Origin of the sequence: Spirillospora sp. NPDC127506, from assembly GCF_040302145.1 — a bacterium.
Classification (GTDB): Bacteria; Actinomycetota; Actinomycetes; order Streptosporangiales; family Streptosporangiaceae; genus Spirillospora.
Window position 1 is genome coordinate 1 of the sequence record NZ_JBEORG010000046.1, and the last position, 48,874, is coordinate 48,874.

Below are 48,874 nucleotides of genomic sequence, written 5' to 3' on the forward strand. Positions count from 1 at the left end.
CCACGCTGGAATGCGTTCCGTAGCAAGAGGCATGGAACTTGTAGAGGATTTGCCGGCAGTACCAGGGGTCGCCCACGGCGGACATCGCGCCGGCGCGCCGGACCGCCGGGGCCCCGTCTTCCGGTGACCGGACGGGCCCCGGTTCGGCCGGCGGTCAGCCACCGGTCTCGGGCGCCGGCCGGGAACGCGTCCGCAGCCGGGTCGCCAGCCGCGCCGGGGCGAGCGCGCCGATCAGCGCGCCGGCCGCCGCGACGCCGCCGGACAGCGGCCGGCCCAGCGCACGCCGCAGCGGGCGCCGCAGCGGATACCGCAGCGTGGCCCAGCGGCCGCGCCGGCCGCGGTCGGCGCCCGCGACGGACGCCCCGCTGACCTCGGTACCGGCCCGCTCGACCGCCTCGGCCGCGGCCAGCGACACCGGGCGGGCGGTCTCGCCGGGCAGGTCGGGCTCCAGGCCCAGCGCCGCCGCCATCGACGGCAGGACCGCGGCGGCCGCCGCGGCGTAGCCCCGGGCGGACGGGTGGTAGCGGTCCTCGCTGAACATCGACAGCGGGTCGGCGGCGAACTCGTGGCCGAGCAGGTCGCCGAGCGACACCGAGCGGGCGCCGTGCTCGACCACGGCGATCGTCTGCGCGGCGGCGAGCTGCCGGCTGGCGCGCCGCGCGAACCAGCGCAGCGGCTGCATCAGCGGCTTCACCGAGCCGAGGTCGGGGCAGGTGCCGACGACGACCTCGGCGCCCGCGGCGCGCAGCCGCCGCACCGCGTCCGAGAGGTGCCGGACGGACTCGGCGGGCGGCACCCGGCCGGTCACGTCGTTCGCGCCGATCATGATGACGGCGATGTCGGGGCGGGTCTGCAGGGCCTGGTCGACCTGTCCGCCGAGGGCCTGCGACCGGGACCCGGAGCGGGCCACGTTCGTCACCCGGACGGGACGCCCGGCGATCGCGGCGAGCCCGGTGGCGAGGCGCGCGGCGGGCGTCTCCTCCGGGGTGTGCACGCCGAGCCCGGCGGCGGTCGAGTCGCCGAGCATGACCAGGGAGAGCGGCGGGCCGCCGGACGCCTCGCCGTAGACGCCGTCGGCCGCGGGCGGGTCGCCGTAGGGCGTCGCCTGGATGATCCTGCGGGCGAGCTTCGCCTCCATCACGATGAGGCCGAACGTGACGCCGCCGATCGCCGTGATGCCGCCGCCTCCGTAGGCCGCGGCCGCCGCGATCCGGCGCGCGGTGAATGCTCTCAACATACTGCGCTGACCCTCCGTGATTATCTACCTACCCGTGCGGGGGCCGTTTGATGCCTGGCCGGTCGATGTCGGCTAACGTCGGAAACGGGAAACCTTCCGGAGCCGCACCCGTTCCGCCGTGTTACCGGCGGCGGAACAGGGACGCGGTGCTCAGATCACCACTGGACCGACAAGGATGTCGCGGTGCATGTACACGACTCGCTCGTCGAATTGATGGGCAACACCCCCCTCGTTCGGCTGCGCAAGGTGACCGAGGGCCTGCGGCCGCAGGTCCTCGCCAAGGTGGAGTACTTCAACCCGGGCGGGTCGGTGAAGGACCGCATCGCGGTCCGCATGATCGACGCGGCGGAGAAGTCCGGCGAGCTGCGGCCGGGCGGGACGATCGTCGAGCCGACGTCCGGCAACACCGGGGTGGGGCTCGCCATCGTGGCGCAGGAGCGCGGCTACCACTGCGTCTTCGTCTGCCCCGACAAGGTCGGCAAGGACAAGATCGACGTGCTGCGCGCGTACGGCGCGGAGGTCGTCGTCTGTCCGACGGCGGTGAACCCCGAGCACCCCGACTCCTACTACTCGGTCTCCGATCGGCTCGCCGCCGAGATCCCCGGCGCGTGGAAGCCGAACCAGTACACCAACCCGCAGAACCCGCGGTCGCATTACGAGACTACCGGCCCGGAGCTGTGGGAGCAGACCGAGGGCCGCATCACCCATTTCGTCGCGGGCATCGGCACCGGCGGCACCATCAGCGGCACCGGCCGGTACCTCAAGGAGGTCTCCGGCGGGAAGGTGCGGGTCATCGGCGCCGACCCGGAGGGGTCGGTCTACTCGGGCGGCTCGGGCCGCCCCTACCTCACCGAGGGCGTCGGCGAGGACATCTGGCCCGAGACCTACGACCGGGACATCTGCGACGACGTCATCGCGGTGTCCGACAAGGACTCCTTCCTGATGACCCGGCGGCTCGCCCGCGAGGAGGCGCTGCTCGTCGGCGGGTCCTGCGGCATGGCCGTGGTCGCGGCGCTGCGCGTCGCCGAGAAGGCCGGTCCCGACGCGGTCATCGTGGTGCTGCTGCCGGACGGCGGCCGCGGCTACCTCGGCAAGATCTTCAACGACGGCTGGATGGCGGACTACGGCTTCCTCACCCCGCACAGCGAGGAGGCCCGGGTCGGCGAGGTGCTCACCCGCAAGGGCGGGACGCTGCCGGAGTTCGTGCACGTCCACCCGCACGAGACGGTGCAGACCGCGATCTCCGTCATGCGCGAGTACGAGGTGTCGCAGGTCCCGGTGATGAAGGAGGAGCCGCCGGTCATGGCGGCCGAGGTCGTCGGCTCGGTCGGCGAGACCGACCTGCTCGACGTCATGGTGAAGGGCGAGGCCAAGATGACCGAGCCGGTCGAGCTGCACATGTCGCCGCCGCTGCCGACGCTCGGCTACGGCGAGCCGGTCAGCAAGGCCGTCGGCGTGCTGGAGAAGGCCGGCGCGGCGGTCGTCCTCGTGGACGGCAAGCCGAAGGGCCTCGTCACCCGCCAGGACCTCCTCTCCTTCCTGGCGTCCAACACCACCGGCTGACCCCGCACCCGTCCCGGCGCGCGGGCGCCGGCAAGGGCGAGCGCCGGAGACCCTCGGGTCTCCGGCGCTCAGCGGGGTGCCGGGTTGCGGAGCAGGCCGGTGGGCGGCGTTTCGGGCCGGCTCCGCAACCCGGCGTCTGGGGGGTTCCTACCGGGGGAACCCGGACGGGACGAAGTCCTCGCGGGTGTCGGCGAGGCCGACCGGCTTCTTCTTCGGCTCGTCGCCGTGCCCCGGCCACCAGGCCTTGTGGCCCAGCATCGCGGTGATGCCCGGCACCAGGAACATCGACATGACGAAGGCCGACAGCGCGATGCCGATCGCGACGGAGAAGCCCATCTGCTGGAGCATCGACACCGGCGCGAGCATCATCACCGAGAAGGTGCCGGCCAGGATGAGGCCCGCCGCCGCGACGGTCGGACCGCCGTGGTGGACGGCCTGCGCCGCCGCCTCCCGCGGGGAGTGCCCCTCCTTCGCCTCCTCGCGCAGCCGCGCCGTCATCAGGATGTTGTAGTCGGTCCCGATGGCCAGCACGAACAGGTAGAGGACGATCGGCAGCTGGAAGGTGACGCCGGCCTCGCCCATCGCGCCCTGGAAGACGTACACCGCGGAGCCGAGCGTCGCGGCGAAGCCCAGCAGGACGGCGACGACCAGGTAGAGCGGTGCGACGACCGAGCGGAGCAGCAGCGCCAGGATCAGCGCGATCAGCGCCGCCGCCACCGGCAGGATCACCGACAGGTCGCGGTTGTTGACGGCGTTGATGTCGGCGAAGATCGCCGTCGAGCCGCCGACGTAGGCGCGGGTGCCCTCCGGGGCCGCCTTGTGCACGGCCGGCGCCAGGTCGTCCTTGACCAGGCTGATCGCCTCGTTGGAAGCGGGGTTCTTCTTCAGGATCAGGTCGACCCGGGCCACGGACTTGTCCTGGCCGTGGACGGGCTTCTGCACGGCGCCGACGCCGGGCGCGGTCTTCGCGGCCTGGCTGAACGACGCCAGCTGCTGGTCGGTGACCGGCTGCCCGCCGTCGGACTTGATGAACACCTGCACCGGGGTGGTCAGGCCGGGCGGGAAGCCCTTCTCCATGTCCTTGGTCGCCTGGGCGGACTCGGTGTCCTGCGGGAAGCCGGCGGCGAAGTCGTAGTCGGCCTTGAACCCGAGCGAGCCGAGCGCCAGCACGACCATCACGAGGCCGGCCGCGGCGGCGGCGACCGCCGGGCGCTTGCCGACGGCCCGGCCGACGGCCTGGGAGATCGAGCCCTTCGGCTGCTTCTTCCACGCCTTGGACGGCCAGAACACCGCGGTGCCGAGCAGCGACACGATCGCCGGGAACAGCGTCAGCGACGTGATGCCCATGACGACGACGGCGATGGCGAGCGACGGGCCCCAGGCGCTGAACACGCCGAACGTCGCGAGCAGCAGCACCAGGAAGGTGACGGCGATGGCGGCGGCGGCCGAGGAGATGACCTCGCCGACCCGCTCCACCGCGGTGATCATCGCGGTCTTCTTGTCGTCGCCGGCCCGCAGCCGCTCCCGGAACCGGAACATCAGGAACAGGTAGTAGTCGGCGCCGATGCCGAAGAGCACGATCAGGATGATGGTGCTGAGGCTGTCGTCGCCGGAGAAGTCGAAGATCTTCGAGGCGACGCCGATCAGGCCCATCGCGACCTGCATCGTCACCATGATCACGACGATCGGCAGCACCGCGGCGAGCGGCGCCCGGAAGATCAGCAGGATCAGGCCGATGATCAGCACGAAGGTGGCGATGCCGACGATCTCGAAGGACTTGTTGAAGGAGTCCTCGTTGTCGACGAAGCCGGCGACGTCACCGCCGACCTTGGCCTCCAGGCCGCTGCCCTTCAGCAGGTTCGGCAGGTCCTTGCGGATCTCCTTGACCGCGTCGCCCTGCTTCTCGTTGTCGGCCATCGAGGTGCCCTTCATCGGCACCATGATCACCTGGACGGCCTTGTTCGGCGCGACGGCCTGCGGGCCGGTCGCGAACGCCACCACCGTCGGCGGCTTGTCGGCGTTCAGCGTCTTGGCGGCCTCGTTCACCTTCGCGGTGTCCTCGGGCGTCAGCGGCTTGCCGTCGGACCGCTTCACGACGATCAGCGAGGAGGTGTCCTCCTGCTGCGGGAACGCCTTCTCGGCGATCTGCAGTGCCTGGACCGACTCGTACTTCGAGGGCAGGAAGTCGCCCTGGTCGGACTCGGTGGTGAGCTTGGGGGAGAAGGCGATGATGACGACCGCGGCGGCGAGCCACGCCACGATCGTCCACCACGGATGTCTCACGACGAAGCGCGCGAGCCGAGCGAACATGGGGCTTCCTTAATCAAGGTCGTTGGGATACCTCTAAAACGGTAGAGATCACGCGGGGCCTTGGGGTCACCCTGAGCGCCGAAATGGGGGTTGATACCTCCGGGGGAGCGCCTCCTCCTCCAGGAGGGGTGAGCGCTGGATAGCCTCGTACCCATGGACAACGAGGTTCAGCACGGCTTCGAGACCCTGGCCATCCACGCCGGGCAGGAGCCCGACCCCGCCACCGGCGCGGTCGTACCGCCCATCTACCAGGTCTCCACCTACAAGCAGGACGGCATCGGCGGCCTGCGCGGCGGTTACGAGTACTCCCGGTCGGCGAACCCGACGCGTACCGCGCTCGAAGTATGCCTGGCCGAACTGGAGGGCGGCGCCCGCGGGCTGGCGTTCGCGTCCGGGCTCGCCGCCGAGGACGCCCTGCTGCGCACCGTCTGCCGGCCCGGCGACCACGTCATCATCCCGGACGACGCCTACGGCGGCACCTACCGGCTGTTCGCGAAGGTCGCCGAGCCGTGGGGCGTCGAGTTCGACCCGGTGCCGCTCGGCGACATCGCCGCGGTGCGGGCCGCGGTCCGCCCGGAAACGAAGATCATCTGGGTGGAGACGCCGACGAACCCGCTGCTCGGCATCGCCGACATCGCCGCGCTGGCGGCGGCCGCGCACGAGGCGGGCGCGCTCCTCGCCGTCGACAACACCTTCGCCTCGCCGTACCTGCAGCGTCCGCTGGAGCTCGGCGCGGACGCGGTCGTCCACTCGACCACCAAGTACATCGGCGGGCACTCCGACGTCGTCGGCGGCGCGCTCGTCGTGTCCGACCCGGAACTGGGCGAGCGGCTCGCGTTCCACCAGAACGCGATGGGCGCCGTCGCCGGGCCGTTCGACGCCTGGCTCACCCTGCGCGGCATCAAGACCCTCGGCGTGCGGATGGACCGGCACTGCGCCAACGCCGAGCGGATCGCGGAGATGCTGGGGCGGCACCCGGCCGTCCGGCAGGTCCTCTACCCGGGGCTGCCCGGCCACCCCGGCCACGACGTCGCCGCCAAGCAGATGAAGGCGTTCGGCGGCATGGTCTCGTTCCGGATGGAGTCGGAGGAGGCCGCCGTCCGGGTCTGCGAGCGGACGAAGCTCTTCACGCTCGGCGAGTCGCTCGGCGGCGTCGAGTCGCTCATCGAGCACCCGGGCCGGATGACGCACGCCTCCGCCGCGGGATCGCCGCTGGAAGTGCCCTCCGACCTGGTGCGACTGTCCGTCGGGATCGAGGACGTCACCGACCTGCGGCACGACCTGGAGCAGGCGCTCGGCTGAGAACTGGCTGAACGTTCCCGCCCGTACTTGATCAAAACATCTATACTCGGCGCGCCAGGTTCGTAAAGGAGGGGCCCGGGTGCGCAAAGTTCTGGTCTGTGGGGCGGCGTTCGCCGCGACGTGTGTCTCCGCCGTGGCCGTGCCCGGGGGAGCCCACGCGAACGCCCCGTTGCCGACACCGGCCGCGACCCCGCCGCCGACGCCGCCGGCGGACGGGTCCGGGACGACCGAGCCGTCCGGCGGCCCGGCGACCGGGACCCCCGGCTCGGAGTCGCCGTCGGCGTCGTCCACGACCCTCCCGGAGAGCGGGCCGGGCGCACCGGACGGCGAGCCCGACGGCACCGTCACGGCGCAGGCCGTCATGGTCACCCCGGAGCTGCCGAAGTTCCGCACCTACGCCTACGGCAAGGCCGCCGCGCAGAAGATCGACGCGTACTGGCGCGACGGCGGGCCGCGCGCCACGCCGCGCCCGGTCGTGCTGATCCTGCACGGCGGCTACTGGCTGCAGGGCGACAAGGGCGGCGGCTGGAAGTACTTCGCGCGGCGGCTGACCGAGGAGGGGTTCGTCGTCATGTCGGCGAACTACCGGCTCGCGCCGAAGGCGCACTGGCCGGCGCAGCGGGACGACTCGCTGTCCGCGCTCGCCTTCATCAAGAAGCACGCCCGGGTGTGGAACGCCGACCCGTCGCGGGTCGCCGTCATCGGCTCCTCGGCCGGCGGGCAGCTCGCCACCCAGCTCGGCACGCTCGGCACGGGCACCCGGCTGGTCCGCGGCGTGGTCGCCCTTTCGCCGCCGAACAACCCCTTCCTCGCCTACCAGGACGGCGCCAAGGCCGGTGCGACGCCCAGCCAGCGCAAGCTGCGGCGGGCCGTGGTCGACCTCATGGACTGCGTGCCCGGCGCCCGCACCGAGCCCGGGACCGGCGACCTCACCGGCACCGAGCCCGACGCCGGGGACGCGCAGGACTGCTGGCCGCGGCTGGACGACGCCAGCTCCGTCACGCACGTCTCCCCGGGCGACGCGCCGATGCTGCTCATGCACGCCACCGGCGACTTCGTCCCGGTCGAGCAGAGCACCGGGCTGGCCGGCGCGCTGCGCGCCGCGGGCGTCGAGGCGACGGTCAAGACGGTCGAGGGCCGGATGCACGCCGCGCAGCTGCTGAGCGACGAGAGCACCTACCCGACGATCGTGAGCTGGCTGAAGAGCCGCCTCAAGCCCGGATCGGGCGAGTAGGCGCGGCCGCTCAGCCGTTCCAGACCATCAGCACCAGGATCACCAGCCAGAGCAGCGCGATGACGCCGGAGAGCGCGGCCAGCCGGCCGCGCTCCACCGCCGCGATCTCGCCGCCCGCGGCGGTGGCGGTGGCCCCGCCGGTCGCCTCCCCGGTCTTCTCCGCGGCCTTTTCCCCGGCCCTCTCGCCGTCCCCGGGCTCGTCGGCGCCGGCGTCCGGCCGGGCCGGCGCGGCGGGCACGGCCGTGCGCGACTCCTCGGCCGCCGCGAGTTCCAGCAGGTGCACCGCCTTGCGCTGGTCGCGCTCGACGATCAGCAGCAGTACCAGCGCGACGATGAACAGCGTCATCGACACGGTCAGCCACGCCTGCGCGAAGTCCCCCTGGGCCAGGCCCAGCCCGAACAGGAAGATGCCCAGCGTCGCGAGGCCGTAGACGCGGGTGGTCCAGTTGAGGAAGCGCACCACGGCCGTGTTCCGCTTGCGGATGTACCGGGGGGTGGACATGGTCGCGGCGGTCAGCGGGCCCAGCGTGAAGATCGCGAAGCCGATGTGCAGGATCAGCAGGATGCGATCGGAAGTCGACATGCCGCCGACCCTAGCGCCTCCGCGGCGTCCCCCGGAGGGTGCACGGGGCTGCTCCCCGCCCGGCGTTCCGCCGACTCGGAAACGGCCCGTCAGCGGCGGCCGCGGCGCACCCGGAGGTAGTCGCTGACGACGTACTCGCCGAGCCGCTGCGCGTCGGGCGCGAAGACCCGGCCGCCGTTGCGCCGGGCGACCTCCTCCACGAACGACACGAGCCGCCGGTCGTCGGCGAGCATGAAGAAGTTCATGCAGGCGCCGCGCCGCGTCATCTTGTCGACTTCGGCGAGGGTGAGGACGAGCGTCTCGGTGGACGGCGGGTAGTCGAACAGCGAGCGCCCGTCCGGGCGCAGGTGCGCGGTCGGCTCCCCGTCGGTGACGACGAGCACGATCGGCTCGAAGTCGGGATGCCGGTCCAGATGCCGTCCCGCGATCATCAGCGCGTGGTGCAGGTTGGTGCCCTGCACCATGTCCCAGTCGAGCGCCGCCATCTCCTCGGGGTGCAGCACCCGCGCGTAGTTGGAGAACCCGATGATCTGGATGGCGTCCTGCGGGAACTTGCTGGTCACGAGGGTGTGCAGGGCGAGCGTGGTCTGCTTGGCGACGGCCCACGTCCCGCGCAGCACCATCGAGTACGACAGGTCGACGAGCAGGCAGACGGCCGCGCCGGTGCGCCGCTCGGTCTCGTGCACCTCGAAGTCGTCCACGCCGAGCTTCACGCCGTTCACGCGACCGTTCACGCCGCCGTTCTCCGCGGGGCCGCCCTGCCGCGGCACGCCGTTGATCTCCACGACGTCGGCGGTGCTCGGCTCGACGACCCGCGCCGCCGCGGTCGGCGCCGCGAGGCCGCCGGCGCCCTCCATCGCGTTGCGGCGGATCGCGTTGCTCACCGTCCGGACGACGTCGAGGGGCTGCTCGTCGCCGAACCGCCACTCCCGGCTGGCGCCGGTCAGCTCGCCCGCCTGCCCGGCGTCGCGCTGGTCGTGGTCGCCCTGCCGGCCGGACGTGAGCTGGGAGAACACCCGGCGCAGCGCGGTCTCGCCGAGCCGCCGCACCGCCTTCGGGGTCAGCTCCAGCCTGCCGCGGTTGCGGCGCAGGTAGCCCTGCCGCTCCAGCTCCTTCTCGATGCGGCGCAGCGCGTCCAGGTCGTCGACGGCCTGCCGGCCGAGCGCCCGCCGGACGGCGTCCTCGTCGATGTCGTCGAGCCGCGCGCCGGGGTAGTCCTGGCCGAGGGCGGCCTCCAGCTCGCTGAGGTCGGCCAGCTCCGCGAGCGCGGTGGTGGCGTCGCCCATGCCGAGCGGGTCGTCGCCCGTCATCTGCTCGGGCTGCCCCCAGCCGAGGTCGGGGCGGCGGGCCCGCAGCGCCTCGCCGAGCCGGGTCATCTCCATGGCGAGGCCCGCGTCCTGCATGGCCTGCTCCATCAGCCCGGCCAGCTCGGCGCGCTGCTCCGGGCTGAGCGAGGCGAGCAGCCGGTCCATCGCGGCGGCGCGCCGGGCGAGGGAGTCGACCAGCTCCTCCAGGTTCTGCGGATCGTCGGGGAACATGTCCCCGTACCGCTCCATGAACCGGTCGAAGTCCTCCTGGGTGTGCTCGCCGCGCGCGTCCCGCTCCAGCATCTCGTTGAGCGCGGCCATCATGTCCTTGACCCGCTCCATGGCGGCCGGGTCCTGGTTCTCCAGGGCCTGCTTCATCCCCTGGAACTGCGCGTCCAGGACCTCGCGGCGCAGCAGGTCCTTCAGCTGCTCGAACGTGCGGCGGGCCGCGCCGGACCGCCAGTCGTAGTCCGACAGCCGGCGGATCGCCTGCGCGGTGTCGGACGGCAGCGCGTCCAGCTCCGCCTCGCGCAGCCGCGCGTCGTCGCCCGGGTCGGGGAACAGCTCCGCCCGCTCCTGCCCGATCGCGGTGTCGAGCAGCGCCCGCGCCTGCTCCAGGGTGCCGTCGAGGCGGCCCCGGTCGCGCAGCGCGCGGCGCCGCTCCCGCACCTGGCGGAGCATGTCGTCCAGCCCGCGCCGGTGCTGCGCGCCCGGCAGGCCGCGCCGCAGCAGCTCGCGCAGCGCGTCGTCGGGGCGGGTGCCGTCCAGCACCGCGTCGCCCATCGCGTCGAGGGCGTCGCGGACGTCGTACGGCGGGGCGAGCGGGTCGGGCCCGTCCTCGTAGGCCCCGTAGCGGTAGCGGCTCATCGAAGCTCCTTACGCGTGGAGACCTCCGGTCCGGACGGTCAGGTCCGGTAGGTGGCCGTCCCGTCGGACCGGCCCTCGGCGACGTCCTTGGACAGCCGCCGGGTGAGGAACAGGCCCTCCAGGGCGAACTCCAGCGCGGCCGCGGCCTGCCCGGGGGACTCCCCGCTCAGCCCGAGCCGTTCCATGATCTTGGCGAGGCCGGGCACCTGGCCGATGCGGCGCAGCAGCTCGTGCGCCGGCACCAGCTCGCCCGACTCGACGCGCTCGCCGGAGTCGAACTTGTCGAGCAGCCCGGTCAGGTCGGCCGGGCCCAGCGTCCGCCGGTAGGTCTCGGCGATCGCGCGGCGCAGCAGATGCTCCAGCACCTCCTGCTCGCGGCCCTCCTCGCTGACCTCGAACTCGACCTTGCCCATCAGCGACGGCACCACCGCGGGCAGGTCGCAGACCCGCGCGACGGCGTGCTCCTCGCCGGTCAGCGCGGCGCGCCGCACCGCGCCCGCCGCGACGGTCTCCGCGCCCGCGAGCGCGAAACGCGCCGACACGCCCGACCGCGCGTCCACCGCCGTCGACTCCCGGACGAGCCGGGTGAACCGCCCGATCACCTCGATCAGGTGGTCGGGCACCTCCGCGGGCAGCCCGGCGAGGTCGGCGAAGTCGGACTCCTGGCGGATCAGCGCCAGCTCGGCGTCCAGGTCGAGGGGGTAGTGGGTGCGGATCTCCGCGCCGAAGCGGTCCTTCAGCGGGGTGATGATGCGGCCGCGGTTGGTGTAGTCCTCGGGGTTGGCGGACGCGACGAGCAGCACGTCCAGCGGCAGCCGCAGCGCGTAGCCGCGGATCTGCACGTCCCGCTCCTCCAGCACGTTGAGCAGCGCGACCTGGATGCGCTCGGCGAGGTCGGGCAGCTCGTTGATGGAGAAGATGCCGCGGTTGGTGCGCGGGACGAGCCCGAAGTGCACGGTCTCCGGGTCGCCGAGGGTGCGGCCCTCGGCCACCTTGATCGGGTCGACGTCGCCGATGAGGTCGCCGACGCTGGTGTCGGGCGTGGCCAGCTTCTCGCCGTACCGGTCGTCGCGGTGCAGCCAGCCGACCGGCAGCTCGTCGCCCAGGTCGGCGGCGAGCCGGCGGCAGCGCACGCACACCGGCGCGTACGGGTGGTCGTTGATCTCGCAGCCGGCGACAACGGGGGTCCACTCGTCCAGCAGCCCGCCCAGGGTGCGGATCAGCCGCGTCTTGCCCTGGCCGCGCTCGCCGAGCAGCACCAGGTCGTGCCCCGCGAGCAGGGCGCGCTCCAGGTGGGGGAGGACGGTGTCGTCGAACCCGAGGATGCCGGGGAAGCGCGGCTCACCGGAGCGCAGCCGGTCGAGCAGGTTGCGCCGTATCTCGGCCTTCACGGAAAGCTGGACGTGGCCGCTGTTGCGCAACTCGCCCAGTGTCGTTTCACGGGGTTTGGATGGACGCACGCGACCGACACTACGTCGCCGATCCGCGGAATCGCACCCTCGGTCCGGGGATTCGTCCCCTTCGACCGGTCTCGCCGAGGTTTGGGTGGAGAGCCCGGAGCGGGGGAGACTGGGAGTGTGAACGGAGCCGGTGAACGCAGTGAGGGAGGCGGCGCCGATGGCGCGATTCGGTGATGGCCTGGCCCTCGGACCCGACCTGTCCAGCGCCGCCGCGTCGGCGGTCGAGCAGGCGCTCGCCCCGCTCAGCGCGGCGCCCGACCTGGTGTGCGTGTTCGTCACGGGCGACGACCCGGACGAGATCGAGGCGGCGGCGGTGGCCGCGGAGCGGGCGGCGGGGCCCGCGGTGCTGCTCGGCTGCAGCGCGTCCGGCGTGATCGGCGCCGGCCGCGGGGTGGAGGAGCGCGGCGCGGTCAGCGCGTGGGCGGCGGTGCTGCCGGGCGCGCGGCTCGACCCGTTCCGGCTGGAGACCCTCAAGGCCGACGACCGCCTTGTCGTGGTCGGCATGCCGGAGGGGCAGGACGACGACGTGGTCGGCGTGCTGCTGGCCGACCCGTACAGCTTCCCCGTGGACGCGTTCGTGGAGCGCTCCGACGAGGCGCTGCCCGGGCTGCCGCTGGTCGGCGGGCTCGCCGAGGGCAGCGGCCCCGGCGCGGGGATCCCCGGCGCGGCCGGGCACGGCGAGGTCCGGCTGTTCGTCGGCGGCGACGTCTACCGGGACGGCGCGGTCGGCGTGGTGATCGGCGGGCCGGTGACCGCCGCCACGGTGGTCAGCCAGGGCGCCCGCCCGATCGGGCCCGACATGGTGGTGACGAAGGCCGAGGAGAACGTCCTCTACGAGCTCGCGGGCGTCCCCGCGCTGGAGAAGCTGGAGCAGATCATCCTGGGGCTGCCGGAGGAGGAGCAGGAGCTCGCCGGGCGCGGGCTGCTGATCGGCGTCGCGATGGACGAGTACGCCGACGAGCACGAGCACGGCGACTTCCTCGTCCGCGGAGTGGTCGGGGCCGACACCGACAGCGGCGCCATCGCGATCGGCGACGTCGTCGACGTGGGCCGCACCGTCCGGTTCCAGGTCCGGGACGCGGGCGCCGCCGAGGAGGACCTCGCCGCGCTGCTGGAGCGCTTCGACCTGGCGCCGGTGGAGGGCGCGCTGCTGTTCTCCTGCAACGGGCGCGGCCAGGCGATGTTCCCCGACTCCGACCACGACGCGAAGGTCCTGGACCGCGCGTTCGGCCCGGCCGGGGTGGGCGGGTTCTTCGCCGCCGGCGAGATCGGCCCGGTCTCCGGGCGCAACCACGTGCACGGGTTCACCGCGTCCATCCTCGCCTTCGGGCGCGCGGACGGGGCGGGGGACGCACGGTGAGCGCGGCGCCCGTCCTCGCGATCGACATCGGCGGCACCAAGCTCGCCGCCGCCCTCGTCGAACCGGACGGACGCGTCGCCGCGCACGACCGCGTCCCCACGCCGAACGCGCCCGGCGTGGACGGCGAGGAGCTGTGGGGGGCGCTGGACGCGCTGCTCGCCAAGCTGCTCGCCGACGCCGGCGACCCGCCCCTCGCGGGCGTCGGCGCGGGCTGCGGCGGGCCGATGACGTGGCCCGCCGCCGAGGTGTCCCCGCTGAACATCCCGGCGTGGCGGGGCTTCCCGCTGCGCGAGCGGCTCCGCGCCCGCCACCCCGGCCTGCCCGTCCGCATCCACAACGACGCGATCTGCGTGGCCGTGGGGGAGCACTGGCTCGGCGCCGGGCGGGGGCGCGGCAACGTCCTCGGCATGGTGGTGTCCACGGGCGTCGGCGGCGGGCTGATCCTCGGCGGGCACCTCGTCAACGGCGCCAGCGGGAACGCCGGGCACATCGGGCACGTCGTCGTCGAACCGGACGGGCCGCCGTGCGCCTGCGGGGGCCGCGGCTGCCTGGAGGCGATCGCGCGCGGCCCCGGCCTGGTCGCGTGGGCGCGGCAGCAGGGCTGGCGGCCCGGCGGCGCCGGCGCCACCGGCGTGGAGCTGGCCGCGGACGCGCGCCGCGGCGACCCGGTCGCCGGGTCCGCGATGCGGCGCGCCGGCCGCGCCATCGGCCTCGCGATCGCGTCCGCGACCCACCTGTGCGACCTGGAGGTCGCCGCGATCGGCGGCGGCCTGTCCCAGGCCGGCCGGCTGCTGTTCGACCCGATGGAGGCGGCGTTCCGCGCGCACGCCCGGATGGACTTCGCGCGCCGCGCCCGGATCGTCCCGGCGGAGCTCGGCCAGACCGCCGGGCTCGTCGGCGCCGCCGCCCTGGTCTTCGCGCAGGACCGCTACTGGAGTGCGGACTGAGGGCGCCCCGGGGGTGCGAAGATCGGGGGATGACCACCGTCAGCGTCCACGACGTCCGGGTTGCGCACGACCTGCTCAGCGAGGTCGCCGTTGCCACCCCCCTGCTCCCGTCCCGGGTCCTGTCCGAGCAGCTCGGCGGGCCCGTCCTGCTGAAGTGCGAGAACCTGCAGCGCACCGGCTCCTTCAAGATCCGCGGCGCGTACGTGCGGATCGCCCGGCTGAGCGAGGCCGAGCGGGCCGGCGGCGTCGTCGCGGCCAGCGCCGGCAACCACGCGCAGGGCGTCGCGCTCGCCGCGTCCATGCTCGGCTGCAAGGCCACCGTGTTCATGCCGGCCGGCGCCCCGCTCCCCAAGATCGCCGCGACCCGCGGCTACGGGGCCGAGGTCGTGTTCCCCGGCCCGACCGTCGACGACTGCCTCGTCGCCGCGCAGAAGCACGCCGACGAGTGCGGCGCCGTGTTCATCCACCCGTTCGACCATCCCGACGTCGTCGCCGGTCAGGGGACGATCGGGCTGGAGATCCTGGAGCAGTGCCCGGAGGTCCGCACGATCGTGGCGCCGGTGGGCGGCGGGGGCCTGCTGTCCGGCGTCGCGGCGGCCGCCAAGGGCGCGGTGAAGGACGCCGGCGGCCGGGAGATCAAGATCCTCGGCGCGCAGGCCAAGCGGACGGCGGCGTTCCCGCCCTCGCTCGCGGCCGGGAAGCCCGTCCCGGTCGAGCTGGAGCCCACCATGGCGGACGGGATCGCCGTCGGCCGCCCCGGCGACCTGACCTACGCGATGTTCGCCGAGCTCGTGGACGCCGTCGTGACCGTGACCGAGGAGTCGATCTCGCAGGCGCTGCTGCTCTGCCTCGAACGCGCCAAGCAGGTCGTGGAGCCCGCCGGGGCCGCCGGGGTCGCGGCGCTCCTGGAGCACGCGTACGCGGTCGAGCCGCCCGTGGTGGTGGTGCTGTCCGGCGGCAACATCGACCCGCTGCTGCTGTCGAAGGTGCTGCGGCACGGCCTCGCGGGCGCCGGGCGGTACCTCGTCGTCCGCTGCCGGCTGAAGGACCGTCCCGGCGCCCTGGTGACCCTGCTGGGGGAACTCGCCGAACTCGGCGTCAACGTCCTGGACGTGATGCACGAGCGCGTCGCGGCCCGGCTCCACGTCGAGGAGGCCGAGGTCCTCATGCACCTGGAGACGCGAGGGGCCGACCACTCCGAAGACGTGATCGGCCGCCTGCGCGAGAGGGGCTACACGCTCACCCTGAGCTGAGCGCGCTCACCTGTGGGTCACGTGCCGTCAGAGCGACGGCTTGCCCTCCGAGTACAGCCACGCCTTGGCCCAGGCGTCCAGGTTCTTGTGCGAGAGGCGCTCGGCGAACCGGACGAACTCCGCGGTGGAGGCGTTCCCGTACCGGTGGGCGGCGGGCCACGCCTTCAGCAGCCGGTAGAAGTCCTTGTCGCCGATCGTCTTGCGCAGGACGTGGATGGCCATCGCCCCGCGGTCGTAGACGAGCCCGTCGAAGATGTGGTCGCGGCCCGGGTCGGCGACCTTGCCCTGCCACAGGTCGTCGTCCGCGGGCGTCGCGTACACGTCGTCGAAGCTCTTCTGGACGGGCGTGCCGGACGTGTGCTCCGCCCACAGCCATTCGGCGTACGTCGCGAAGCCCTCGTTCAGCCAGATGTCGGACCACTTCGCCGGGGACACCGCGTCCCCGAACCACTGGTGGCCCAGCTCGTGCGCGAGGAGCCCGCCGCTCGGGATCGCGCCCGGCCGGCGGCCCAGGTCGTAGACGGGGCGCCCCTGCGTCTCCAGCGCGTAGCCGACGCCCGCCTTGACGACGATGCCGCCCGTCGAGCTGAACGGGTAGCGGCCGAACACGCCGTTCTCGAAGTCGGTGACCTCGGCGGTCTGGTCGTGGAACGTCTTCGCGTCCTCCGGCTTGATCGCCATCGCGTGGTCGGTGGCGGTCAGGTTGGGGATGCCGGCCTTCGTCCGCCCCTTGAGGACGTCGTACTTGCCGATCGCCACCATGGCCAGCTCGCTGGCCATCGGGCTGCGCATGACCCAGTGCGTGGTGGTCCAGCCGTGCCGGGTCCGCGTGCCGCGCAGGTCGCCGTTGGCGAGCGTGGTGAGGCCCTGGGGCGCCGTCAGGGTGAACGTGTACGTCGCCTTGTCGGTCGGGTGGTCGTTCACCGGGTAGACGGTCGCGGCGCCGAACGGCTGGTTGAGCATGACCCCGCCGTCCGCCGTCGGGACCCAGCCGGACGTGCCCAGCGTCGCGTCGTTGATCGTCTGCGGGACGCCGGAGTACGCGACCGTCACCGTGAAGTGCCGGTGCTTCCGCAGGCCCTTGCGCGGCGTGATGACGAGCTCCTGCGCGCCGGTCCGCGTGAAGGACGCCTTGTGCCCGTCCACCCGCAGCGAGGAGATCTTCAGCGGGCCGAGGAAGTCCAGGTTGAACCGGGACAGGTTCTGCGTCGCCGTTGCCTTGATCTTGGTGACGGCCTGGATCCCCTTGGTGGCGGGGTCGTACTTCAGGCCGATGTCGTAGTGGGCGACGTCGTATCCGCCGTTGCCCATGTCGGGGAAGTAGGGGTCGCCCGCGCCGGGCGCGCCGGGGGTGAACCGCGCGGCGGCGGCGCCCGCGGGCGCCGCCGTCACCGCGAGGCTCGCGGCGACGCCAAGCGACACGGCGGCCAGTGCTCGTGGAGTTCTGCTCATCGGCCTCGTCCTCGGATCATCGGTAAGCCGTCACAACCGTGATCAAGACTTTCTCGTGATCCGGGCCCGTGCAAGCGCGATTTGGTCTCGAATTCGCTCGGAGCAGGTTAATTTGTGGCCGGATCCGGCAGCCGGCCGGTCACTTCGCCGGGCGGCCCTTCCGGTAGAGCCAGTCGTCGAAGAACTCGTCGAGGTCCTTGCCGGACTCCTTCTTCGCCAGCGCGATGAACTGCTCGGTCGTCCCGCCGGAGTACGCGCGCTGCTTCGTCCACGCCTTCAGGATCTTGTAGAAGACGTCCTCGCCGACCCGGTTGCGCAGCGCCACGAGGGTCATCCCGCCCCGGTCGTACACCGAGCGGCCGAACATCTTCTTGCGACCCGGGTTGCCGGGCGGGACGTTCCACAGCTCGCCGGCGCCGAGGCCCTCGTACGCCTCGTCGAAGTGCTCCTGGACGGTCTGCCCGCCGCTCTTCTCGTCCCACAGCCACTCGGCGTAGGTGGCGAAGCCCTCGTTCAGCCAGATGTCCTTCCAGCGGGTGACGCTGACGCTGTCGCCGAACCACTGGTGCGCCAGCTCGTGCGCGACGATGGTCGGCTGCAGGCCGAACGCCCCGTACACCGGGCGGGTCTGCGTCTCCAGCGCGAAGCCGACGTCGGCGTTGTCGATCAGCCCGCCGGCGGAGGAGAACGGGTAGGGGCCGAACAGCTTCGACCACTCCTCGATGATGTCGCCGTTCAGCTTGTGGAACTGGTCGAGGCTCACGCCGGGCAGCGTCGGGTCGACCGCGGTGATGACCGGGATGCCGCTCGGCGTCTTGCCCGTCCGCACCCCGAACCGGCCGACGTCCACGGTCGCCAGGTACGTGGCCATCGGCTTCTTCACCCGCCACTTCGACGTCGTCATGGCGCGCCGGACGCCGGCGTGCGGGGACGTGCGGCGCCACGCGACCGGTTCGATGCCCGGACCGCCGCCCGCGCCGGGAGCGGCCGGCGGGACGGGCGCCCCGCCCGTCCCCTCCGGCGGCGTCTCCGGCTCCCCGTTGGCGATCACCGTGAGACCCTGCGGCACCGTGATCTCGAAGTCGAACGTGGCCTTGTCGCTCGGGTGGTCGTTGCTCGGGAACCAGGTGTGCGCGCCGCTCGGCTGGCACGCGATGAACACGCCGTCGGGCGTGCGGATCCAGCCGTAGGTGCCGAGCACCGGGTCCGACACCGGCTTCGGCGTCCCCGAGTACTCGACCACCGTGGTGAACTTCGCCCCCTTCTCCAGGGGCTCGGCCGGGGTGACCTCCAGCTCGTCGCCGCCGCGCTGCTGCCGCGCGGGCGCCCCGTCCACCTTGATGGACGCGACGTCCAGGCCGGTCAGGTCGAGGTTGAAGCGGGCGAGGCGCTCGGTGGCGGTCGCGGTGATCGTCGCGGTGCCGTCGAGCTGCTTCGCCCCGTTCGGGTCGATGGTGAGCTTCAGCCCGTAGTGCTGGACGTCGTAGCCGCCGTTGCCGTCGCCCGGCACGTAGTCGTCGCCCGCGGTCGTCGGCCCGGCCGGACCGGTCGCGGCGCCCCCCGGCGATCCGCTGGACGCGCCCGGGTCGTCGTCATCGCCGCCGAGCGACACCTGGCAGGCCGCGGTCAGCGACCCCGCGAGGGCGAGGGCGGCCAGCCCCGCGGTACCGCGGACGGCCCGGGACCCGTGAGGGCGGGGACTGGGGGAGTTTCCGGCCGTATGCACCCGCCCAGCCTGCCCGCACCACGGCCCGCCGGGCAACTCGGCCGCCCGCGCGCCCCGTCAGTTGAAGCCCCGTCAGTTGAAGTCGTACGGGTTGGGCTGGCCGGAGTGGACCTTGACGACGACCGTGTGCGCCACCTTGCAGTGGAGGGCCTGCTTACGCGGGTCGAACAGGATCCACAGGATGTCGATGAGGCCGATGCAGCCGCAGATCCCGCCGAGGACGCTGTAGAACGCCGAACGCCCCAGCGCCTGGCCGTTGCTGATCGCCTGCCCGTCCTCGTCGCGGACGACGCGGATGCCCAGCAGCATCTTGCCGAGCGTCTGCCCCCACTTGGCGTGCATCAGCCAGAAGTAGAGGAACGCGATGACGACGCTGACGGCGTTCGTCCCGACCTGGGCGCCGTTGTAGAACGACGTGCCGGGCTCCGGGTTGACGACGCGGTCCCAGTTGATGAACGGGATCGAGATGAGGCCCGCCACGATCCCGACGATGATCAGGTCGAGGATGCCGGCGCCGAGCCGCGCCCACCGGCTGGCGAGTTCGGCCTGCGGGCCGCCGTAGCCCGCCCCGCCGTACCCCGGCACGCCCCCGTAACCGGGCTGGCCGCCGTAGGGCTGCTGACCGTAGGACTGATCGCCGTACGGCTGCTGCCCGTACGGCTCCTGCCCATAGGGTTGCTGGCCCCCGTACGGTTGCTGGCTTCCGTAGGGCTGCTGGCTTCCGTAGGGCTGCTGCGAGCCGTAGGGCTGCTCCCCGTACGGCTGCTGCCCGCCCTGGGGCTGCTGCTGCCCGTACGGCTGCTGCTCGCCGTAGCGGGGCAGGCCGCCGTACGGCGAGCCCTCGTGCGGTCCCGGCCGTCCGGGCTCCTCGTGTCCATGCGGCCGGTTCTCCTCCGGCCCTTCCCCGGACGCGGGGTCTCTCGGCGGTTGCGTCATGTCGTCAGCGTGGCCGCGCTACCGCCGTCCAAACATCGCCGCGTCCGGGATCGTCCGAAATGTTCACCTGAGGGTGATCAAATCCTGCCGATCACAGGGGGCCGGGGCCGTTCGCCTGGTGCGGGGCGGGCGTCCGGGCGTACGGGTTCGGCGTCCACGGGGACGCCTTCATCACCACCGTGCCGGCGACCTTGTCGTGCAGCGCCTGGCGCCGCTCGTCCCACAGGATCCAGGCGTTGTCGATCAGGCCGACGAGACCGAGGATCCCCGCGGCGGGCGTCAGGAAGTTGAGCACCACGGTGACGATCGTGATCGCGTAGACGAACGCCTGCCGCCCGAACGCCTGGCCCCACGTCACCGCCGACTGGTCGGACGCCTTCACCACCCGGATGCCGAACGCCTTCTTGCCGAGCGTCTGCCCGAACTTGGCGTGCAGGACGGTGAAGTACGCGAAGCCCAGCACGAAGACGATCGCGTACCCGACCAGCAGCACCGGGATGTTGTAGAGGTCGAGCGGGTCGGTGACCGGCTCACCGGACTCGATGGACTCCTGCATCTTGTCCCAGCGGATGGAGATCAGGGCCGCGGGGACGGCCGCGATGCTGAGGATGACGCTGTCCAAAATCCCCGCGCCGAGCCGGGCGAGGCGTCCGGCCGGTCCGTCCTGGGGGCCGCCGGGCGCGCCGTAGCCGGGCAGGGGCGGGGCCTTGGGCAGCGGCTGGCCGTACTGGGGCGGGCCCGGCCGGCCGTATCCGGCCGCAGGAGGAGGCGGAGCCGCACCGGGCTGGGAGCCGTACGTCCCTTGGTAGGGCGGCGGCCGCTCGGACGAGGGCGGCGCCTCCGGGGCGGGCTCGGATCGGGGGCCCGTCGGGTCGCCGTCCGGGGGCCGGGGGTTCTCAGGGGGTTCGCTCATGCCCCCACAGTGTGCCCTCTACCGGCCACGATCGGGTCACCGGGAAACGCCCGGCCCGGCTCCTCCGCTACGGGAGCCGGACCGGACCCCCGAGTCCCGGGGCGGGCGTCACAGGTTCCCGCGGCGCGCCTGCTCCCGCTCGATCGCCTCGAACAGCGCCTTGAAGTTGCCCTTGCCGAAGCCCAGCGAGCCGTGCCGCTCGATCAGCTCGAAGAACACGGTCGGACGGTCCTGGACCGGCTTGGTGAAGATCTGCAGCAGGTAGCCGTCCTCGTCCCGGTCGACCAGGATGCGGCGCTTCTGCAGCTCCTCGATCGGCACGCGGACCTCGCCGATGCGCGCCCGCAGTTCGGCGTCCTCGTAGTAGGAGTCGGGGGTGTCGAGGAACTCCACCCCGGCCGCGCGCATCCGGTCGACCGAGGCCAGGATGTCGCCCGTGGCGAGCGCGATGTGCTGCACGCCCGGCCCGCCGTAGAACTCCAGGTACTCGTCGATCTGCGACTTGCGCTTGCTCTCCGCGGGCTCGTTCAGCGGGAACTTCACCTTGCGGGTGCCGTCCGCGACGACCTTGGACATCAGCGCCGAGTACTCGGTCGCGATGTCGTCGCCGATGAACTCCGCCATGTCGGTGAAGCCCATGACGCGGTGGTAGAAGTCGGCCCACTCGTCCATGCGCTCGACGTTGCCGACGCAGTGGTCGATCGCCTGGAAGTAGCGGTCGCCCGGCTCCACGATCGGGTCGGCCGGCGCGAACCCTGGCAGGTAGGGGCCGGTGTAGTTCGAGCGGTCGACCAGTGAGTGCCGCGTCTCGCCGTAGGTCGCGATCGCCGCGACGGTCACCTTGCCGTGGTCGTCCTCCAGGACGTGCGGCTCCTCCAGGCCCGTGGCGCCCTTCGCGAGCGCGTGCCGGTAGGCGTGCTCCACGTCCGGGACCTCGATCGCGAGGTCGACGACCCCGTCGCCGTGCTCGGCGATGTGCCGGCCGATCTCCGTGCCCGCCTTCACCGGGCCGCGGAACACGAACCGGGCGCTTCCGGACTCCAGCACGTGCACCGCCTCGTCGGGGCTGCCGTTCTCCGGGCCCTTGTAGGCGACCCGGCGCATCCCGAACGCGGTCGAGTAGTAGTGGGCGGCCTGTTTGGCGTTGCCGACGGCGAAGACGACGGCGTCCATACCCTTGACCGGAAACTCATCCATGCTCACCAATCTCGACATGCGGCTACAAGGTGCGCAAGGGTCGCCTGAATCGCTGGACAAACTGTACAGTGAAACGCGGTTCTTGCCGGTATTTCTGTACATGGTGACCACGGTCACGGGAGGCGGCGTGGCGATCGACGACCTGGACGCACGGCTGATCGAGATGTTCACCGCCGAACCGCGGGTCGGCGTGCTGGAGGCGTCCCGCCGGCTCGGCGTCGCCCGCGGCACCGTCCAGGCGCGGCTCGACCGGCTGGCCAGGGACGGCGTCGTCGCCGGCTTCGGCCCGGAGATCGACCCGGCCGCCCTCGGCTACGGCGTGACCGCGTTCGTCACCCTGCAGCTGCGCCAGGCGGGCGGCCACGACCCGGTCGCCGCGCGGCTCGCCCAGGTCCCCGAGGTGATCGAAGCGCACACCATCACCGGCCCCGGCGACATGCTGTGCCGCGTCGTGGCCCGCAGCAACACCGACCTGCAGCGCGTCATCGACGTCATCGTGGACGTGGCGGGCGTCGAGCGCGCCTCCTCGGTCATCTCCCTGGCCACCCAGGTCCCCTACCGCACCCTCCCCCTGGTCCGCGCCGCCGCCGAAAGAGAGAAAGCCGAAGAAGACCAATGAGCGGTGCCGCCGCGCGGATCGTGCCCGGGGCTCCTCGGCCGCCGTGCAGGCAAGCCGTGCAGGCAAGCGAAGTCGAGCCTCCGGCGCGTATCGCGCCGGAGGCTCGCCGATCACTGATGAGGGGCTCTGACGAGCCTTCACTCGCACGCGTGCAGCGCTAGAGGCTCGTGGAGTCGGAGCCCTCGGGACAGGGCCGCTGGACCGGGGTCAGGCGGCTCCGTAAGGGGTCGCGTCGAGGATCTCGACCGTCATGGAGCGGCCGTTGGGCAGGGTGTAGGTGGCCTTGTCGCCGACCTTCTTGCCGTCGATGGCGGAGCCGAGGGGCGACTTCGGCGAGTAGACGTCGATGGGGGCGCCGACCTCCTCGCGGGAGGCGAGCAGGAACGTGACCTCCTCATCGTCCCCCTCGAACGAGACCGTGACGGTCATGCCGGGGCCGACGACGCCCTCGGTGCGCGGAGCCTCCCCGACGCGCGCGTTCTCCAGGATGCTCTGGAGCTGGAGGATCCGGCCCTCGATCTTGCCCTGTTCCTCCTTGGCCGCGTGGTAGCCGCCGTTCTCGCGCAGGTCGCCCTCCTCCCGCGCCGCCTCGATCTTCTGAGCGATCTCGATGCGGCCCGGGCCCGACAGGTGGTCCAGCTCAGCCTTGAGCCGGTCGTACGCCTCCTGGGTGAGCCAGGTGACGTTGTCAGCGCGGGTCTCGGTCACGGGTACTCCTCATCCACATGTTGCGATCCTCACCCGCCCACGCGGGTGGGTGTCACATCGACATGAAGTGCGGCCGGGTGAAACCTCTAGCCTATCCGGTGTGTGCGGGTAAAGGTTCCCTGAACTCGGCGTCCGCAATCCGCCAATCGTTGTTCGCCGTTCACCCGGCATACCGTCCCGCGGAGGGTTCAGCCCGTGCGGCAGTCGCGGATCCGGGCTCCGGTGGCCCGCCGCGGCGTCGCCAGGGTCTCCGTCCCCTTGACGCTGGACTTCCCGGCCGGCACTGAGACCTCCTTCTGCGCAAGGATCGCGAAGTCGGTGTCGTACGCGTCCACCGTGCAGCGGACTTCGTCGTCCGTCCCCTTGGCGACCGTGTAGTTGATCGTCACCGAGGTGTCGGTGATGTCGTAGGACACGGTCTGCGGGACGATCCCCGGAGTCTGCCCGGTGTACGCGGCGAGAATCCCGATGCCGCCCGCCAGCAGCGCCGCCAGCGAGCCGGCGACCACCATCCCGAGCCTGCCCCGCCGGGGTTCGGCGGGCGCCGCTGGTTTCGACACGCTCGTCGTCATGGCGGGGAATCTCCGTGCGGTGTGCGGACGTTGTCAGGGACAATTCTCGTCTGTGCCGGCGCATGCCTCGAACCGGGGGGCGCCAAAGGAAAGAGTCCCGAGAGGAAGATCCGTGTCCGAGGTCATCGACGGTACGACGCTCGACCGGCCGTGCGGCGGCGGAGCCGAGCCGCTGCGGCTCATGGCGGTGCACGCCCACCCCGACGACGAGTCCAGCAAGGGCGCGGCCACGATGGCGAAGTACGTGGCGGACGGCGTCGAGGTCCTCGTCGTCACCTGCACGGGCGGCGAGCGCGGCGACATCCTGAACCCCGCGATGGACCGGCCGGAGATCAAGGCCGACATCGGCAAGGTCCGCCAGGAGGAGATGGCGCGGGCCCGCGAGATCCTCGGCGTCCGGCAGCGCTGGCTCGGCTTCGTCGACTCCGGCTTCCCCGAGGGCGACCCGCCGCCGCCCCTGCCGGAGGGCTGCTTCGCGCTGGAGCCGCTGGAGACCGCCGCCGAGCCGCTGGTGCGCGCCGTCCGCGACTTCCGCCCGCACGTGATGCTCACCTACGACGAGAAGGGCGGGTACCCCCACCCCGACCACGTGAAGTGCCACGAGGTGTCGGTGGAGGCGTTCGAGGCCGCGGGCGACCCGGAGCGCTACCCAGGCGCGGGCGAGCCCTGGCAGCCGCTCAAGCTCTACTACCACATGACGTTCAGCAAGGACCGCATCCTCGCGCTGCACACGGCGATGGAGAAGGCCGGCCTTGAGTCGCCCTACGGCGACTGGATGAAGCGCTTCGAGGACGACGACGGCACGCGCGCCAAGTGGGACGTGACCACCCGCGTCCCGTGCGCCGACCATTTCGAGACCAGGGACCGCGCCCTCCTCGCCCACGCCACGCAGATCGACCCCAACGGGTTCTGGTTCGTCGTCCCGCTGGACATCCAGCGTGAGGCATGGCCGACCGAGGACTACCATTTGGCCAGGTCCCTCGTCGACACCGAGGTGCCGGAGGACGACCTGTTCGCCGGCATCCGGGAGAAGGTGTGTCTGTGATGCCGCCCCTCTACGCCATGCCGCTGAACGACGACACGGTCACTCCCGGCGTCCTCGGCTTCATGGTCTTCCTCGCCCTCCTGGCCGCGACCGTCTTCCTGATCCGCTCGATGACCAAGCAGATGAAGAAGATCCAGGCCCCCCGCGAGGAGGACCTGAAGCAGCAGGAGTGGGAGCGCGAGCAGGAGGCCGAGCGCGCCGCGCGGGCGAAGGGCCCCGCCGGCGACGCCTGACGGCGGCCGGTTCGATCGGGCCGCGCCCGGGGAGGACCCTCCTCGTGCGCGCGAACTTCGAGGACGCCTACCGGGAGCTCGCCCCGGCCGCGGCCCGGCTGCTCGGCCTGCTGAGCCTGCCGCCCGCCGACGAGATCGGCCCGGCCGCGGCCGCCGCCCTCGCCGGCGTGCCCGAGGCCGAGGCCCGCGAGCTGCTGGCGGCGCTGACCGAGCGCGGCCTCGTCACCGCGTCCGGTGACCGCTTCAGCCTGCCCGGCGACGTCCGCGACGAAGTGCGGGGACGGGTCGGCCAGGACGAGGCCGAGGCCGCGCTCCGCCGCCTGCTCGACCACACCCTCACCCCCGCGACCGCCGGCGACGATCCCCAGGGCGCGGCCCTCCTCGACCGCGAACGCTGGGCCGAAGCCGCAGAGGTCATGCAGGAGCGCCTCGACCGGGCGGAACAGGACGGCGACCCGCACGCCATCCTGGTGGCCCGCCACGACCTCGCCCGCGCCCTCGTCAAAACGGGCGCCCTGGACCGCGCCATCGACCTGCTCGGCCCGCTCCCGGAAGAATTCGCCGCCCTCCCCGACCCCGACCACCGCAACCGGGCCCGCGCCCTGACCACCCTGGGCGAGGCATATCTGCGCGCACGCCGCCCCGTGGCAGCCACCAACTTCTTCGGCCAAGCGCTGGAGATCCTGCGCAAGCACGGCACACCCCGCGAACAGGCGGCCATGTTCGTCCACATCGCCGACGCCGCCCACCAGCGAGCCGACCACGCCGCAGAGACCGCCGCACTGATTCAGGCGCTGTTGACCCAGGGGGGCGACCCCCTGGAACCCCCGCCGCGAGCCGGTCGATCCTCGCGCCGCGGTGCTGGTGGGTCGTGACCGTGCGGGTGTGCGGCGGGCGCTGCGGTCGCCCGGCTCGGCGGGTCGTGCGGCCTTCGGGCGCTGGGCGCCCTGCGGCCGCCCGACCCGTGGGCTGCTGACCCAGGGTTAGATCTTGCGGTGGTTCCAGCTGACTATGCGGTCGGGCTCCATGACGATGAGGACGCGCTTGGCGAGGGCCTGCTCGATGCCCTCGGCGATCACCGGGTCGACCGGCTCGCCGATCTCCGGGACGGGGAGGCCCGCCATCCGGGAGCCGACCACCATGCCGACCAGGCTGCGCTGCTTCGGGTCCTCGATGACGAGGCCGCGGCCGTACAGCGCGACGCCGCGCAGCTCGCCGTACTCGACGCCGTCCTCGACCAGGCAGGTCATGGTCGGGTTGCGGCGCAGGTTCAGCACCTTCTGCGACGCCTTGTACGTGGTGAAGGCGATCTTGCCGTCGAGCAGCGCGTAGAACATCGTGACGAGGTGGGGGGCGCCGTCCTTCCCGATGGTGGCGACCTGCACCTTGTAGTTGTCCGCGAGGTAGGACGCCACCTCGTCCGGCGTCATCTTGATCTGGTCGCGCTTGCTGCCGGCCAACGGGGCCTCCCTGGTTCGCCTGTATCGCGCACAGAATAACCAAGCGCTTGCACGGCACCGCCGCCAGGCACCATGGGGGGATGTCGGTTCGCGATCTGATCGTCCTCGGGTCCGCCAGCGCGGTGCCCACGAAGGCCCGCAACCACAACGGCTACCTGCTGCGCTGGGACGGCCGCGGCGTGCTGTTCGACCCGGGCGAGGGGACGCAGCGGCAGATGTCGCGGGCCGGGGTCTCCGCGAACGACGTGACCTGGATCTGCGTGACGCACTTCCACGGCGACCACTGCCTCGGCGTGCCCGGAGTCGTCCAGCGGATCGCCCGCGACGGCGTCGAGCACCCGGTGGACGCGGCGTTCCCGGCGAGCGGGCGGCGGTACTGGGAGCGGCTGCGGCACGCCGCCGTGTTCCGCGACACCGACGTGGTCCGCGAGCGCCCGGTCTCCGGCGACCGGATGGCGCTCGACACCGGGGACGCCCCGTTCACCCTGGTCGCGCGGCGGCTGTCGCACCCGGTCGAGGCGTACGGGTACCGGCTGGAGGAACCGGACGGGCGCACCATGCTGCCCGCCGAGCTCGCCGCGCGGGGCGTCCGGGGGCCGATGATCCGGCGGCTCCAGGAGGAGGGCCGCGTCACCGCACCGGACGGCCGCACGGTGACCCTCGACGAGTGCAGCGTGCCCCGTCCAGGGCAGAAGGTCGCCTTCGTCATGGACACCCGGCTCTGCGACGGCGTCCGTGAACTGGCCGACGGCGTGGACATGCTCGTCATCGAATCCACGTTCCTGCACGAGGACGCGGATCTGGCGGCCGAGTACGGGCACCTGACGGCGGCGCAGGCGGGCGCGGTCGCGGCGGAGGCGCGCGTCCGGCATCTGGTCCTCACGCACTTCTCCGAGCGGTACCCCGCCGAGGACGAGCACCGCTACCTGGACGAGGCGTCCGCCGCGTTCGGCGGCGAGATCACCCTCGTCCACGACCTCGACCGGATCCCCATGCCGCCGCGCCGCCTAACCGGGGCGAAACGGGGGGAGGATTGACGGCATGGCTGACGAGTGCGATGTCGTGGTGATCGGGACGGGCCCAGGGGGAGAGGACGCCGCGGGGAGGCTGGCGGAGGCCGGCCTGTCGGTCGTCGCCGTGGAGTCCCGGCTGGTCGGCGGCGAATGCCCCTACTACGCGTGCGTCCCCACCAAGATGATGGTGCGCGCGGCGGGGATGGTCGAAGAGGCCCGCCGCATCCCCGGGATGGCGGGCAAGGCGACCGTGGACGCCGACTGGGCGCCGGTCGCGGCCCGCATCAGGGACGAGGCGACCGACTCGTGGGACGACAAGGTCGCCGCCGACCGCCTCACCGGCAAGGGCGTCCGGCTGGTCCGGGGCGAGGGCCGCATCACCGCCCCCGGCGAGGTCGCGGTGAACGGCCAGGTCTTCCGCGCCCGCCGGGGCATCCTCCTCAATACCGGAACAGCGCCGACGGCCCCGCCCATCGACGGCCTCGCCGGCACCCCGTACTGGACGAACCGGGAGGCCGTCAAGGCCACCGAGGTCCCCGCCTCGCTCCTCGTCCTCGGCGGCGGCGTGGTCGGCGCGGAGATGGCGCAGGTCTTCTCCCGCTTCGGCAGCCGCGTCACCGTCGTCGAGGCCGCCGACCGCCTCCTCATGAACGAGGAGCCGGAGTCGAGCGCCCTGATCCAGAAGGTCTTCGAACGCGAGGGCATCGGCGTCCGCACCGGCGTGAACGTGACCGGTGTCCGCCACGACGGCGGCGAGTTCACCATGCGCCTCGGCGACGAGTCGCTCTCCGCCGACCGCCTCCTGGTCGCGACCGGGCGCCGCCCCAACCTGAAGGGCCTCGGCCTCGACCGCGTCGGCCTGGACGAGAACGCCCGCAGCCTCTCCGTCGACGGCCACATGCGCGCCGCCGACGGCGTGTGGGCGATCGGCGACATCACCGGAATGGGCGCGTTCACGCACGTCTCCATGTACCAGGCCGCCATCGCCGCCCGCGACATCCTCGGCGAGGAGGGCCCGCCCGCCGCCTACCGCGCCGTTCCCCGCGTCACCTTCACCGACCCCGAGATCGCGTCCGTGGGCCTCACCGAAGCGCAGGCCCGCGACCAGAACCTCCCCGTCCGCACCGGCATGTCGCAGATCCCCGACTCGGCCCGCGGCTGGATCCACAAGGCCGGCAACGACGGCTTCATCAAGCTGGTCGAGAACGCCGAATGGGGCACCCTGGTCGGCGCCACCGCCGTCGGCCCGTCCGCCGGCGAAGTCCTCGGCTTCCTCGCCGTCGCCGTCCACACCGAGACCCCGACCGCCGCCCTGCGCGACATGATCTACGCCTACCCCACTTTCCACCGCGCCATAGAACCCGCCCTCGCCGACCTGTCCGAGTAGTGGCGGCTCAGGGGGAGTGATGCGGCGGCCCCATCGGGCAGGATCGGGTGCATGAACCGGCTCAAGGACGCGACAAGCCCGTACCTGCTCCAGCACGCCGGGAACCCGGTGGACTGGTGGGAGTGGAGTGACGAGGCTTTCGCCGAGGCGCGGCGGCGAGATGTCCCCGTTCTCCTTTCCGTCGGATATGCCGCCTGCCACTGGTGCCACGTGATGGCTCACCAGTCCTTTGAGGACGAAGAGACCGCGCGGGTCATGAACGAGCTGTTCGTGAACATCAAGGTGGACCGGGAGGAGCGGCCGGACATCGACGCCGTCTACATGGAGGCGACCCAGGCCATGACGGGCCAGGGCGGGTGGCCGATGACGGTGTTCATGACCCCGGACGGGCATCCGTTCTACTGCGGGACGTACTTTCCGCGCACGCAGTTCCAGGCGCTGCTGCAGGCCGTCCACAAGGCGTGGACGGAGCAGCGCGACGAGGTGGTCGGGCAGGGGCAGCAGGTCGTCACCGCGCTCACCTCGCGGGGGTCGGGGCTGGCCGGGGCGCAGGCGCCCGGTGAGGAACTGCTCGCCCACGCGGTGAAGGTGCTCGCCGCGTCGTACGACAAGGCGCGCGGCGGGTTCGGGGGCGCCCCCAAGTTCCCGCCGTCCATGGCGCTGGAGTTCCTGCTGCGCCACCATGCGCGGACGGGCGACGAGGAGTCGCTCGCCATGGCGTCGCACACCCTGGAGGCGATGGCCCGGGGCGGGATGTACGACCAGCTCGGCGGCGGGTTCGCGCGGTACTCCGTGGACGCGCAGTGGGTCGTCCCGCACTTCGAGAAGATGCTCTACGACAACGCGCTGCTGGCGCGGGTCTACGCGCACTGGTGGCGGCTCACCGGGACGCCGTTCGCGCGGCGGATCGCGCTGGAGACGTGCGACTGGATGCTCCGCGACCTGCGCACCGACCAGGGCGGGCTCGCGTCGGCGCTGGACGCCGACAGCGAGGGCGTCGAGGGCAAGTACTACGTGTGGACGCCGGAGCAGCTCCGCGAGGTGCTCGGCGAGGACGACGGCGCGTTCGCGGAGGACCTGTTCGAGGTCGCGGGGACGTTCGAGCACGGGACCTCGGTCCTGCAGCTCCTGAGCGACCCGGACGACGCCGAACGGTACGAGCGCGTGCGGACGGCCCTGCTGTCGGCGCGCGCTCACCGGGTTCCCCCCGCCCGGGACGACAAGGTCGTGGCGGCGTGGAACGGGCTCGCGATCGCCGCGCTGGCCGAGTGCGGCGCGCTGTTCGACCGGCCGGACCTCGTCCGGGCGGCCGAGGAGGTGGCACGGCTCCTGGTGGACGTGCACGAGCGCGGCGGGCGGCTCACCCGGACGTCCAAGGACGGCGTCGCGGGCGCCAACGCCGGCGTCCTGGAGGACTACGCCGACGTGGCCGAGGGCCTGATCGCCCTGCACGGCGTCACGGGGGACCCCCGGCACGTGCGGCTGGCCGGCGAGCTGCTGAACACCGTCCTCGAACGGTTCGCGGACGGTTCGGGCGGCTTCTACGACACCGCCGACGACGCGGAGCGGCTGTTCCGGCGCCCGCAGGACCCGACCGACAACGCGACCCCGTCCGGGCAGTTCGCGGCGGCCGGGGCGCTGCTGTCGTTCGCGGCGCTCACCGGCTCCGACCGGCACCGGCAGGCCGCCGAGGCGGCGCTGGCCCCGGCCGGGGCGCTCGCCCGCGAGCACGCGCGCTTCGCGGGCTGGGGGCTGGCCGTGGCGGAGGCGCACGCGGCGGGCCCGGTGGAGATCGCGGTGATCGGCGACCCGGCCGACGAGCGCACGAAGGCGCTGCACCGCACGGCCCTCATGGCGGCGGCGCCCGGCGCGGTGGTGAGCTCCGGCCCGCCCGGCGCGGGGGGCGTCCCGCTGCTGGAGGGGCGCGGCCTGGTCGGCGGCGCGCCGGCGGCGTACGTGTGCCGCGGGTTCGTGTGCCGGCTGCCGGTGACGACCCCGGCCGACCTCGCTCGTGAACTACGTGGGCAATGACTACGTGGGCAATTGGACTGATAATCCACTTTGTGGCAACGTGACCTTGGTCTCGCTCCGGCTTTGTGTTACCAATGAGTAGCCGAGGTGGAACTGACCGGATGGGGCAGAGCGGGCGAGGGTGCCGGGTGGCGTCCCGGGTATCTGGACGATGGCCGGCCATCTGAGTCATAGTCGTGTGTCAGGACGGTCAGGGCGCAGGGCGACCTTCGAGGAGTGTGGCAGTGGGAAAGCCGAACCGCCGGGTCCTACCAGCGATCATCGGCGTTTCGGTGCTCACGACCCTCGCCGCCGATGTGGCCGTGCTCATCGCGCACGACGACGCCCCCGCGCAGTCCCGGCAGGACGAGAAGCGCGCCCGGTACGTGGCCGCGTCCGGCAGCACGAACCTGACGGTCGCGCCGCTCGGCAAGCGGCTTTCCCCGCACGTCCTGGTGGCGGCCCCGCAGTCGCTGCCCGCGGACGTCGTGCAGAAGATCCGCGGCGCCAAGGGCGTGCAGGGCGTCGAGGTCGTGGACGCCGTGCAGGGGATGGTCGCGGGCAAGCGGGTCGGCCTGATGGGCGTGAACCCGTCCACGTTCCGCAACTACACGCCGAAGCCGACGGCCAAGTCCGACGCGCTCTGGCGCAACGTGGCGTCCGGCGACGTGGCGATCTCGTTCACGATGGGCAGCGACGGCGGCGTCGAGCTCGGCAGCCGGGTGCCCGTGGGCGGCAAGCGGCACCAGTCGCAGCTGCGCGTCGGCGCCTACGCGACGATGGGCATCAGCGACGTCGACGCGGTCATCTCGCACGCCACCGCGCAGGCCCTCGGGATGCCGAGCGGCAACGCGATGCTGATCAGCGTCCCGAAGACCAAGCCGAAGACGTTCATCAAGAAGCTCCGCAAGGTCCTGCCGAAGCAGGCGAAGGCCGTCGCGGTCAACCCGGAGATCGACTTCCCGAAGTCGTCCGCCTCCAACGGCCAGGTCATGACCGCGCAGCAGGTGCGGACGGTCATCAAGGCGGCGTACACGCGGCTCGGCTGGCCGTACGTGTGGGGCGGCGAGTCGGAGGCCGAGGGCGGCTACGACTGCTCCGGCCTGATGCAGTTCGCGTTCGCCAAGGCCGGCATCAGGCTGCCGCGCGTCGCCGCCGACCAGGCCCGCGCCGGCTGGGTGATCCCGTACAGCAAGGCCGAGCCGGGCGACATGCTCATCTGGGCGAACGACCCGACCGCCCCCGGCTACATCTCGCACATCGCCCTCTACCTGGGCGACGGCAAGATGATCGCCGCACCGCGCCGGGGCACGGTGGTCCAGGTCCAGAACGTCTACACCCGCAACATGCGCGGCGCGGTCCGGGTGAACCCCAAGGCAGCCGCCAAACTGGCCGCGGCCCTAGGCGGCTGACGACCCACGGGACGACAATTGACCCCTCTTGGACGAGGACAATCCAAACCCTCTTGGACCAAACCCGAGCTATAGCGCGGACCGAAGCGAGCACCACGGGCAGGCACGCGGAGGGCGCTCTAGCGCCCGGAGCGGGCATGCCCGGCGACGCAGGCGACCGCAGCGACGCCACGCACGCCAAAAACAGGCAAGACAGACCGCAACAAAGTCGCGAGGATCGCCTGCGTCGCTGACGGGGGTTCCAGGGGGTCGCCCCCCTGGGCTAGACAGGGCAGCCTCTCCCGAGGAACTCCAAATAGTGGTCCAGTAGGTCCGGTAGTTCTTCGTAGGTGGCCTTGCCGTCCATCAGCCGGTTCATGGCGGCCTGCATGACGCCGAGGACGGCCCAGCCGAACGCCTCGACTTCGGGGTCGTCGGGGGCCCGTCCGGTCCGTTCGCTGATGGCCTCGCTCAGGAGCTCGAAGGTGTTCCGCATGGACTCGAAGGTGCGGGCGCGCAGGGCGGGGACCTCGGCGGTGAGCCGCAGCCGGGTCTTGATGGTCTCCATGTCGGTCGTGAACGCCTGGGGGAGGACCTCCCGCAGCATGGCGCGCAGCGCGTCGATCGCCGAGAGTTCGGCGGGCTGCTCGCGGATGACCTGCGCCATGATCGGGTCGTACTCGTCGGTGACCACGACGTCTTCCTTGGTGGGGAAGTAGCGGAAGAACGTGCTGGGGGAGATCTCCGCGGCGGCGGCGATCTGCTCGACCGTGGTGGCGTCGTACCCCTGCTCGGCGAAGAGCCGGAGGGCGTGGTCCTGGATCGCCCTCCGGGTTCGCAGCTTCTTGCGCTCCCGCAGCGGGAGGCGGGAGAGCCGGTCTTCCAGCCGGTCGACGGCGCGGTCAGGGGACGACGTGCTCATGCGTCGATTCTCGGGCATCGGACGCGGGGGCCGCATCCCCGGCCGCGGGGCGCGGCATGAACAGCCAGAGCAGGGCGGCGGCGGCGAGCGCGGCGGCCCCGCACGCGGCGAGCACCGCGTCCATGCCGTGGACGTAGGCGTCGCGCGCGGACGCGAGCAGCGCGCCGTCGTCCAGCCGGCCGGCGACGCGGACGGCGCCGCCGATGGAGTCGCGGGCGGCGCCGGCGGCGTCGGCGGGCAGCCCCCGGGTGGCGACGCGGTCGCGGTAGACGGCGGCGAGGAGGCTGCCGAGGCCCGCGACGCCGAGCGTGCCGCCGGTCTGGCGGAGGGTCTGGACGAGCCCGGAGCCGCGTCCGGCGCGGTCGGCGGGGAGCGCGGCGAGGACGGCGTCCATCGCCGGGATCATGGTGAGTCCGGAGCCGGCGCCGATGACGACCAGCCACGGGACGGTGGCCGCGTAGCCGTCGCCGGCCGCGGTGAGGGCGCCCCAGCCGAAGCCCGCCGCCAGCACCAGCAGGCCCGCGACGATGACGGGCTTGTGCCCGGTGCGGCCGGCGACCCGGTCGGTGGCGAGCGCGCCGGCCATCAGGCCGAGCAGCATCGGGATCAGCTTGAGCCCGGTGTCGAAGACGTCGCTGCCCTGGACGGCCTCAAGGTACTGCGGGAGGACGAACAGGATCCCGCCGAGCATGAGGTTCGCGGTGATGGCGGCGACCATCGCCCAGGTGAACGCGCCGTCGCGGAACAGCCGCATGTCCAGCATCGGCTCGGCGGCCCGCCGCTCCCAGAGCACGAACGCGGCGAGCAGGACCGCGGCGAGGACGAACATGGCGGTGACGAGGGGGTCGGTCCAGCCGCGTTCGGGCGCTTCGATGACCCCGTACACGAGTGCGACGAGCCCGCCCATCGACAGCGCGGAGCCGGTGAGGTCGACGCGCGGGGCGGCCGGGTCGCGCGTCTCGGGCAGCAGGAACGCGACGGCGAGGCCGCCGAGCACCACGACCGGCACGTTGATCAGGAAGATCGACCCCCACCAGAAGTTCTGCAGCAGCCAGCCGCCGAGGAGCGGGCCGAGCGGGAGGCCGAGCGCGTTGGCGGCCGACCAGACGGCGACGGCGCGGGTGCGCTCCTCCGGCGGGAAGACGGCCGGGAGCATCGACATGGACAGCGGCAGGACGATGGCGGCGCCGAGCCCCATGACGGCGCGGGCGGCGATGACGCCGCCGGTGCCGCCCGCGAGCGCCCCGGCGAGGGAGGCGGCGCCGAAGAGCGCGAGGCCGGCCAGCAGCAGCCGCTTGCGGCCGAGCCGGTCGCCGAGCAGCCCGGCGGGGAGCAGGACGGCCGCGAAGACGACCAGGTACGAGTCGACGATCCACTGCAGCTCGCCGATGCTCGCGTGCAGGTCCTCGGACAGCGTGGTCAGCGCCACGTTGAGGATCGTCATGTCGAACCCGAGCGCCAGCATGCACAGCGAGAGCGCGCCGAGCCCGAGCCAGCGCCGGGTGTGCCCCACCGCCATGACGGTCACCTCCAAATGATTGCGACTATGAAATGAGAGTAACTCTCAAAAGATAGTGCATGTCAAATGCGGTCGAGGCTGGCGTAGTCGGGTGTGGAGCTGTAATTTTGATTACATGACTACGAGCGAAGCGGCCGAGGAGCTGCGCGGCTGGTTCTCCGGGCGGCTTCCGGACGAGTGGTTCGAAGGCCCTCCCGAGGTCGTCCTCGACCGCGAGGAGGCCAGCGTCATCGGCCGGCTCGCCGTCCCGGCCGCCGCCGAGGCGGTGTCGGGCGCGGAGCGGGCCGGGGTGATCGCCGGCCACGTCCAGCGGTTCCGCGAGGAGACCCGCGAGCGGCGCATCGGCATCGCGCGCGAGGCCGAGCAGCGCTTCGGCTACAAGGTCTCCTGGGGCGTCGAGTGCGACGGCGAGCGGGAGATGTTCACCCACCTGTCGGTGCCGGTCATGACCCGGCTGCGGCAGCCCGAGCGCCGCGTCCTGGACACGCTCGTCGACGCCGGGGTCGCGCGCAGCCGCAGCGACGCGCTCGCCTGGTGCGTCCGGCTCGTCGGCAAGAACACCGACGCGTGGCTCGCCGAGCTGCGCACCGCGCTGCGGCACGTCGAACGGGCCCGCGCCGCCGGCCCGAAAGCCTGATCGCCGCGCCGGGCGGGCGGGCCGGAGCAGGCCACCCGCCCCTTCCGGGCCTGGCCGCGCACTACCCTGACCTCACCGAAACGGCGGGAGAAGTGTCGCGGCCGGGCCATAATTGAGCGTCCTCCCGCCAGGGACTGGTCGCTCGAAGGGAAGCCCATATGGGGGTTCGGCGTACGGGAAGACCGCGCATCGCCAAGCCGCGCGGCGGGCGCAGCGAGGGCGCGCGCCGCCGCCCCGCCGAGGGCGGGCGGCTGGTCTCCGCCATCCGGCGCAGCGGTCCGTACGCGGCCGTCCGCGACGTCGTCTACCGGATGTACGAGCGGCGGGTCGAGGCCGACCTGCCGGCCGACGTCATCCCCCGGCACGTCGGCGTGATATTGGACGGGAACCGGCGTTGGGCCAGGTCGATGGGGCTGGCCGACGTCAACTCCGGGCACCAGCGCGGCGCCCAGAAGATCTCCGAGCTGCTGCAGTGGAGCGCGGAGGCGGGGGTCGAGGTCGTCACGCTGTGGCTGCTGTCCACCGACAACCTGAACCGGCCCGCCGGCGAGCTCGAACCGCTGCTGGAGATCATCGAGAACACCGTCCGCAAGCTCGCCGCCGACGGCTGGCACGTCAAGCCCGTCGGCGCCCTCGACCTCCTGCCCGATAAGACCGCCCGTGTCCTGAAAGACGCGGGTGAGGCCACATCCGGCGCTCCCGGCCTGATTGTGAACGTCGCGGTTGGGTATGGAGGTAGGCGTGAGATCGCTGATGCGGTGCGCTCTCTGCTCATCGAGCAGGCGAGCCGGGGCACCAGCATCGAGGAACTCGCCGAGTCCCTCGACGTTGAGCACATCGCCGAGCATCTCTACACGCGCGGCCAGCCGGATCCGGACCTGGTCATCCGTACCTCGGGGGAGCAGCGTCTCTCCGGCTTCATGCTCTGGCAGAGCGCCCACTCGGAGTTCTACTTCTGCGAGGTCCACTGGCCGGACTTCCGCAAGGTCGACTTCCTCCGGGCCATGCGCTCCTACGCCGCGCGGCATCGGCGCTACGGTACCTGACCGTCCCACGCGGACCACCGCCCCCGCGGCGGACCTGCGCGCCACCGGTAGGTTCCCCATAGTCAGGGAGATCGAGTGGCCACATCCTCCCCGCGCCGTTCCGGCACGTCCCGGCACACCTCCGGGACGCAGGTCCCGGGGGTTCCCGGCGGATGCGGGGGGTCGTCCCCCCGCACCGAAGGCGCACGGCGCACGTACGTCCTCGACACCAGCGTCCTGCTCGCCGACCCGGGCGCGCTGACCCGGTTCGCCGAGCACGAGGTCGTACTCCCCATCGTCGTCATCTCCGAGCTGGAGGCCAAGCGCCACCACCCCGAGCTCGGGTACTTCGCCCGTCAGGCGCTGCGCACGCTGGACGACCTGAGGCTGCGGCACGGCCGGCTGGACGAGGCCGTGTCCGTCGAGGGGCCGAACGGCGACCAGGGCGGCACGCTCCGCGTCGAGCTGAACCACTCCGACCCGAGCGTCCTGCCGGACGGGTTCCGGCTCGGCGACAACGACACCCGGATCCTGTCGGTGGCCGGCTGGCTGGCGCACGAGGGCCGGGACGTCGTGCTCGTCTCCAAGGACCTGCCGATGCGGGTGAAGGCGTCCGCGGTCGGGCTCGCCGCGGAGGAGTACCGGGCGGAGCTGGCCGTCGTCGAGTCCGGCTGGACCGGCATGCGCGAGCTGGAGGTGCCCGCCGGGGCCGTCGAGGAGCTGTACGAGAAGGGCTCCGCCGACCTGGAGGAGGCCCGCGACCTGCCCTGCCACACCGGCCTGCGGCTGCTGTCGGAGCGCGGCTCGGCGCTCGGCCGGACGCTGCCGGACAAGTCGGTGCGGCTGGTGCGCGGCGACCGGGAGGTGTTCGGGCTGCGCGGCCGGTCCGCCGAGCAGCGGATCGCGCTGGACCTGCTGATGGACGAGGACGTCGGCATCGTCTCCCTCGGCGGCCGGGCCGGCACGGGCAAGTCGGCGCTCGCGCTGTGCGCGGGGCTGGAGGCCGTCATGGAGCGGCGCCGGCACCGCAAGGTCGTGGTCTTCCGCCCGCTGTACGCGGTCGGCGGGCAGGACCTCGGCTACCTGCCCGGCACGGAGAACGAGAAGATGTCGCCCTGGGCGCAGGCCGTCTACGACACGCTGTCGGCGGTGACGACCCCGGAGGTCATCGAGGAGGTCGTCGACCGCGACATGCTGGAGGTCCTGCCGCTCACGCACATCCGCGGCCGGTCGCTGCACGACGCGTTCGTGATCGTCGACGAGGCGCAGTCGCTGGAGCGCGGCGTGCTGCTGACCGTCCTGTCGCGGATCGGCGCCGGGTCGCGGGTCGTGCTGACCCACGACGTGGCGCAGCGCGACAACCTGCGCGTGGGCCGGCATGACGGCGTCGCGGCGGTGGTGGAACGTTTGAAGGGGCACCCGCTGTTCGCGCACGTGACGCTGACCAGGTCCGAGCGCTCTCCGATCGCCGAGCTCGTCACCGACATGCTCGGCGACGTGGGCGCGTAGCGGGGAGACCGGGGCGCGCGGAGACCCCGGCGGCCTGTGCGGGGCCGCCGGGGTCTCGTGTCTCAGAACACCCCCTGCCATTCCCTACGGAATGTGATCACCAAACCTCGCACCGTAGAGTTGTGATTAAGGTCACAATTGGCCGTCCAATGGCCGGGATCCGCGGCCCTGCCACCGGTTTCGGCGGTCCGGCCGGGGAGTTGACAAGAGTCCCACCGGCCGCATTTGTCTCGTTTCGGTTGCGAAGCGGGCCGCGGGCTCCGGCATTGTGTCTCCTCGTAAGCACCCCCGAGCGGTGCCCGGCCGGAGCGCGGCCCCCCATCACGACGCGCGCCGGACGCGGGCGGCGGCCCGGGCCCGGAGCCGCGCGGCATCACCGCGGACCGCCGGGCCGGGGGTGGAAACAGCTCGTGCGCGTGTCCATGCGCGCGCGACCGTCGGAAGGACCGCCTTGTACGGAGACCATCCCGGGTCCCCTAGGCGAGACGAACGACAGAACTTCGACCTCCCGGCCCCCGTCGCCGACGCGATGGCCGCCTTCGAGCCGCCGTCCCCGCCCCCGGCCCGGGCGCGGACCTCGGCCCCCGCCGCGCCTCCGGCGGTGACCGCGCCGCAGCCGGCCGTGCCGCGGGACGACGCGCCCCACGGGGACGACGTGCGGGTCGCCGGCGCCGACCGCACCCGGGCCGGCGCCCCGGCCGGCGACACCCTCGGCTTCCACGCCGTGCCGCCCGGCCCGATGCGCACCGGCGTCTCCGCCGGCGAGCCGCACGACGAGCCGCACGACGAGATCGTCTCCGCCCGGCGCGGGCCGCAGGGCGCGCCCGGCGGGCGGGGCAAGGGCGGCTCCGGCCGGCGCAAGGGCGGCTCCGGCCGGCGCAACGGCGTGCGGGTCGCCGCGGTCGCCGCCGGCGCGGCGGTCGTCATCGGCGGCGGCGCGGTCGCCGCGTTCGCGCTGACCGGCGGCTCCGGCGACGGCGGCGGCGCGACCGTCCAGCCGACCCGGCAGCTCGCGGACGCCGCCGCGCCCAAGGTCGACCCGAAGGTCCTGGAGCAGCAGCGGCGCCAGCTGGCCCTCGAACGCGCGTCCCGCGCGACCCGCCAGGACGACTCCAAGGGCCCGGCGCTGCGCCCCAAGGGCACGCCGATCCCGACCAAGACGCCGGAGAAGAAGACGGACGGCGGCAGCGGCGGTGGCGGCCCGGTCGGCGACCCGGTGCCGAAGGGCGAGGCGCAGGAGATCGCCAAGAAGCTCATGCCGAGCTTCGGGTTCACCGGCGACGGCGAGTTCGGCTGCCTGGTGAAGCTGTGGGACCGGGAGAGCGGCTGGAACACCCACGCCTCGAACCCGTCGGGCGCCTACGGCATCCCGCAGGCCCTGCCCGGCTCCAAGATGGCGAGCGCCGGCCCCGACTGGCAGAACAACGCCACCACCCAGATCAAGTGGGGCCTCGGCTACATCAAGGACCGCTACAAGACGCCCTGCGGCGGCTGGTCGCACTTCCAGTCGGCGGGCTGGTACTGACACCGGCCGGGCGCGTCCCGGCGCTCACGGGGCCGCTGGGACGCGCCCGGTCGTCAGCCGCGTGCGGGGCGGACGCGCCCTCCCGGGTGCGCCGTCCCGGGCGGGTCAGTCCGAGTTGGTCATCCGGAGCACGTCGAGCGCCGCGTCGAGCTGCTCGGCGGTGAGCTTGCCCTCGTCCACGTAGCCGCGTTCGAGGACGACCTCGCGGATCGTCCTGCGCTCCCTGAGCGCCTGCTTGGCGACCTTCGCCGCCTCCTCGTACCCGATGTAGCGGTTGAGCGGCGTCACGATCGACGGTGAGGACTCGGCGTACTCGCGCATCCGCTCCTCGTCGGCCTCGATGCCGTCCACGCAGCGGTCCGCGAACAGCCGGGACGCGTTCGCCAGCAGGGTGATCGACTCCAGCACGTTGCGGGCCAGCACCGGCAGCATCACGTTCAGCTCGAAGTTGCCGGACGCGCCGCCGAACGCGACCGCCGCGTCGTTCCCGATGACCTGCGCGGCGACCTGCGTCACCGCCTCCGGGATCACCGGGTTCACCTTCCCCGGCATGATCGACGAGCCGGGCTGCAGGTCGGGCAGCCGGATCTCGGCGAGCCCCGCGCGCGGGCCGGACCCCATCCAGCGCAGATCGTTGGCGATCTTGAAGAGGCTCACCGCGACCGTGCGGAGCGCGCCGCTCGCCTCGACCAGGCCGTCCCGCGCGCCCTGCGCCTCGAAGTGGTCGCGGGCCTCGGTCAGCGGCAGCCCGGTGGCCCGCGCGATCTCCGCGATGACGCGGGCCGCGAAGCCCTCCGGCGTGTTGATGCCGGTGCCGACCGCCGTCCCGCCGAGGGGCAGTTCGGCGAGCCGCGGCAGGACGGCCTCCAGCCGCTCCACGCCGTGCCCGACCTGCGCCGCGTAGCCGCCGAACTCCTGGCCGAGCGTCACGGGCGTGGCGTCCATCAGGTGGGTGCGGCCCGACTTCACCGCCGTCGCGAACTCGGCGGCCTTGCGCGCCAGCGCGGCCTCCAGATGCCGCAGCGCGGGGATCAGGTCGTTCAGGACGGCCCCAGTGGCCGCGATGTGGATGGACGACGGGAACACGTCATTGGACGACTGGGAGGCGTTCACGTGGTCGTTGGGGTGCACGGGCCGCCCGAGCCGCTCCTGCGCCAGCGTCGCCACGACCTCGTTCGCGTTCATGTTGGACGACGTCCCGGAACCGGTCTGGAACACGTCGATGGGGAACTGGTCGTTCCACCGGCCGTCGGCGACCTCCCGGGCGGCCTCCGCGATCGCGCCCGCGAGGTCCTTGTCGAGCACGCCCAGCTCGGCGTTGACGGTCGCCGCCGCGGCCTTGATCTGGCCGAGCGCGGCGATGTGCGCGGCCTCCAGCGTCCGCCCGGAGATGGGGAAGTTCTCGACCGCGCGCTGGGTCTGCGCCCGCCACTTGGCCGCCGCCGGCACCCGCACCTCGCCCATGGAGTCGTGCTCGACCCGGAACCCCTGCTCGGACATGGAAGCCTCCCGCTGCGATCGTCGGCCGTCCTTCATGGCAGCCCGTCAGGCGACTCCCGCATTCCCCGGCGTGGGCCTTCTCACTCCCTGCGCCGGCTCACTCCTTGTTGAGCGTGTAGTTCTTGCGCTCTTTCGGCTTGCCGGCCGGTTCCTCCTTGCCGTTGACCCACACGTCGCAGGCGGACGCGTCGTATATCACGGCGTTGAGGCGCGGCTGGTCGTACTGCCGCAGGTCGCCGCTGTGGAGGCTCTCGTCGGTGAGCACGGTGATCGTGTCGCCGGGCACCGAGACGAAGATCCGGCACTGGTCGTTGCGGGCCCGCACGACCAGCGTGCTGGACTCCACGCCGGGCGGCGCGGCCGCCTGGGTGGTCTTCGCCGGGGTGGACGAGGTGGCCGCGGCGGTGGGGGAGGGGCCGGGGCTCTCCCGCATCATGCCGACGATGAGGGCGGTGGCGCCGATCCCGCAGGAGGCGACGGTCGCGCCGATGAGCGCGATCACCGCCATCAGCCGGTACCGGGGCGTCGGCGGGCGGCGGCTGGACCGCGGCCCGGTGAGCGCCCGCTCGAGCCGGTCGACGGCGCGCGCGTGGCTGAGCCGGCGGGTCGGGTTCTTCTCCAGCAGCCCGGTGATGACGGGCGCGAGCGCGCCCGCGTTCTGCGGGGCGGGGGTCGACTCGTTCGCCAGCGCGGACAGCGTCGCCATCACGTTCTCGCGCTCGAACGGCGGGTGCCCCTCCAGCGCGGCGTACAGCGTCGCGCCGAGCGACCACAGGTCGGACCGGGGGGTGGCCTTCTCCCCGGCGGCGACCTCGGGCGCCACGTACGCGGGCGAGCCCATGAAGTGGCCCGTCTTCGTCAGGCTCGCCGAGCCGGACGAGAACGCGAGCCCGAAGTCGGTGAGCACGACCCTGTCGCCGTCCAGCAGCACGTTGCTGGGCTTGAGGTCGCGGTGGATGATCCCCGCCTTGTGGGCGGTGTTGAGAGCGTCCAGCAGAGCGCGGCCGATGTGGGCGACGCGTTCGGGCGGGAGCGGTCCGGAGCGCTCGATGAGCTGCTCGAGGCTGGGCGCCTCGATCATCTCCATCACGATCCAGGGACGGCCCTGTTCGATGACGACGTCGTACACCTCGACGATGGAGTGCGTGCGCAGCTGTGCCGGCGCCCGCGCCTCCCGCAGGGTACGGCGGTAGAAGACCACCCGGTCGTCCTCGGAGAGGTCCTCGGGGAGCCGCAGCTCCTTGATCGCCACCGCGCGATCGAGGAGCTCGTCATGCCCTCTCCAGACGGTGCCGTTGGCGCCCTGACCTATTTCCGAGACCAGCCGGTAGCGCGTCGCTAGAACGAGGCGCTCTGACTGTGACATGGCGGAAAAGATACCGGAGTGGCCAGGCGGTCATCGGGGAGACCTCAGCAGGAACTAAATTTTTGGCCCAATACTGTGACCTACCGACGAGAAACAACCGGGACCGGGCGGCCGGCGGTGTCGCCGGCCGCCTCGCCGGGGGCCCGGCGTCAGCGCCTGCCGATGGTGAGGACGGGGCCGGTGGTGTCGGCGAAGAAGTCCCCGCCCTTGTCGTCGACCACGATGAACGCGGGGAAGTCCTCGACCTCGATCTTCCAGACGGCCTCCATCCCGAGTTCGGGGTATTCGAGGACCTCGACCTTCTTGATGCAGTCCTGGGCGAGGCGGGCGGCGGGGCCGCCGATCGACCCGAGGTAGAAGCCGCCGTGCTCCTTGCAGGCGTCGGTGACCTGCTTGGACCGGTTGCCCTTGGCCAGCATGACCAGCGAGCCGCCCGCGGCCTGGAACTGCTCGACGTAGGAGTCCATCCGCCCGGCCGTCGTCGGCCCGAACGAGCCGGACGCGTAGCCCTCCGGCGTCTTGGCCGGCCCGGCGTAGTAGACGGCGTGGTCGCGCATGTACTGGGGCATCGGCTCGCCGGCGTCCAGCCGCTCCTTGATCTTGGCGTGCGCGATGTCGCGGGCCACGACCAGCGGGCCGGTCAGCGACAGCCGCGTCTTCACCGGGTACTTGGTCAGCTCGGCGCGGATCTCGTCCATCGGCCGGTTCAGGTCGATGCGCACGACCTCGTCGTCCAGGTGCTCGTCGGTGGTGTCGGGCAGGTACTGCGCCGGGTCGGTCTCCAGCCGCTCCAGGAACACGCCCTCCGCCGTGATCTTGGCGAGGGCCTGCCGGTCGGCGCTGCACGACACCGCGATCGCGACCGGGCAGGACGCGCCGTGCCGGGGCAGCCGGATCACCCGCACGTCGTGGCAGAAGTACTTGCCGCCGAACTGCGCGCCGATGCCGAGCTTCTGCGTCAGCTCGAACACCTGGAGCTCCAGCTCCAGGTCGCGGAAGCCGTGCCCGAGCGGGGAGCCCTCGGTCGGCATCGTGTCCAGGTAGTGGGCCGAGGCGTACTTGGCGGTCTTCAGCGCGTACTCGGCGGACGTCCCGCCCACCACGATCGCCAGGTGGTACGGCGGGCACGCGGCGGTGCCCAGCGAGCGGATCTTCTCCTCCAGGAAGGACATCATCCGCTTGGGGTTCAGGACGGCCTTCGTCTCCTGGTAGAGGAACGACTTGTTCGCGCTGCCGCCGCCCTTGGCCATGAACAGGAACTTGTAGGCGTCGCCGGGCGCCGCGTACAGCTCGATCTGCGCGGGCAGGTTGGAGCCGGTGTTCTTCTCGTCCCACATCGTGATGGGAGCCATCTGCGAGTAGCGCAGGTTCAGCTTCGTGTACGCGTCGTACACGCCGCGTGAGATGTGCTCCTCGTCCCTGCCGTCGGTCAGGACGTGCTGGCCGCGCTTGCCCATCACGATCGCGGTGCCGGTGTCCTGGCACATGGGCAGGACGCCGCCGGACGCGATGCCCGCGTTCTTCAGCAGGTCGAGCGCGACGAACCGGTCGTTGGGGGACGCCTCCGGGTCGTCGAGGATCCGGCGCAGCTGCGCCAGGTGCGCCGGGCGGAGCAGGTGCGCGATGTCGCGCATCGCGGTCTCGGTGAGCAGCCGCAGGGCCTCCGGCTCGACCTGCAGGAACGTCCTGCCGTTCGCCTCGAACTCGGACACGCCGTCGGAGGTCAGCAGCCGGTAGTCGGTCTCGTCCGGGCCGAGCGGCAGCAGGTCGGTGTAGGAGAACTCAGGCATCTCAGGCAGATCCTCGCGCGATTCCGATGGGGGCCGCATCACAGGTTACGGGCTGGGGAGGCGCCGGTTCACGTGGGGCGACCCGTGCGCGCAGCCCCACCACCACGCCCGCCGCGACCAGCGCCGCGCCGGCGAGGTCCGCCGGCCCCGGCCGGTCGATGCCGAGCGCGACCGTCGTGACGACCGCGCTGACCGGGATCAGGCCCGCGAACAGCCCGGCCCGGTCGGCGCCGAGCCGCCCGATCGCGTCGTACCAGAGCAGGAACGCGATGGTGGTGACGACCGCGGACAGGTAGGCGAAGCCGGCCAGCTCGCCCGCGGTGGGGGTGCGCAGCACCCCCGCCCCGTCCGCGGCGACGCCGAGGACCAGGAGCATGGGGGCCGCCAGCGCGGCGGAGTAGGCCGACACCCGGAGCGGGCCGAGCCGGGGCAGCAGCGGGACGGCGAGCAGCGAGAAGCACACCTCCCCGGCCAGCGCGCCGAGCGAGAACAGCAGCCCGCGGAAACTCCCGCCGCCGAGCCCGTTGGCCAGCGCCGCGCCGGACGCGACCACGCAGGCCGAGGCCACGACCGCCGGCGCCGGGCGGCGCCGCTCCAGCAGCGGGCCCACCAGCGCCAGGACGATCGGGACCGCCGCGATCACCGTGCCGATGGTCGCCGGGCTCGTGTCCCGGGTCGCCTCGACGATGCAGATGTTGAACGCCACCAGGCCCGTCGCCGCCAGCGCGAGCAGCAGCAGCCAGTCGCGCGGCCCCGGGCGGGCGCCGGGCCCGCCGGTGAGGCGGGCCACCAGCAGCAGGACGGCGGCGGCCACCGCGTACCGGACCGCCTGGCCGCCGAAGAGGGGGTAGGAGGCGATGGTCGCCGACACCGCCGTCAGGGTGCCGACCATGAACATCGCGGTGGCGGCACCGGCCGTGCCGCGTCGTTGAGAGCCGTTCATGGGGACGACGCTAGAAGCGCATTGGCTTGCCAAACAGGGCCAATCCATGCACTGGCCAATGGGCCATAACCGGTCTCGTAACGCTTGTGGCGCCCCTCGGCGCTGAGTGTGATGTGACCGACATTCACCTTCCCTTGGACCGGTCCGCGGGGCGGCTGGCGGCGCAGATCGCCGCCGGTTTCCGCGCGGCCGTGCGCTCCGGCCGGCTGACCGCCGGGACCCGGCTGCCGTCGAGCCGCGACCTGGCGCGCGACCTGGACGTCTCGCGGGGCGTCGTCGTCGCCGCCTACGAGCAGCTCACCGCCGAGGGCTTCCTGATCGCCCGGCGCGGGGACGGCACCCGGATCGCGCCGCTCGCCCGCCCCGACGAGGCGGCGGCGCGTCCGCGGCAGGGCGCGCCGGTGCGGCCGGACGGCGCCCCGGCCCCGCTGCCCTACGACCTGACCCCCGGCCGGCCCGACCTGGCGGCGTTCCCCCGGGAACGCTGGATCGCGGCCGCCCGCGCCGCGCTGCGCACGCTCCCGAACGACGCGCTCGGCTACCCCGACGCCGCCGGCGTCCCCGCGCTGCGCGCCGAGCTGGCGGGCTACCTCGGCCGGGTCCGCGCCGCGCACGCCGACCCCGCCCGGGTCGTGGTCATGAACGGCGTCGCGCACGGGCTGTCCGCCCTGCTCGCGATGCTGCGCGACGCCGGGCACCGCGAGCTCGCGGTGGAGGACCCGACGAGCGCCCGGCAGCTGCCGATGATGGAGACCGCCGGGCTGCGGCTCGCCCGCGTCCCGGTGGACGCCGAGGGCCTGGACGTCGCGGCGCTGGCCCGCAGCGGCGCGCGTGCCGTCCTGGTCACGCCCGCGCACCAGTACCCGACCGGCGTCGTGCTGTCCCCGGCCCGGCGCGCCGAGCTGATCGCCTGGGTGCGGGACGTGGACGGCCTGATCCTGGAGGACGACTACGACGCCGAGTTCCGCTACGACCGCGACCCCGTCGGCTGCCTCCAAGGGGTCGATCCCGACCGCGTCGTGCTGCTCGGCTCGGTGAGCAAGTCGCTCGCCCCCGCACTGCGGCTCGGCTGGGCCGTCGCGCCGCCGTCCGTCGCCGGGCGGCTGGGCGAGCACCGCGCCCGCACCGACCTCGGCGCGCCCGTCCTGGAGCAGCACGCGCTGACCGAGTTCCTGCGCGGCGGCGGGTACGACCGGCACCTGCGCACCATGCGGCGCCGGTACCGGGCCCGCCGGGACGCCCTCGCGGGCGCGCTGGCCGCGCACCTCCCCGACGCGAGGGTTCACGGCGTCTCAGCGGGCATCCACCTCTACGTGGAGCTGCCCGCCGGATGCGACGAGGACGAGGTCGTGGCCCGCGCCGCGCGGGAGGGCGTCGCGGTCACCGGCGCCCGCTCGCTGTGGTCGCCGGGCCGCGCCGCCGCCGCGCCGCCCGCGCTGGTCCTCGGCTACGCCGGCCTCTCGGAGACCCGCCTGGTCAAGGCCGCGGAACTGCTGGGTCAAGCGGTTACCCACGGTGCCGGCGGGTAGGACTCGCATCCCCGGTGTAGGAGGTATGGATGAGTCTGGATGAGGCCGCGCGGCAACTGAAGATGGCCGGCCACGACGCGCAGGTGGCCTTCGACTGCATCGGCCTGGGCGACCTCGAACGGGCACAGGAGCACGCGGTGACCCTGCGCGCCGCCGCCGACGCCGCGGAGGTGGCGCTCAGCCGCGCGCTGAAGGACATGACCCCCGAGGAGGCCCGGGCCGAAGGCGAACGGGCGATCAAATCCCTCGAAGACGCATGAGCCCGGGGGCGGCCCCGTGAGGCTCAGACGGCGGGGCGCTCCATGGCGGGGGTGTCCGGCTTGGCGCCCTTCACCGGTTCCGGGGCGAAGCCCTTGGCGGTCATGAACACGACCAGGATCAGGGCCGTGGGGACGATGAAGGCGATCCGCAGCCCGTGGTCGGCGCTCATCGGGGCGATGGCGCCGACCACCGCGGCGCCCAGCACGAATCCGACGTAGTTGAAGATGTTCACGCGGGCCACGGCGACGCCGAGGCCCGTGGGGTCGACCCGTCCCGCGGCGGAGAAGGACACCGGGGCGATCACGCTGAGGCCGAGCCCGGCGAGCGCGAACGCGGCGATGGCGAAGCCGGCGTTCGGCGCGGCGACCACTCCCGCCATGCCGATGATGCCGACCAGGCCGCCGACCCGCACCACCTGGACGGCGCCCGAGCGGCGGACGGCGAAGTCCGCGACGCCCCGGCTGATCACCATCGTGATCTGGTAGGCGACGTAGCCGAGCGGCGCGACCCAGTCGCTCGCGGACAGCTCGTCGTCCAGGTACTTGGCGCCGTAGTTGGAGATCGCCGCGTCGGCGAGGTACGCGACCGCCATGGCGGCGCCGACCACGAGGATCGGGCGCCACGGGACGCTGCGCCCGGCGGCCTTCAGCTCCTCGGCGGTCGGCCCGTCGCCCTCCTCCGCGCGGCGGTAGAGGCGGTGCCCGGTGGCGAGGGACGCGGTGATCCCGACCGCGGCGGCGATCGCGAAGCAGGCGACCAGCGACAGGTCGACCTTGTTGGACAGCGACGCCCAGAGCCCCCCGAGGATGCCCGCGATGCTCCACACCGCGTAGAACCCGGTGATCAGGCTGAGCCCGTAGCGGCGCTCGACGGCGACCGCCTGCGCGTTCATCGACGCGTCCACCGCGCCGACGAACAGGCCGAACGCCGCGACCGCGACGTACAGGGCGATGTCGTTGTCGCCGGTGAAGCCGATCAGCGCGATCGTGACCGCGACGGCCGGCTGGGCGACCCGCAGCACCGGTCCGCTGCCGAAGCGCTGGAACAGGGCGCCGGACGCGACGCTGCCCACTCCCGCGATCAGCGGCACCATCAGCAGCACCAGCGAGAGGACCGCGTCGCTCAGGTGGTGCGCCTTCTGCATCTGCGGGACCTGTGTCACCAGCGAGGCGAAGCAGAGCCCCTGGACGGCGAACGCCGTGTACGCGGCGAACCGGGCCTGGCGGTCCCGCGCGGTGATGCCCTGGGTCATACGGCCCGACCTCTCTGAGCTGCGCAACGTGAAGAAGATTCGCGTCAGCGTAGGGACAGGGTATCGGGCCCGTCAATCGCCTCCGGGCGGGTCAGTCGATGAGCCGCCGCCGCATGCCGCGCACGGCGATCACCCACATCAGCGCCGCGAACGCGACCAGGCCGCCCAGGTGGCCGAGGTCGGCCGGCGGGTCCAGCCCGAAGACCGCGTCCCGGACCAGCTCCACGCAGTGGTAGAGCGGGTTGAAGTAGGAGACCGCCTGCGCCCAGTCCGGCAGCGCGGTCACCGGGAAGAACGTCCCCGCGATCAGGAACAGCGGAGTCACCACGCCGGTGATCACGTAGTCGAACGAGTTGATCGACGGGACCACCGAGGACGTCCACATGCCGAACAGGCCGAAGCCGAGCGCGGTGAAGAACGTCACGAACGGCACCAGCAGCATCCCGGCCGAGGGGTCGAGGCCGAAGAACAGCGCCACCACGAGCGGCGTGCACGAGTACACCGCCGACTTGGCCGCGATCCACAGCGCCTCGGCCGTCACCAGCTCGTGCACGTCCACCGGCGCCGCCAGCATCCCGTCGTAGGTGTGCTGGAACACGCGCCGGATGTAGCCGTTGAACATGCCCGGGAACACCGACGTGAACAGCGCCGCCGTCCCGACGACCCCGGTCGCCACGAAGTCGAGGTACCGGAAGTCGCCGATCATCGCGACCATCGACCCGAACCCGTAGCCGAAAGCGAGCAGGAAGAACGTCGGCTCCACCATCGAGGCGAACGACTGCGACTTCCAATACCGCTTGTAGAGGGCCAGCTCGTGCCGCCAGATCCCCCGCACGGGCGCGAACTCGAACCGCCGGAGCCGCGGCGCCCGCTCCACCTGGACCATCACTCCTGCTTCCTGGGGGGAACGACCCCCCGCGCCCCCCGGTTCGCTTCGCTCATCCCTGTTTCCTGCGGGGGGGACGACCCCCCGCGCCCCCCGGTTCGCTTCGCTCATCCCTGCTCTTTGCG

Annotated in this window: 41 protein-coding genes; 20 read left to right on the top strand and 21 right to left on the bottom strand. The window is 72.6% G+C overall.

Annotated features, from left to right (window positions below):
• Positions 1 to 154: 154 nt before the first annotated feature.
• On the bottom strand, positions 155 to 1,237 hold the full coding sequence (locus tag ABTW95_RS30340) for an SGNH/GDSL hydrolase family protein (RefSeq protein ID WP_396448277.1): 1,083 nt from the start codon (positions 1,235 to 1,237) through the stop codon (positions 155 to 157).
• 183 nt (positions 1,238 to 1,420) lie between these two features.
• Between ABTW95_RS30340 and ABTW95_RS30345 the strand changes: the two genes are divergently transcribed.
• On the top strand, positions 1,421 to 2,800 hold the full coding sequence (locus tag ABTW95_RS30345) for a cystathionine beta-synthase (protein WP_396448278.1): 1,380 nt from the start codon (positions 1,421 to 1,423) through the stop codon (positions 2,798 to 2,800).
• A gap of 147 nt (positions 2,801 to 2,947) precedes the next feature.
• Here ABTW95_RS30345 and ABTW95_RS30350 read toward each other — a convergent pair whose 3' ends face one another.
• Positions 2,948 to 5,110: an MMPL family transporter gene (locus ABTW95_RS30350; RefSeq protein WP_500228100.1), complete on the bottom strand. Its 2,163-nt coding sequence runs from the start codon at positions 5,108 to 5,110 to the stop codon at positions 2,948 to 2,950.
• Positions 5,111 to 5,263: 153 nt separating this feature from the next.
• Here ABTW95_RS30350 and ABTW95_RS30355 point away from each other — a divergent pair, with 153 nt between their 5' ends.
• Complete coding sequence (locus ABTW95_RS30355; RefSeq protein ID WP_396448280.1) at positions 5,264 to 6,412, top strand: cystathionine gamma-synthase; 1,149 nt, start codon at positions 5,264 to 5,266, stop codon at positions 6,410 to 6,412.
• A gap of 79 nt (positions 6,413 to 6,491) precedes the next feature.
• Positions 6,492 to 7,646: an alpha/beta hydrolase gene (locus ABTW95_RS30360; RefSeq protein ID WP_500228101.1), complete on the top strand. Its 1,155-nt coding sequence runs from the start codon at positions 6,492 to 6,494 to the stop codon at positions 7,644 to 7,646.
• 10 nt (positions 7,647 to 7,656) lie between these two features.
• On the opposite strand, the gene ABTW95_RS30365 is transcribed toward ABTW95_RS30360, so the two are convergent.
• The 3 genes from ABTW95_RS30365 to ABTW95_RS30375 all read right to left on the bottom strand — a co-directional run bounded on the left by ABTW95_RS30365 (position 7,657) and on the right by ABTW95_RS30375 (position 11,863).
• Positions 7,657 to 8,229: a hypothetical protein gene (locus tag ABTW95_RS30365; RefSeq protein WP_500228102.1), complete on the bottom strand. Its 573-nt coding sequence runs from the start codon at positions 8,227 to 8,229 to the stop codon at positions 7,657 to 7,659.
• 89 nt (positions 8,230 to 8,318) lie between these two features.
• Positions 8,319 to 10,403, bottom strand: coding sequence for a hypothetical protein (locus ABTW95_RS30370; protein WP_500228103.1), 2,085 nt, complete (start codon positions 10,401 to 10,403; stop codon positions 8,319 to 8,321).
• A 38-nt stretch (positions 10,404 to 10,441) separates the two neighbouring features.
• Positions 10,442 to 11,863 carry a sigma 54-interacting transcriptional regulator gene (locus ABTW95_RS30375; RefSeq protein WP_500228104.1) on the bottom strand — a complete coding sequence of 474 codons (1,422 nt, stop codon included), beginning with the start codon at positions 11,861 to 11,863 and terminating at the stop codon, positions 10,442 to 10,444.
• 157 nt (positions 11,864 to 12,020) lie between these two features.
• On the opposite strand from ABTW95_RS30375, the gene ABTW95_RS30380 reads away from it, so the two are divergent.
• Genes ABTW95_RS30380 through ilvA form a run of 3 tightly spaced genes read left to right on the top strand, consistent with a single transcriptional unit; the run spans position 12,021 to position 15,423 of the window.
• Positions 12,021 to 13,223, top strand: coding sequence for an FIST signal transduction protein (locus tag ABTW95_RS30380; protein WP_500228105.1), 1,203 nt, complete (start codon positions 12,021 to 12,023; stop codon positions 13,221 to 13,223).
• Positions 13,220 to 14,170 carry an ROK family protein gene (locus ABTW95_RS30385; protein ID WP_396448286.1) on the top strand — a complete coding sequence of 317 codons (951 nt, stop codon included), beginning with the start codon at positions 13,220 to 13,222 and terminating at the stop codon, positions 14,168 to 14,170. Before ABTW95_RS30380 ends, ABTW95_RS30385 begins: the two co-directional genes overlap by 4 nt.
• 29 nt (positions 14,171 to 14,199) lie before the next feature.
• The gene (gene ilvA, locus ABTW95_RS30390; protein WP_396448287.1) at positions 14,200 to 15,423 is read left to right on the top strand and encodes a threonine ammonia-lyase; all 1,224 of its coding nucleotides are present in this window, start codon (positions 14,200 to 14,202) and stop codon (positions 15,421 to 15,423) included.
• A gap of 27 nt (positions 15,424 to 15,450) precedes the next feature.
• Here the strand turns inward: ilvA and ABTW95_RS30395 are convergent, their stop codons facing one another.
• The 5 genes from ABTW95_RS30395 to hppD all read right to left on the bottom strand — a co-directional run bounded on the left by ABTW95_RS30395 (position 15,451) and on the right by hppD (position 21,647).
• Positions 15,451 to 16,875, bottom strand: coding sequence for a M1 family metallopeptidase (locus ABTW95_RS30395; protein WP_500228106.1), 1,425 nt, complete (start codon positions 16,873 to 16,875; stop codon positions 15,451 to 15,453).
• 139 nt (positions 16,876 to 17,014) lie between these two features.
• Positions 17,015 to 18,601 (bottom strand): M1 family metallopeptidase, encoded by a 1,587-nt coding sequence (locus ABTW95_RS30400; protein ID WP_500228107.1) that lies wholly within the window; start codon positions 18,599 to 18,601, stop codon positions 17,015 to 17,017.
• Positions 18,602 to 18,673: 72 nt separating this feature from the next.
• Positions 18,674 to 19,537 (bottom strand): RDD family protein, encoded by an 864-nt coding sequence (locus ABTW95_RS30405; RefSeq protein ID WP_500228108.1) that lies wholly within the window; start codon positions 19,535 to 19,537, stop codon positions 18,674 to 18,676.
• 91 nt (positions 19,538 to 19,628) lie between these two features.
• Positions 19,629 to 20,450 carry an RDD family protein gene (locus ABTW95_RS30410; protein ID WP_500228109.1) on the bottom strand — a complete coding sequence of 274 codons (822 nt, stop codon included), beginning with the start codon at positions 20,448 to 20,450 and terminating at the stop codon, positions 19,629 to 19,631.
• Between the two features lie 108 nt (positions 20,451 to 20,558).
• A complete protein-coding gene (hppD, locus tag ABTW95_RS30415; RefSeq protein WP_396448293.1) occupies positions 20,559 to 21,647 on the bottom strand; it encodes a 4-hydroxyphenylpyruvate dioxygenase in 1,089 nt (362 codons plus the stop codon).
• Positions 21,648 to 21,747: 100 nt separating this feature from the next.
• Here hppD and ABTW95_RS30420 point away from each other — a divergent pair, with 100 nt between their 5' ends.
• Entirely contained in the window at positions 21,748 to 22,266 is a 519-nt protein-coding gene (locus ABTW95_RS30420; protein WP_396448299.1) for an Lrp/AsnC family transcriptional regulator, read from the top strand.
• Positions 22,267 to 22,473: 207 nt separating this feature from the next.
• Here the strand turns inward: ABTW95_RS30420 and greA are convergent, their stop codons facing one another.
• Complete coding sequence (greA, locus tag ABTW95_RS30425) at positions 22,474 to 22,974, bottom strand: transcription elongation factor GreA (protein ID WP_396448294.1); 501 nt, start codon at positions 22,972 to 22,974, stop codon at positions 22,474 to 22,476.
• Between the two features lie 188 nt (positions 22,975 to 23,162).
• On the bottom strand, positions 23,163 to 23,546 hold the full coding sequence (locus tag ABTW95_RS30430; protein ID WP_396448296.1) for a DUF4307 domain-containing protein: 384 nt from the start codon (positions 23,544 to 23,546) through the stop codon (positions 23,163 to 23,165).
• Positions 23,547 to 23,727: 181 nt separating this feature from the next.
• Here ABTW95_RS30430 and mca point away from each other — a divergent pair, with 181 nt between their 5' ends.
• The 3 genes from mca to ABTW95_RS30445 are packed head-to-tail and all read left to right on the top strand — an operon-like array spanning position 23,728 to position 25,699.
• Positions 23,728 to 24,591, top strand: a complete 864-nt coding sequence (gene mca / locus ABTW95_RS30435; protein WP_396448300.1) for a mycothiol conjugate amidase Mca — start codon at positions 23,728 to 23,730, stop codon at positions 24,589 to 24,591.
• On the top strand, positions 24,591 to 24,824 hold the full coding sequence (locus tag ABTW95_RS30440) for a hypothetical protein (protein ID WP_500228110.1): 234 nt from the start codon (positions 24,591 to 24,593) through the stop codon (positions 24,822 to 24,824). Before mca ends, ABTW95_RS30440 begins: the two co-directional genes overlap by 1 nt.
• A 44-nt stretch (positions 24,825 to 24,868) precedes the next feature.
• Positions 24,869 to 25,699: a tetratricopeptide repeat protein gene (locus tag ABTW95_RS30445; protein ID WP_500228111.1), complete on the top strand. Its 831-nt coding sequence runs from the start codon at positions 24,869 to 24,871 to the stop codon at positions 25,697 to 25,699.
• Positions 25,700 to 25,807: 108 nt separating this feature from the next.
• On the opposite strand, the gene ABTW95_RS30450 is transcribed toward ABTW95_RS30445, so the two are convergent.
• The gene (locus ABTW95_RS30450; protein WP_396452979.1) at positions 25,808 to 26,284 is read right to left on the bottom strand and encodes a pyridoxamine 5'-phosphate oxidase family protein; all 477 of its coding nucleotides are present in this window, start codon (positions 26,282 to 26,284) and stop codon (positions 25,808 to 25,810) included.
• An 80-nt stretch (positions 26,285 to 26,364) separates the two neighbouring features.
• Between ABTW95_RS30450 and ABTW95_RS30455 the strand changes: the two genes are divergently transcribed.
• The 4 genes from ABTW95_RS30455 (at position 26,365) to ABTW95_RS30470 (ending at position 32,106) form a co-directional block, all read left to right on the top strand.
• Positions 26,365 to 27,321, top strand: a complete 957-nt coding sequence (locus ABTW95_RS30455; RefSeq protein WP_500228112.1) for a ribonuclease Z — start codon at positions 26,365 to 26,367, stop codon at positions 27,319 to 27,321.
• Positions 27,322 to 27,325: 4 nt separating this feature from the next.
• Complete coding sequence (locus ABTW95_RS30460; RefSeq protein WP_500228113.1) at positions 27,326 to 28,684, top strand: dihydrolipoyl dehydrogenase family protein; 1,359 nt, start codon at positions 27,326 to 27,328, stop codon at positions 28,682 to 28,684.
• A gap of 51 nt (positions 28,685 to 28,735) precedes the next feature.
• On the top strand, positions 28,736 to 30,715 hold the full coding sequence (locus ABTW95_RS30465; RefSeq protein ID WP_500228114.1) for a thioredoxin domain-containing protein: 1,980 nt from the start codon (positions 28,736 to 28,738) through the stop codon (positions 30,713 to 30,715).
• Positions 30,716 to 30,939: 224 nt separating this feature from the next.
• Complete coding sequence (locus ABTW95_RS30470) at positions 30,940 to 32,106, top strand: C40 family peptidase (protein WP_500228115.1); 1,167 nt, start codon at positions 30,940 to 30,942, stop codon at positions 32,104 to 32,106.
• Positions 32,107 to 32,368: 262 nt separating this feature from the next.
• Here the strand turns inward: ABTW95_RS30470 and ABTW95_RS30475 are convergent, their stop codons facing one another.
• Both ABTW95_RS30475 and ABTW95_RS30480 read right to left on the bottom strand, forming a co-directional pair.
• Positions 32,369 to 33,007 carry an acyl-CoA-like ligand-binding transcription factor gene (locus tag ABTW95_RS30475; RefSeq protein ID WP_500228116.1) on the bottom strand — a complete coding sequence of 213 codons (639 nt, stop codon included), beginning with the start codon at positions 33,005 to 33,007 and terminating at the stop codon, positions 32,369 to 32,371.
• Entirely contained in the window at positions 32,988 to 34,526 is a 1,539-nt protein-coding gene (locus tag ABTW95_RS30480; RefSeq protein WP_500228117.1) for a DHA2 family efflux MFS transporter permease subunit, read from the bottom strand. The genes ABTW95_RS30475 and ABTW95_RS30480 overlap by 20 nt, the downstream gene beginning before the upstream one ends.
• 115 nt (positions 34,527 to 34,641) lie before the next feature.
• Between ABTW95_RS30480 and abmR the strand changes: the two genes are divergently transcribed.
• The 4 genes from abmR to ABTW95_RS30500 all read left to right on the top strand — a co-directional run bounded on the left by abmR (position 34,642) and on the right by ABTW95_RS30500 (position 39,222).
• Positions 34,642 to 35,163 carry an ATP-binding transcription factor AbmR gene (gene abmR, locus ABTW95_RS30485; protein WP_396455103.1) on the top strand — a complete coding sequence of 174 codons (522 nt, stop codon included), beginning with the start codon at positions 34,642 to 34,644 and terminating at the stop codon, positions 35,161 to 35,163.
• A 158-nt stretch (positions 35,164 to 35,321) separates the two neighbouring features.
• Positions 35,322 to 36,209, top strand: a complete 888-nt coding sequence (locus tag ABTW95_RS30490; protein WP_396446546.1) for an isoprenyl transferase — start codon at positions 35,322 to 35,324, stop codon at positions 36,207 to 36,209.
• A 75-nt stretch (positions 36,210 to 36,284) separates the two neighbouring features.
• Positions 36,285 to 37,697, top strand: coding sequence for an RNA 5'-3' helicase PhoH2 (gene phoH2, locus ABTW95_RS30495; protein ID WP_396446547.1), 1,413 nt, complete (start codon positions 36,285 to 36,287; stop codon positions 37,695 to 37,697).
• 601 nt (positions 37,698 to 38,298) lie between these two features.
• Complete coding sequence (locus ABTW95_RS30500) at positions 38,299 to 39,222, top strand: aggregation-promoting factor C-terminal-like domain-containing protein (protein WP_500228118.1); 924 nt, start codon at positions 38,299 to 38,301, stop codon at positions 39,220 to 39,222.
• Between the two features lie 105 nt (positions 39,223 to 39,327).
• Here ABTW95_RS30500 and ABTW95_RS30505 read toward each other — a convergent pair whose 3' ends face one another.
• From ABTW95_RS30505 to ABTW95_RS30520, 4 genes are all read right to left on the bottom strand, one after another.
• Entirely contained in the window at positions 39,328 to 40,722 is a 1,395-nt protein-coding gene (locus ABTW95_RS30505) for a class II fumarate hydratase (protein ID WP_396446549.1), read from the bottom strand.
• Between the two features lie 97 nt (positions 40,723 to 40,819).
• Complete coding sequence (locus ABTW95_RS30510) at positions 40,820 to 42,088, bottom strand: serine/threonine-protein kinase (RefSeq protein ID WP_396446550.1); 1,269 nt, start codon at positions 42,086 to 42,088, stop codon at positions 40,820 to 40,822.
• 149 nt (positions 42,089 to 42,237) lie between these two features.
• The gene (locus ABTW95_RS30515; protein ID WP_396446551.1) at positions 42,238 to 43,878 is read right to left on the bottom strand and encodes a fumarate hydratase; all 1,641 of its coding nucleotides are present in this window, start codon (positions 43,876 to 43,878) and stop codon (positions 42,238 to 42,240) included.
• Between the two features lies 1 nt (position 43,879).
• Positions 43,880 to 44,821 carry a DMT family transporter gene (locus ABTW95_RS30520; protein WP_396446552.1) on the bottom strand — a complete coding sequence of 314 codons (942 nt, stop codon included), beginning with the start codon at positions 44,819 to 44,821 and terminating at the stop codon, positions 43,880 to 43,882.
• Positions 44,822 to 44,934: 113 nt separating this feature from the next.
• Here ABTW95_RS30520 and pdxR point away from each other — a divergent pair, with 113 nt between their 5' ends.
• Together pdxR and ABTW95_RS30530 are read left to right on the top strand one after the other, a co-directional pair.
• Positions 44,935 to 46,350: a MocR-like pyridoxine biosynthesis transcription factor PdxR gene (gene pdxR / locus ABTW95_RS30525; protein ID WP_396446554.1), complete on the top strand. Its 1,416-nt coding sequence runs from the start codon at positions 44,935 to 44,937 to the stop codon at positions 46,348 to 46,350.
• 29 nt (positions 46,351 to 46,379) lie between these two features.
• Positions 46,380 to 46,610 carry a hypothetical protein gene (locus tag ABTW95_RS30530; RefSeq protein WP_396446555.1) on the top strand — a complete coding sequence of 77 codons (231 nt, stop codon included), beginning with the start codon at positions 46,380 to 46,382 and terminating at the stop codon, positions 46,608 to 46,610.
• Between the two features lie 23 nt (positions 46,611 to 46,633).
• On the opposite strand, the gene ABTW95_RS30535 is transcribed toward ABTW95_RS30530, so the two are convergent.
• Positions 46,634 to 47,863 (bottom strand): MFS transporter, encoded by a 1,230-nt coding sequence (locus tag ABTW95_RS30535; RefSeq protein ID WP_500228119.1) that lies wholly within the window; start codon positions 47,861 to 47,863, stop codon positions 46,634 to 46,636.
• A 91-nt stretch (positions 47,864 to 47,954) separates the two neighbouring features.
• The gene (locus ABTW95_RS30540) at positions 47,955 to 48,749 is read right to left on the bottom strand and encodes an ABC transporter permease (RefSeq protein ID WP_396446623.1); all 795 of its coding nucleotides are present in this window, start codon (positions 48,747 to 48,749) and stop codon (positions 47,955 to 47,957) included.
• Positions 48,750 to 48,874: the final 125 nt, after the last annotated feature.

Coding starts and splice junctions, on each gene's coding strand:
- ABTW95_RS30520 (WP_396446552.1), bottom strand. CDS start 44,821: ATGAACGGCTCTCAACGACGCGGCACGGCCGGTGCCGCCACCGCGATG.
- ABTW95_RS30350 (WP_500228100.1), bottom strand. CDS start 5,110: ATGTTCGCTCGGCTCGCGCGCTTCGTCGTGAGACATCCGTGGTGGACG.
- ilvA (WP_396448287.1), top strand. CDS start 14,200: ATGACCACCGTCAGCGTCCACGACGTCCGGGTTGCGCACGACCTGCTC.
- ABTW95_RS30515 (WP_396446551.1), bottom strand. CDS start 43,878: ATGCCTGAGTTCTCCTACACCGACCTGCTGCCGCTCGGCCCGGACGAG.
- ABTW95_RS30340 (WP_396448277.1), bottom strand. CDS start 1,237: ATGTTGAGAGCATTCACCGCGCGCCGGATCGCGGCGGCCGCGGCCTAC.
- ABTW95_RS30490 (WP_396446546.1), top strand. CDS start 35,322: ATGGGGGTTCGGCGTACGGGAAGACCGCGCATCGCCAAGCCGCGCGGC.
- ABTW95_RS30410 (WP_500228109.1), bottom strand. CDS start 20,450: ATGAGCGAACCCCCTGAGAACCCCCGGCCCCCGGACGGCGACCCGACG.
- ABTW95_RS30355 (WP_396448280.1), top strand. CDS start 5,264: ATGGACAACGAGGTTCAGCACGGCTTCGAGACCCTGGCCATCCACGCC.
- ABTW95_RS30540 (WP_396446623.1), bottom strand. CDS start 48,749: ATGGTCCAGGTGGAGCGGGCGCCGCGGCTCCGGCGGTTCGAGTTCGCG.
- ABTW95_RS30440 (WP_500228110.1), top strand. CDS start 24,591: ATGCCGCCCCTCTACGCCATGCCGCTGAACGACGACACGGTCACTCCC.
- ABTW95_RS30465 (WP_500228114.1), top strand. CDS start 28,736: ATGAACCGGCTCAAGGACGCGACAAGCCCGTACCTGCTCCAGCACGCC.
- ABTW95_RS30370 (WP_500228103.1), bottom strand. CDS start 10,403: ATGAGCCGCTACCGCTACGGGGCCTACGAGGACGGGCCCGACCCGCTC.
- ABTW95_RS30365 (WP_500228102.1), bottom strand. CDS start 8,229: ATGTCGACTTCCGATCGCATCCTGCTGATCCTGCACATCGGCTTCGCG.
- ABTW95_RS30420 (WP_396448299.1), top strand. CDS start 21,748: ATGGTGACCACGGTCACGGGAGGCGGCGTGGCGATCGACGACCTGGAC.
- abmR (WP_396455103.1), top strand. CDS start 34,642: ATGACTACGAGCGAAGCGGCCGAGGAGCTGCGCGGCTGGTTCTCCGGG.
- ABTW95_RS30480 (WP_500228117.1), bottom strand. CDS start 34,526: ATGGCGGTGGGGCACACCCGGCGCTGGCTCGGGCTCGGCGCGCTCTCG.
- ABTW95_RS30505 (WP_396446549.1), bottom strand. CDS start 40,722: ATGTCCGAGCAGGGGTTCCGGGTCGAGCACGACTCCATGGGCGAGGTG.
- ABTW95_RS30530 (WP_396446555.1), top strand. CDS start 46,380: ATGAGTCTGGATGAGGCCGCGCGGCAACTGAAGATGGCCGGCCACGAC.
- ABTW95_RS30455 (WP_500228112.1), top strand. CDS start 26,365: ATGTCGGTTCGCGATCTGATCGTCCTCGGGTCCGCCAGCGCGGTGCCC.
- ABTW95_RS30475 (WP_500228116.1), bottom strand. CDS start 33,007: ATGAGCACGTCGTCCCCTGACCGCGCCGTCGACCGGCTGGAAGACCGG.
- ABTW95_RS30430 (WP_396448296.1), bottom strand. CDS start 23,546: ATGACGACGAGCGTGTCGAAACCAGCGGCGCCCGCCGAACCCCGGCGG.
- ABTW95_RS30380 (WP_500228105.1), top strand. CDS start 12,021: ATGGCGCGATTCGGTGATGGCCTGGCCCTCGGACCCGACCTGTCCAGC.
- ABTW95_RS30395 (WP_500228106.1), bottom strand. CDS start 16,875: ATGAGCAGAACTCCACGAGCACTGGCCGCCGTGTCGCTTGGCGTCGCC.
- ABTW95_RS30510 (WP_396446550.1), bottom strand. CDS start 42,088: ATGTCACAGTCAGAGCGCCTCGTTCTAGCGACGCGCTACCGGCTGGTC.
- ABTW95_RS30405 (WP_500228108.1), bottom strand. CDS start 19,537: ATGACGCAACCGCCGAGAGACCCCGCGTCCGGGGAAGGGCCGGAGGAG.
- mca (WP_396448300.1), top strand. CDS start 23,728: ATGGCGGTGCACGCCCACCCCGACGACGAGTCCAGCAAGGGCGCGGCC.
- ABTW95_RS30535 (WP_500228119.1), bottom strand. CDS start 47,863: ATGACCCAGGGCATCACCGCGCGGGACCGCCAGGCCCGGTTCGCCGCG.
- hppD (WP_396448293.1), bottom strand. CDS start 21,647: ATGGATGAGTTTCCGGTCAAGGGTATGGACGCCGTCGTCTTCGCCGTC.
- ABTW95_RS30460 (WP_500228113.1), top strand. CDS start 27,326: ATGGCTGACGAGTGCGATGTCGTGGTGATCGGGACGGGCCCAGGGGGA.